Genomic DNA, 57,671 nt, shown 5'->3' with positions numbered 1-57,671 from the left:
TGTCTGCTGTTTGTTGGCTTGAAGGTTCTTTTTCTGATTATCTAGGTGAAGCACTAGTAAATTTCAGCCGATGCACGTTAATATATTACCCATTAATAAGTAGATATAAGGTCTAACAATGAAAGCAAGTGTAAAATGGATGGGTGAAGAATTATTTATGGGTACTTCGCAAAGTGGTCATACGATTGTTTTGGACGCTAACGCCGGTGCATCTGCCCCTAGCCCGCTAGAGAATGTATTGATTTCATTGGGGGCTTGTTCCTCAGTAGATGTTGTCAGTATTCTTGATAAATCTAGGCAAAACGTCAGTGGTTGTAAAGTGGATATTGAAGCTAAGCGTGTAGACTCAGTGCCGAAACTGTTTTCTGATATTCATCTGCACTTTGTGATAACAGGTCAGGAAGTTTCAGCAAAACACGTCGAGCGCGCCGTTAAGCTTTCTGCTGACAAATACTGCTCAGTGGCATTAATGTTAAATAAAACTGTAAAAATCACCCATGACTTTGAAATAGTCGAAGAGTAAATGCACGATGTGCTGTAATTTACGTTACAGCACAATTTACTACAAATCAGTCATCCAATCTAATTGCTTATTGGCGCGGTGCTTTTTCTCCATTAAATCTCTGATCAATGGTGTTAACAGTAATTCCATGGCAAGCCCCATTTTCCCACCCGGCACAACTAAGGTATTGATACGTGACATAAAGGCACCGTCAATCATCGATAAATAGTAAGGAAAGTCAACCCCGGTAGCTTCGCGAAAGCGTATTACCACAAAACTCTCATCAAGGCTTGGTATCGCTTTAGCACTAAAAGGGTTCGAGGTATCTACTGTCGGAACGCGCTGGAAGTTGATATGTGTCTTTGAAAACTGTGGTGTTATGTAAGAGATATAGTCTTCCATACTACGCACTATACTTGCTGTTACCGCTTCTCGGCTATGTCCACGTTGATTAGTATCGCGTATTATTTTCTGTATCCACTCTAAGTTAACTATCGGTACCATACCAATTAACAAGTCGACATGTTTTGCTACGTCATTTTTTTCAGTGACCACGCCGCCATGTAACCCTTCATAGAAGAGTAAGTCAGTGCCATCACCGAGTTTTTCCCAGGGTGTAAACGTACCCGGCATTTGGTTGTAGGGAACGGCTTCATCAAAAGTGTGAAGGTATCGACGCATCTGGCCTTTACCCGTTTCAGAATAAGTGCTGAAAAGTTTTTCTAAGGCGTCGAAATCGTTAGCTTCATCACCAAAATAACTAATGTTTCTTCTGTCTTCTCTCGCCTTACGCTTTTCGAGGTCCATTTCTTGTCGAGAGTACCGATGAAAACTATCTCCTTCAACCGTAGCTGGAGTGATACCCAATGAACGAAATATATGTGCAAACGACTCTATCGTTGTCGATGTACCTGCTCCTGATGATCCGGTTACAGCAATGATAGGATTACGTGATGACATAATTGATTCTCTTAAGAGTGGGGGTAAATGTTATACGGAGAATTTGAAGGTTGGTCAAGTTTACACTAGGGTTGATTATCATTATTTTTAAAAACAAAAACGGAGCCGAAGCTCCGTTTTTAATTTTAAAGCAAATTTAGCTAGGCTAAATTAAGCTTCTGCTGACTCTTCAACTTCTTCTGCAACAACATCTGATGCAGGACGGTCTACTAATTCAACATAAGCCATGGGCGCTTTATCACCAGTACGGAAACCACATTTTAAAATGCGAGTATATCCACCTGGACGTTCTTGGTAACGTGCACCAAGTTCGTTAAATAAAATACCTACTACTTCTTTATCTTGTGTACGAGCAAACGCTAAACGGCGATTTGCAACACTGTCGGTCTTGGCCAATGTAATCAGTGGCTCTACAACGCGACGTAGTTCTTTAGCTTTAGCTACAGTCGTTTTAATAACGCCGTGCTTAACTAGTGAACTTGCCATATTACGGAACATCGCTTGACGATGACTGCTATTACGGTTTAACTGGCGACCGCTTTGACGATGGCGCATAAGTTAATCCTTCTCTCAAACTATTAAAAAACGATAAACGAATTAGTCGTTATCAGCGATGCTTTCAGGCGGCCAATTTTCAAGGCGCATACCTAAAGATAAACCACGAGACGCCAAAACGTCTTTGATTTCTGTTAAAGACTTCTTACCTAAATTAGGTGTTTTAAGAAGCTCAACTTCTGCACGCTGTACTAAATCGCCAATGTATTGAATTGCTTCTGCTTTTAAGCAGTTTGCTGAACGAACTGTTAATTCAAGATCATCAACTGGACGAAGCAAAATAGGGTCAAATAAAGGTTTCTCTTCTTTTGGCTCTACTTCTTTAATATCACGCAATTCTACAAACGCATCTAGCTGTTCAGCTAAAATTGTTGAAGCACGACGAATAGCTTCTTCTGGATCCAATGTACCATTGGTTTCCATATCAAGTACAAGTTTGTCTAAATCAGTACGTTGTTCTACTCGGGCAGAGTCAACATCGTAGGCAATTCTTACAACTGGACTGAACGAAGCATCAACTAACAAACGTCCGATTGCACGATCTTCATCCTCGGCATCGCGTCTAACTGAAGCAGGAACATAACCACGTCCCATTTCAATTTTGATGCGCATGCTGATAGAACCTTCACCTGTTAAATTACAGATTACATGATTAGGATTTGCGATTGTTACATCTCCGTCATGTTGGATATCAGCTGCCGTTACAGGGCCTTCACCGGATTTAGTTAAAGTAATAACAGCTTCGTTTTTACCTTCTAAACTTATAGCTAATCCCTTAAGGTTCAACAATATTTCGATGATGTCTTCTTGCACACCCTCTTTACTACTGTATTCGTGTAGAACGCCGTCAATCTCAACTTCAGTTACAGCACAACCTGGCATTGAAGATAGAAGAATGCGACGTAAAGCATTACCTAAAGTATGACCAAAACCACGCTCTAATGGCTCTAAAGTTACCTTAGCACGAGTCGCGCTAATGGTTTCAATACCAACCAATCGCGGTCTAAGGAATTCGGTTACAGAACCCTGCATATATTTCCTCTCTTAAGTGCTACTTTACTTAGAGTAAAGTTCAACAATTAACTGTTCATTAATTTCGGCAGACAAGTCAGAACGATCAGGAACACGTTTGAAAACGCCTTCAAGTTTCTTGTTATCTACTTCAACCCAGACTGGCTTCTCACGTTGCTCAGCTAATTCTAAAGCAGCGATGATACGCGCTTGAGTTTTAGATTTCTCACGAATAGAAACTGCATCTTCAGCTTTAACATTGAAAGATGGAATATTAACAACTACGCCGTTTACTACGATAGCTTTATGGCTAACTAGTTGACGAGCTTCAGCACGAGTGCTTGCATAGCCCATACGGTATACTACGTTATCAAGACGAATCTCTAAAAGTTGTAACAAGTTTTCACCTGTATTACCTTTCAAACGAGCCGCTTCTTTGTAGTAATTACGGAATTGCTTTTCTAGTACGCCATAAATACGACGAACTTTTTGTTTTTCACGAAGTTGAATACCGTAATCAGACAAACGACCGCGACGTGCGCCGTGCTGACCTGGTATTGTTTCGATTTTACATTTAGTGTCAATTGCTCTAACACCGCTTTTAAGGAACAAATCTGTTCCTTCGCGACGACTAAGCTTTAACTTAGGACCTAAATATCTAGCCATTTTCTTTCTCCAACTATCCTAAAAAAAGTACGATTAAACGCGACGTTTCTTAGGAGGACGACAACCATTATGAGGAATAGGCGTAACGTCAGTAATGTTGGTGATTTTAAAACCAGCAGCATTTAGGGCACGGATTGCAGACTCACGTCCTGGTCCAGGGCCTTTAACGAAAACTTCAATATTCTTCAAACCAAACTCTTTTGCAGCGGCGCCAGCGCGGTCTGCAGCTACCTGAGCAGCAAATGGGGTAGATTTACGTGAACCACGGAAACCTGAACCACCTGCAGTTGCCCAAGATAAAGCATTACCTTGACGATCTGTAAGAGTTACGATTGTGTTGTTGAAAGAGGCGTGGATATGAGCCATGCCATCAGCAACTTGTTTTTTAACGCGTTTACGCGTACGTACAGGTGTTTTAGCCATTGTCTAGTTCCTCTTACTTCTTAATTGGCTTACGAGGACCTTTACGGGTGCGCGCATTAGTTTTAGTGCGTTGACCACGTAATGGAAGACTGCGACGATGGCGTATGCCACGGTAACAACCTAAATCCATAAGACGTTTAATATTCATTGAAACTTCACGGCGTAAATCACCTTCTACGGTGTATTTATCCACTTCAGCACGTAGCAAATCTATTTTTGCTTCGTCTAATTCACTGATCTTCGTTGATTCTGCGATACCTGCTGCTGCACAAATTGCTTTTGCGCGAGTCGCTCCGATACCGAAAATCGCAGTAATGGCGATTACTGCATGCTTACGATCAGGGATGTTAATGCCAGCGATACGGGCCACTAACACATCTCCTATTTAAGGTTAAAATTATCAGGTTGGAAAGCCCGTTAGGATACCCAACCCGTCTTCTTTTCTGCAAATCGAAGCGGCATTATACAGAAATCTCTGCACAATGCTACTTCTAAAAGATATTGCTGTCAGCTTAGATGAATCTAAGCTTAACCTTGTCTTTGTTTGTGCTTTGGTTCTACACAAAGAATGCGTACTACGCCTTTGCGTTTAACCACTTTACAATTACGACAAATCTTTTTTACGGATGCACGTACTTTCATTTTATACTCCGTTTACCTATTGAGTTAAGTCTAACGACCTAACCTTTTAAGTTAGCTTTCTTAAGCACATTGTCATATTGATGAGACATCATATGCGTTTGTACTTGTGCCATAAAGTCCATAATGACCACTACTATAATAAGTAATGATGTACCACCGAAGTAGAACTGAACGTCCCATGCGATGATCATGAACTGAGGTACCAAACAGATAAAGGTAATATACAACGCACCCGCTAAGGTTAAGCGTGTCATCACTTTATCTATATATTTAGACGTTTGCTCACCAGGACGAATCCCAGGAATAAACGCACCTGATTTTTTTAGGTTATCTGCTGTTTCACGCGGATTGAAAACAAGAGCCGTGTAGAAGAAACAGAAAAATATTATCGCTGCGGCAAGTAACATAACGTACAACGGCTGACCTGGAGAAATAGCAATAGATACTTCTTGTAGAAAGTCAGCAACTGCACCTTCACCTTGTCCAAACCAACTCGCTAGAGTGCCGGGGAACAAGATAATACTTGATGCAAAGATAGGTGGTATAACACCAGCCATATTAACTTTAAGCGGTAAATGCGTGCTTTGCGCGGCGAAAACCTTACGGCCTTGCTGACGCTTAGCGTAGTTAACAACAATACGTCGTTGACCACGTTCTACAAATACTACAAAAAAGGTTACAGCGAATACTATGACACACATCAGCAATAATACTAATAAGTGCAATTCACCTTGACGCGCCATCTCTGCTGTTTGTGCAACAGCTGAAGGCATGCCAGCAACAATACCTGCAAATATTAAGATAGATATACCGTTACCAATACCACGTTCAGTAATTTGTTCACCTAACCACATTAAAAACATGGTACCGGTTACTAAACTTACTACAGCGGCAAAGTAGAAACCAAAACCTGCGTCCATTACTAGACCCGGCATCATTCCTGGTAAACTTCTTGCAATTGCAATTGATTGTACTGTCGCTAGAACTAACGTGCCGTAGCGGGTGTATTGACTGATCTTACGACGTCCAGCTTCACCTTCTTTTTTCAGCTCTGCCATTGCGGGATGAACCACAGTAAGCAATTGCATGATAATTGAAGCTGAGATGTACGGCATAATACCAAGTGCCAATACAGAGGCTCGCTCAAGTGCACCACCAGAGAACATGTTAAACATTTCTACGATGGTGCCCTTTTGTTGTTCAAACAACTGAGCTAATACAGCGGCGTCAATACCAGGGATTGGCACAAATGATCCTAAACGGAACACAATTAGTGCGCCGAGAACAAACCATAATCTTTGCTTGAGCTCAGACATTCCGCCTGCGCCTTTACTACCTTTTGAAGGAGCCATTCCTGGTGTAGCCATGCTGTACTATTCCTCGATTTTTCCGCCAGCAGCTTCAATAGCTGCACGTGCGCCTTTAGTAACACCTAAACCACGAACCGTTATTGGACGGTTAATATCACCAGACAACATGATTTTTGCTGTTTTGATGTTACGTGTAATTAGGTTTGCATCTTTAAGAGCAAAGATATCGACAACATCACCTGTGATGTTGTTTAGTTCATGTAAACGTACTTCAGCGCGAACTAAAGATTTACGTGACGTGAAACCAAACTTAGGTAAACGTTGTTTCAATGGCATTTGACCACCTTCGAAACCTGGACGTACACTACCGCCAGAACGAGACTTCTGACCTTTGTGGCCACGTCCGCCTGTTTTACCAATGCCAGAACCAATACCACGCCCACAGCGCTTCTTAGCTTTCTTTGCACCTGGTGCAGGAGATAAAGTATTTAAATGCATAATTAATCCTCCACCTTAACCATATAAGATACTGTGTTAATCATACCGCGTACAGATGGAGTGTCTTCTAACTCTACTGTATGACGGATACGACGTAATCCAAGACCTCTTAATGTAGCTCTATGCTTCGGTAAACGACCGATAGAACTTTTCATTTGAGTTACTTTTACTGTTTTAGCCATGCTCAATTACCCCAGTATGTCTGCAACGGTTTTGCCACGCTTAGCTGCAACACCTGCCGGCGATTTCATATTCGCAAGAGCTGAAACAGTAGCACGAACTACGTTGATCGGGTTAGTAGAACCGTATGCTTTTGACAATACGTTCTGAACACCTGCAACTTCTAGTACTGCACGCATCGCGCCACCGGCGATGATACCTGTACCTTCAGAAGCTGGTTGCATGTAAACTTTAGAACCAGAATGCTTGCCAATAATGACATGCTGAAGAGTAGTACCCTTCAAATCTACGGTTACTATGTTACGGCGTGCTTTTTCCATTGCTTTCTGGATTGCAGCAGGCACTTCACGTGCTTTACCGTATCCAAAACCAACGCGTCCAGCACCATCACCAACTACTGTAAGTGCAGTGAAACTGAATATGCGACCACCTTTAACCACTTTTGAAACGCGGTTAACGGCAATTAGCTTTTCAGCCATATCACTTTGTTGTGAGTTTTCTTGATTATGATTAGCCATTATCAACTCCTAGAACTGCAGACCAGCTTCACGAGCTGCTTCTGCTAACGCTTTTACGCGACCATGATAACGGAAACCAGAGCGATCAAAAGCAATGCTAGTGATCCCTTTAGCTACTGCACGTTCAGCAATTGCTGTACCGACTGCAGTTGCTGCGGCAACGTTACCTGTTTTATCTAACTGAGCACTGATTTCTTTGTCTAAAGTAGACGCAGATGCGATAACTTCAGAACCCGTTGGAGCGATCAATTGCGCGTAAATATGGCGAGGAGTACGAAATACAACTAAACGATTCGCACCCAACTCGCTAATTTTTGCACGAGCGCGTTTAGCGCGGCGCAAACGAGATGTTTTCTTATCCATAGTATTATCCTACTTCTTCTTAGCTTCTTTACGGCGAACATGCTCGTCACTATAACGTATACCTTTACCTTTATAAGGCTCTGGCTTACGGTAAGAACGAATGTCTGCAGCAACTTGACCAACCAACTGTTTATCAGCACCTTTCAGTATGACTTCAGTTTGACTAGGAGTTTCAACAGTAATCCCATCAGGGATTGCGTGGTTAACTGGGTGTGATAAACCTAAAGATAAGTTTAAAGACTTACCATCAGCTTTTGCACGATAACCAACACCGTTTAATAACAATGTTTTTACATAACCTGTACTTACACCTTCAACCATATTCTGGATTAAAGCACGTGTAGTACCGGCTTGAGCCCAAGCGCCTTTAACATCGGCAACGATATTAGTAATGATGCTATTTTCTTCTTGAGAAATAACAACGTCACTATGGATCGTGCGAGATAATTCGCCCATTGGACCTTTAACTATAATGTCTTGACCTGATAACGTAACAGTAACGCCAGCAGGAACAACGACAGGTGCTTTTGCAACACGAGACATATATTTCTCCTTACGCTACGAAACCGATGATTTCACCGCCGATACCCGCAGAGCGAGCAGCGCGATCAGTCATCAGACCTTTAGAAGTAGATACGATCGCAATACCCATACCTGCAAGAACTTTAGGAAGTTCATCACAGCTTTTGTATATACGAAGACCAGGACGTGAAACACGCTTGATCGTTTCAATTACTTCTTTACCTTCAAAATATTTCAAAGTTACAGATAACTCAGGCTTAACTTCGCCTGATACTGAAAACTCTGATACATAACCTTCTTCTTTAAGCAAGTTTGCGATAGCAACTTTAACTTTAGAAGATGGCATTGTAACTGCAACTTTTGCTGCAGATTGACCGTTGCGAATGCGTGTAAACATATCCGCGATAGGATCAGTCATCATAACAATTTACTCCCGTGAATTACCAACTAGCTTTCTTAAGACCTGGAACTTCACCACGCATCATTGCTTCACGCAATTTGATTCGGCTTAAACCGAATTTACGTAAGAAACCATGAGGACGACCAGTAATGTTACAACGGTTACGTTGACGACTACTTGATGAATCACGAGGTAAACTTTGAAGTTTCAATACAGCATCCCAACGATCTTCTTCAGAAGAATTATCGTTAGAGATGATTGCTTTTAATGCACTACGCTTTTCAGCGTACTGTGCTACTAATTTGGTTCTTTTAGCTTCACGAGCTTTCATTGACGTTTTAGCCATAACTCTACACCTTGTTCTTAAACGGGAAGCTAAAGGCAGACAACAATGCGTGTCCTTCTTCATTATTCTTCGCGCTAGTAGTGATAGTAATATCCATCCCACGAATTTTATCGATTTTATCGTAATCGATTTCAGGGAAGATTATTTGCTCACGTACGCCCATGCTGTAGTTACCACGGCCATCGAATGACTTAGGGTTTAAGCCACGGAAATCGCGGATACGAGGAATAGAGATCGAAATTAAACGCTCTAAAAATTCCCACATACGTTCGCCACGTAGAGTTACTTTTGTACCAATAGGATAACCTTCACGAATCTTAAAGCCCGCAACAGATTTGCGTGCTACAGTCGTAACTGGTTTTTGACCTGAGATTGCAGTAAGATCATTTGTGGCATGGTCTAATACTTTTTTATCAGCAATAGCTTCACCAACACCCATGTTAAGGGTGATCTTTTCAATCCGAGGGACTTGCATGACACTTTTGTATTCGAACTTCTTCTGAAGGTCGTTTACAACAGTATCTTTGTAAAAATCATGCAGTTTCGCCATCGTTTACTCCAATAATTAAACTAGTTCGTTGTTAGATTTGAAGAAACGAACTTTTTTGCCGTCTTCAATTCTAAAGCCTACACGATCTGCTTTACCCGTTTTAGGGTTAACAATCGCTACGTTTGAAACTTGTAAAGAAGCTTCTTTTTCAATAATTCCACCAGGCTGCTGTAACTGAGGTACAGGCTTAGTGTGTTTCTTGATCAAGTTTATGCCTTCTACAAATACTTTGCCGTCATCAACAAGAACTTTAGTGACTTTACCAGTCTTACCCTTGTCTTTGCCAGCTAGTACAATAACTTCATCATCACGACGAATCTTAGATGCCATTATCGTGACTCCTTATAGTACTTCAGGTGCAAGTGAAACGATTTTCATGAACTTTTCATTACGAAGTTCACGCGTCACTGGACCGAAAATACGAGTACCAATTGGTTGTAAGTTAGCATTTAACATTACAGCCGCGTTTTCATCAAAACGGATGGTTGAACCATCTGAACGACGAACACCTTTCTTAGTGCGCACAACTACCGCAGTCAGAACATCACCTTTTTTAACTTTGCCGCGAGGATTTGATTCCTTCACTGCAATTTTAATGATATCACCGATACGCGCGTAGCGACGGTGCGAACCACCAAGAACCTTTATACACTGTACACGTCGAGCGCCGCTGTTATCAGCTACGTTCAGTTGTGATTGCATTTGGATCATTGAGTTTTACTCCGCTATTTATCTAAACAAACTTAGATATAATTTAAGGCCAGAAATTTGACCCGTCACTGCCTTCTACTGCCCCCATAAAAACGTCAGACGAATTCGGAGGGCGCGAGATTATAACACCACCAAAATGAAAGTGATACCTTATTTAGTTAAAAAATAAACAATTGCTAGGCATTCACCCTAGTAAAATATCCTTTAACACCATTGGCATCTCATCATCAAGCCATTAGTTGTCGGCAATATTTTAAGCAAAAAAAAACCCTATCACACTGTGATAGGGTTTTTATTTAACACGTTCGTTAAAACAAATTTACAAAAAGTAAATTATGCTTTAGTAATTACAGCAACTAAAGTCCAGTTTTTAGACTTTGAAATTGGTGCAACTTCACGAATTGTTACTAAATCACCAGCATTACATTGGTTAGTCTCATCATGCACTTTCAACTTAGTTGAACGTGTAAGGTACTTACCGTAAATAGGGTGCTTAACACGACGTTCAATTAATACAGTGATAGACTTATCCATTTTATCACTGACAACACGACCTTGTAGTGTGCGGATTTTAGCTTCGCTCATTACTTACCTGCCTTTTCAGTTATGATAGTCTTTACACGTGCAATATTGCGACGTACCGTTCTTAGCAAATGAGTTTGTGCTAATTGTCCTGTGCTTGCTTGCATGCGATAGTTAAACTGTTCGCGTAATAATGCAAGCATTTCAGTATTTAGCTCTTCAATGCTTTTATCTTTTAATTCACTAGCTTTCATTACATCACCGTTCTAGTTACGAAAGATGTTTTGAACGGAAGTTTAGCCGCTGCTAAAGCAAATGCTTCGCGTGCGATTTCTTCCGATACACCTTCCATTTCATAAAGAACACGGCCAGGTAGAATTTGGCATACCCAATATTCCACTGAACCTTTACCTTTACCCATACGAACCTCAAGAGGCTTTTTAGTAATTGGCTTATCAGGGAATACACGTATCCAGATTTTACCTTGACGCTTTACGTGACGAGTCATTGCTCGACGTGCCGCTTCAATCTGACGCGCAGTCATACGACCACGTTCCATTGATTTTAAACCGAAAGTACCGAAGCTAACTGAGCTACCGACGTGTGCAAGACCACGGTTGCGCATTTTAAATTGCTTACGGAATTTAGTACGTTTTGGTTGTAACATTACTTAGCTCCTACTTAGGCTTGCGGTTGTTTTTTCTTTTAGGTTTAGCCGCTGGTACTTCTGCCTGTAGAGGCATGTTACCAATGATTTCACCTTTAAAGATCCACACTTTGATACCAATAACACCATAAGTTGTGTTACCGCGTGCAATAGCGTAATCGATGTCAGCACGTAAAGTGTGTAGTGGTACACGACCTTCACGATACCATTCAGCACGTGCAATATCTGCACCGCCTAAACGACCACTTACTTGTACTTTAATACCCTTTGCGCCTAGACGCATAGCATTTTGTACAGCACGTTTCATAGCGCGACGAAACATCACACGACGTTCTAATTGACTAGCAATACTGTCAGCAACAAGCTGCGCATCCATTTCTGGCTTACGTACTTCAGCAATGTTGATTTGAGCAGGAACACCAGCAATTTTAGAAACTGCTAAGCGTAGTTTCTCAACATCTTCGCCTTTCTTACCGATAACAACACCCGGACGAGCCGTATGAATTGTTACGCGGATAGATTTAGCTGGACGCTCAATAACTACTTTTGATAATGATGCACGAACAAGCTTCTCTTTCAAATATTCGCGAACCAAATGGTCACCGCGTAAATTTTCAGCGAAGTCTTTGTTACTTGCAAACCACGTAGACGCGAAAGGTTTCGTGATACCTAAGCGAATACCGTTAGGATGAACTTTTTGACCCATACTAATATACTCCTAAGAATCAGACACGATCACAGTAATGTGACTTGTGCGCTTAATTATACGATCCGCGCGGCCTTTTGCACGAGGACGAATACGTTTCATTGTAGGACCATCGTCAACTGTAATAGTTTTTACGATAAGTTCATCAATGTCTGCACCTTCGTTATGTTCAGCGTTAGCAATTGCAGAGTTAAGTACTTTTTTAACTAATTCAGCAGCTGATTTGTTGCTAAAAGTTAAAATTTCAAGTGCTTTCTCTACATGTAAGCCGCGGATTTGATCCACAACTAAACGTGCTTTCTGAGCAGAACCGCGGGCAAATTTATGTATAGCGATAGCTTCCATTCAATTTCCCCTATTTCTTCGCTTTCTTATCAGCGATATGACCGCGATAAGTACGAGTTGGTGCAAATTCTCCTAATTTGTGACCGATCATTTCATCAGTTACAAATACAGGTACGTGTTGACGGCCATTATGGACAGCTATGGTCAATCCGATCATCGTTGGGATGATCATTGAACGACGGGACCAAGTCTTAATTGGCTTTTTATTCCCGCTTTCCAGAGCTTTCTCTACCTTCGTCAGCAAGTGTAGGTCTATAAATGGACCTTTCTTGAGAGAACGTGGCATGGTGAATCCTCTTTATTTACCCTTCATGTTGAACTTAACTTTACCGAAGTAAACTAAGCTCAAACAATCAGAGTATTAATTAAATGTACTATTTAGTACGACGACGCACGATAAATTTATCAGTACGTTTGTTTGAACGAGTCTTGTAACCCTTAGTTGGTACGCCCCAAGGGGATACCGGGTGACGACCGCCAGACGTTTTACCTTCACCACCACCGTGTGGGTGATCAACTGGGTTCATGGCAACACCACGAACAGTTGGGCGAACACCGCGCCATCTTGAAGCACCAGCTTTACCCAAAGAGCGAAGCATGTGTTCAGAATTGCCGATTTCACCTAAAGTAGCACGACAGTCAGACTCAATTTTACGCATTTCGCCAGAGCGAAGACGTAAAGTGACATATGCACCGTCTTTAGCAACTAGTTGAGCGTAAGTACCAGCAGCACGTGCTATTTGAGCACCTTTACCTGGTTTAAGTTCGATTGCATGCACAACACTACCTAATGGTGTGTTGCGTAAAGCCATAGTATTACCAGCTTTGATTGGAGCGTCAACACCTGACTGGACTGTATCTCCAGCGCTTAAGCCTTTAGGGGCTAGGATGTAACGACGTTCACCATCAGCATATAATACTAGTGCAATATTAGCAGAACGGTTTGGATCATATTCCAAACGTTCAACTTTTGCAGGGATACCATCTTTATTACGTTTAAAATCGATCATGCGGTAATGTTGTTTGTGACCACCACCAATATGACGAACCGTAATACGACCGTTATTATTACGACCACCAGACTTAGACTTAGTGTCTAGTAATGGTGCGTAAGGCTTACCTTTATGCAACTCCGTGTTTACCACTTTAACTACGTGGCGACGACCCGGAGAAGTAGGTTTACATTTAACTATAGCCATTTTCGTAAACTCCTATGATTCCGCGCCGACGAAGTCGATGTCGCTGCCTTCAGCAAGAGTAACGTATGCTTTTTTCCAGTCGCTTCTGCGACCAAAACGAGCACCAGTACGTTTCACTTTACCTTTAACATTTAATGTGCGAACACCGTCTACTGAAACTTCAAAAAGTTTCTCAACAGCAGCTTTGATTTCAGCTTTAGTAGCAGTAGTAACAACTTTGAAAACAACAGTGTTGTTTGCTTCAGATGCCATAGTGCTTTTCTCAGAAATGTTCGGTGCTAAAAGCACTTTTAACAAACGTTCTTCGCTTATCATCCTAACATCTCCTCAAGTTGTTTAACTGCAGTAGCAGTCATCAAAACTTTTTCGAAACCAACCAAGCTAACTGGGTCAATACCGTCTACGTCACGAACGTCAACTTTGTACAAGTTGCGTGCTGATAAGAACAAGTTCTCATCAACTTCTGGAGTGATGATTAATACATCTTTTAACTCCAAGCCGTTTAGTTTAGCTACTAATTCTTTAGTTTTTGGTGTTTCAACAGTAAAGTTTTCTACCACTACTAAGCGATCTTGACGAACAAGCTCAGATAGGATGCTTTTAATCGCACCACGGTACATTTTACGGTTTACTTTCTGGCTGTGGTCTTGAGGTTTAGCAGCGAATGTTACACCACCAGAACGCCAAATTGGACCACGGCTAGTACCAGCACGAGCACGGCCAGTACCTTTTTGACGCCAAGGTTTTGCACCACCGCCACTTACTTCTGAACGAGTCTTTTGAGCACGAGTACCTTGACGAGCGCCAGCTGCATATGCAACTACTACCTGATGTACTAATGCTTCGTTAAACTCAAGTCCAAAAGTTGCTTCAGAAACTTCAAGAGCACCTGCAGCGTCTTTTAATGATAATTCCATCACGAATCTCCTGGACTAAGCTTTAACAGCTGGTTTGATGATTACGTTACCGTTGATAGCACCCGGAACCGCACCTTTAATAAGGAGCAAGTTACGTTCTGCGTCAACGCGAACCAATTCAAGGTTTTGTGTAGTACAGCGCACAGAACCCATGTGACCAGACATTTTTTTGCCTTTGAAAACGCGACCTGGTGTTTGACACTGACCTAACGAACCGTTTGAACGGTGAGAGACAGAGTTACCATGAGTAGCATCTTGCATAGTAAAGTTCCAGCGTTTAATACCGCCTTGGAAGCCTTTACCTTTAGATGTACCGGTTACGTCTACTAATTTAGTGTCATTAAAAATTGAAACAGTGATTTCACCGCCCAATTCTAAACCTTCGCCTTCATTTTCGTTTAAGCGGAATTCCCACAGGCCACGGCCTGCTTGAACGCCAGCTTTAGCGAAATGCCCAGCTGCTGGTTTTGTAACACGGCTAGCCTTACGGCTACCTGTTGTAACTTGAAGCGCCGAGTAACCGTCAGTTTCTAAAGTTTTCACTTGAGAAATACGGTTGGCTTCAACTTCTAGAACGGTTACAGGTGTTGATACGCCATCTTCAGTGAAGATACGAGTCATGCCTACTTTACGTCCAACTAGACCAATAGTCATTGTTAAAACCCCTTAACCCAAGCTGATTTGAACGTCAACGCCAGCTGCTAGATCTAAACGCATTAATGCGTCTACAGTCTTTTCAGTTGGCTCTACGATATCAATCATGCGTTTGTGAGTACGAATTTCATACTGATCACGCGCATCTTTGTTAACGTGTGGAGAAGTCAAGATAGTAAAACGCTCTTTACGTGTAGGAAGTGGAATTGGACCACGAACCTGAGCACCAGTGCGCTTTGCAGTATCTACGATTTCAGCTGTTGATTGATCAATCAAACGATGATCGAACGCTTTCAAACGAATGCGAATTCTTTGATTTGACATTAATCAAATCCCCATTTTTAAAGAACAACAAAATACATCCCATCACCTTTTATATGTAAAAGGGGGGTGTATCGCTAATAACATTCAACTCCCTATCGGAGCTGCTGTAAACCTTAACCGTAAAGGCTAAGGTGAAAATCCGCACAAAGCGTGAGCGATGTGCGGATGCGTATTATACATAACTGATAATATTTATCAAGCCTAAATATTTTTTATCACTAAAGCTCAGATGCGGTGGCGATCAGACTAAATTGATCCCGACTCACATTGCTCAGTTCTCAATGATTTTTCAATAAGCAAGGGTCTAAGGAGTTCAGTGGTAATAATTTCTGAAACAATATTTTTAGACTGTTCTTCTTCGATCCAAATGGAAATATTATCATCATCATCAAAAGAGCGGTTCAATTTATAACTCAGGCCTGCTTTTAACGTTACGTCAAATTTAACGAAGGCATTCTTTTCACGAATGCTCATGCCATTTTGGTAAATTTGCGCTTTTACCCATAATTGGTGATTACCTGCTTGATATTGCTTAGGTAGATTCCATTGAATTGGCCTTTTATACAGACACATAAGATGGATATACTCAAATTGCTTACCCCGTTCTTTTTCAAAGTTAACAAAGCGAAATTTACCTTCATCAACATCGGCTTTGATTTGATAAGCGCTACATCCAGCCAGTATTAATGATAACGCGGTTATAATTGTAAATTTATTCATCAGTTGTCTCCGTTATTGATTGTTAATATAGGTTATCTGCTTTTTAGTACAAATGGCTATCCCTATTATCAGCTTAGTTTGAACTGTTTATCCGATCCAAAGCCTGTTGGGCTTGTGCTACAGAGCTCATATCTACTGACAAGAAGAAAGCAGGAAGATCTTTTTCTTGGTAAACCGCAACGAACTCACGTTGTTCATTTTCTCTTAAAATAAGTAATGTATAGACTTCATCCGCTTTTAACTTTGCTATACCGGCTAAAAATTCACTTGGCTTGTTATCAATAAAAATGGTGTTGTTCAAAGCCAATATTTTATCTCCCGCCAACAAACCTGCCCGACTTGCCATGCTATTACTACTGACTTGTTTAACTAACAAGGCATAACCTGCTTGATAATCAGTCATCTTACCAATAAGGCCATACTTATTATCGAGCTTTTTCTCACGGTAAATATCAACAATACCGGTGTTAATACCACTGACCTGATAATAAGAGGCTACTTCTAACAACAATTGATCTAACTCGTACTGAAGTGAAGGTGTTAACGACTGACTATTTATTAAGGACTGCGTAGTCAATGGCGGCGATAAAATTGCCGATAAGACAGTTTCAGCACAATCTATTTCACTTAACGTAGCTGTTGACGTAATTTCATAAATCGACGGTTTAGACTCAGTAGATTCCTGTGCTAGCGTTAATTTATATTGCTTGGCCTGTTCAACATTTAGGGTAACATTTAGTAATGGCCGCCCCACCATTGGCTCAATGATATAATCGTCGACTATCGAACCATTGGTTCTGGCTGAATTACGATCAGTAGGATTACCGAACCAACCATTAATCGAACCTGCTCTTGTACGGATTAAGGTTTTAATGCCCGCTTCACCCGCTCGGCTACCGCCCGACATTCTTGGGGCAATATCAAGGGTACTCGCCATTTGAGTATTAATGGCACGAGTAGGTCGAGGAGAAAATACCGCTTGAAATCGATGAACGCCTGGCGACAGGCTTAACCTTGTTGGTGCTGAATTTCCATAAAGCTCACTCAGTGACTGACCATTGTGGCTAATTATCTTATAGCCTTTTATCCCCGTAAAGTATCGACTTAACGATGCACATTGCTTATCGTCGAATGAATCTAAAATGGCAGTACCATTTATTTTATAGTGGCTTTCAGGCAATATTTTTGGCTGGTAATTACCTTTTAATAGCCGTTCTTTATTATCTCGTCGAACGGTAATCTCTATATCCTCGCCAATAGCTAAACGGTTAACATAGTGTTGAAACTTCTGATTGGGTGAAGCTTTTACCGTTAAGTCACTTTTATTGTTTAGATTTACAATCACATCACCACTGGCTAATTTTAAGGTATGGGCGACGGAGAAAGGATGAACGGTTAATACCTTCAACGTGTCATTGTTGGTATCATTACCTTGGTCAAACGTCAGACCAAAACTCCCCATTAATCTAAGCGGCACTATATTACTTGTTGCTACTGAACCCTTAATACTTGATGAGTTCTCAAGCGCTAACTTTCCCATTAAATTATATAAGCGTATCTCAAGATCTCCAGGTAAGGAGACCGAGTTTATCATCTGGGATGTTAATGGCTGATGCTTAGCGACTAACACGCTGCGAGTGTCTGGATGACAATTTTGCAGATTTTTTTCTAAGACGAGTACAGTTCCATCCTCTTTGTTTATCGGTAACAGTTGATAGTTAGCGTCGGCAACCACGGTTATTAATAGCTGGTGGTCAACAGTTTTTTTAATCAAAGCCTGCTGTTTATTTACGTCAATACCATTGTGGTAACTGAGATAATCGGCTGTCCGCCAAGCCCTTACCTTTAAGCTATGTTGTCCTGGAGCGATAAACACGGCTTGGTAGCTATTATCTAAATAGGCGTTGTTATCAATCGAACTATTGTTATGTGACAACAACTGGTAGGTTATCGCCTGGTTTTGTTGATTATTAGCGGTCAGCGCTAGCGTTGCACATTCATGAGTTTGTGGCGTTGCGGCGAATAAGGGCTTTGATAAAAGCAGCATTAATAACACACCGCTATACTTATTAGTGAATAAGGCCTTAAATACTAAACTCATCGTTACCTCCTTGTTGATACTCGAGCACTTGTTGCATTAATGCGCTCCTGTATTTTAATATCGCTACCTTAACTTTCAAAGATGGTTCGTTAAGCAGCTTGGCTTCCACTGCAGAGATTTCTTGCAATAGATAGTATTGATTTACTTGTAGCTGGCTATATTCAGCGAGTTGTAATTCCATGCTTTGGTTTGTTTTTAATGCCATAACTAACTGTTGTTGTAATTGATAGTTATACCAACTCAAGCCACCTATAAATATAAATGACAGCGACGCAGCCATAGCGAGTAACGGTTTTTTCTCTGTAAATATATTTGTAGATTTACCCTGCCCCCTTGTACGATGAGTTGAAGCGGCTAAACGATGATTAATTTTCTGCCAATTGAGTTCATCGGGTGTTTCTAGCGCTATTTCATCTGCCGACTGTTGCAATGCAGTTATTTCTTTACGCACCGAATCAAGGGTTAAATATGAATCAAGCTGACGCGTTTGCTCAGTTAAGTCATCACCATTTATTTTGCTAATTAGCATACTTTTTTACCTCTGCATTCGCCCTTAACTTTTGTAAACATCGACAGACAACTGATTTTGAATAACTTGGCGTTTTTCCAATAACTTCCGCTATTTCGCTATGCTTATATTGCTCTGCTATATATAGCCACATAATCAAACACTCCATTTCGGACAAACGCTCGAACAAGTAAAGTAATAAATTGCGGTTCTCATAGTCGCTTTCCATACTATTTTCTAAAGACACCGCTTCGGATAAATGCTCAATGCCAATCGTTAAGCGTTTAATTTTTTTTAAAAAATTAAAGGTATTATTAAAGGCTATTCTTTTTAGCCAAGCAATAAAAGGCACCTGTTGATGAAAAGAAGCTAAATTGTCAAAAGCATCTACAAAGGTATCTTGTAATAGGTCATTAGCATCATGGCGGTTTTTACAAATCTTAAGAATTGCAGTAAAGATAATAGGAGAGAGTAACCGGTAACATTGTTCTAATGCCACCTCATCACCCTGCTTCATACTTTCCAGTAGCTTGTCATTCCATTTCGTCAAAACTGATCCCTTTTTAGCTGTCTTAATAAGTATAACAATTGGGTCGTGTAAAAGGTCGCAATTATGTTAGTTAAGGTATCATTAAAAACAGCTATCGCACCTTATCAAACAAGCTATTAAAGTCTTGGCCGTCGACAACTCGCTATAATTCGATAATTAATGCCATAAACTCACGATAAAACACCGTCAGATTAGCCCAACTTTTTATCACTGTTATTAATTAATTTTCATTTTTTATTTTTGTTTGAACTTACTAATGGTATACTCGCGCGCAAATTTTCAACAATTCCGCTTTTTTAGTAGCGACTTAAATAGAGTAAAGTAATGGCAGATTTATCTAAATATAGAAATATTGGTATCTTCGCTCACGTTGATGCTGGTAAAACCACAACAACTGAACGTATCCTTAAATTAACCGGTCAGATCCATAAAACTGGTGAAGTACATGATGGTGAATCTACCACTGACTTCATGGAACAAGAAGCTGAGCGCGGTATTACCATACAGTCTGCTGCGGTAAGCTGTTTTTGGAACGATCACCGTTTCAATGTCATCGATACTCCTGGTCACGTTGACTTCACTGTTGAAGTTTACCGTTCACTTAAAGTACTTGATGGTGGTATCGGCGTATTCTGTGGTTCTGGTGGTGTTGAACCACAATCAGAAACTAACTGGCGTTACGCGAACGACTCAAAAGTTGCTCGTATTATCATGATCAACAAACTTGACCGTTTAGGCGCTGATTTCTACCGTGTTTGTAAGCAAGTTAAAAACGTTTTAGGTGCTACGCCACTTATTATGACTTTGCCAATTGGCGAAGAAGATGACTTTGTTGGTGTTGTTGACCTTCTTAGCGAAAAAGCTTACATCTGGGATGACACAGGTCTTCCAGAAAACTATGAAATTACTGATATTCCAGCGGATATGGTAGAAAAAGCTGCTGAGTACCGTATACAGTTAATCGAAACAGCTTTAGAAGTTGATGAAGATATGTTGATGGAGTTCTTAGAAGGGGAAATGGTTCCTACTACAGAACAAATCAAAGCGTGTATCCGTACTGGTACTCGTGATATGACTTTCTTCCCAACTTACGGTGCTTCTGCATTTAAAAACAAAGGTATTCAATTAATTCTTGATGCTGTTGTTGATTACTTGCCTTCACCTACAGATGTTAATCCTCAACCACTTACTGATGAAGAAGGCACGCCTAATGGCGAATTCGCAATTGTTTCTGCAGAAGAAACATTCAAAGCGTTAGCATTCAAAATCACTGATGACCGTTTTGGTACATTAACTTTCGTACGTATCTATTCAGGTACATTGAAGAAAGGCGATACCATTCTTAACGCTGCTACAGGTAAAACTGAGCGTGTTGGACGTATGTGTGAAATGCAAGCTGATGACCGTAACGAACTTACTTCAGCACAAGCTGGTGATATCATCGCGATTGTTGGTATGAAGAGTAATGTTCAGACAGGTCACACATTATGTGATCCTAAGCACCCTATCGTTCTAGAAGCTATGGTATTTCCTAAGCCAGTAATTTCAATCTCTGTAACACCTAAAGATAAAGGTTCAACTGAGAAGATGGGTCTTGCTATCGGTAAAATGGTTGCAGAAGATCCTACTTTTAAAGTTGAAACTGATATCGATTCAGGTGAAACGATTTTATCTGGTATGGGTGAGCTTCACTTAGATATCAAAGTAGATATTCTAAAACGTACTTACGGTGTTGAATTAGAAGTTGGTAAGCCACAAGTTGCGTACCGTGAAACAATCACTACGGCAATTGAAGATTCTTACACACATAAGAAACAATCTGGTGGTTCTGGTCAGTTCGGTAAAATTGATTACCGTATTAAGCCCGGCGAACCTGGTACTGGTTTCGTATTCAGCTCTGTTGTTGTTGGTGGTAATGTTCCTAAGGAATTCTTCCCAGCAATCGAGAAAGGCTTCAAAGGCATGATGGATACTGGTGTTCTTGCTGGCTTCCCTGTACTTGACGTTGAAATTGAATTATACGATGGTGGTTTCCACGCGGTCGATTCATCTGCTGTTGCCTTTGAACTTGCTGCTCGTGGTGCTTTCCGTCAGTCAATTCCAAAAGCTGGTGCACAGTTAATCGAACCTATCATGAAAGTTGATGTGTTTACGCCTGATGATCACGTTGGTGATGTTATTGGTGATTTAAACCGTCGTCGTGGCATGATCGCAGGTCAAGACGCAGGTGTTTCTGGTGTTCGTATTAAAGCTGACGTACCTCTTTCAGAAATGTTTGGTTACATCGGAACATTACGTACAATGACATCAGGTCGTGGTCAATTCTCAATGGAATTCTCTCACTACATGCCTTGTCCTAATAACGTAGCAGAAGTTGTTATCGCTGAAGTTAAAGCAGCTAAAGAAGCAAAAGATGCTGCTAGAAAATAGTAAGCATTAAGTAAGAAAACAAAAAAAGGACGCTTAGGCGTCCTTTTTTATTGTCTTAAAAACCAAACGTAATTAACGTTTAGTATAACTAAGCTTTATTTTTTAACATCATTTTCTATGTCTGTTACTGCAATAACGGTTGCCCATGGATCACCCGATTCATCGATTTCTTTTGGTAAAGCTGTTTTCGTCGACGTGGCTACCGCTGCATTAATTTCAACCATTTCCGCTGTGGTTAAATCTCGCCATTGTCCTGGTCGTAAATCACCCAGCTCGACACTCATAATACGCGAACGTTTTAGCTGTAAAACCTCGTAATCTAAATATTCACACATCCGACGAATTTGACGATTTAAGCCTTGCGTTAAGATAATACGAAAAACAAATTTACTTTCTACTTTAACAAGACAGGGTTTAGTGATGGTTCCCAGTATAGGTACACCTTTTGACATCCGTTGGATAAAACGCTCACTGATGGGTTTATCAACCGTGACAATATACTCTTTGTCATGGGCATTTTCAGCGCGCAAAATTTTATTAACGATATCACCATCACTGGTCAAGAAAATTAATCCTTCTGAAGGCTTATCTAAGCGCCCTATCGGAAAGATCCTTTCCTTGTGACCAATAGCGTCAATAATATTACCTCTAACATGTAACTCGGTCGTACAGGTAATACCCACTGGCTTGTTATAAGCAATGTAAACCCGGTCAGATTTATTAGCCGGCATAGCACCAATTTGCTTACCATCAACAAAAACCACATCACCCGCTTGTACCTTAGTACCTAACTCAGGGGTTTTACCATTGATCGTAACTCGACTTTCTTCAATCAACTTATCAGCAGCTCGGCGCGAGCAGTAACCTGATTCACTGATAAATTTATTCAGTCTTTTTTCTTGATCGCTCACGAGATATTCCAAAGTTATGCAAAGTAATAAACGCCATTTTACCTGAACTTTAACAGACAGTGAAAAAGCATTATGGTTATTTAGCCTTATTTGACAGTTTTTGATTAATATTTACTGTAAATATCCCTCTTTGGTAACAACAACAGGGTAAGTCTACTTACTTAACTTGCTAAGTGTTTTCACTATGGCGTTATAAAAGCAAAGACTTTAACGTTATTTAGCTTTGTTCCACAGCTTTTGATTAATATTTACTGTAAATATCCCTCTTTGATAACAACAACAGGGTAAGTCTAATTACTTAACTTGCTAAGTGTTTTCACTATGGCGTTATAAAAGCAAAGACTTTAACGTTATTTAGCTTTGTTCCACAGCTTTTGATTAATATTGACTGAAAAGAATTCTCCTGGCTGCCAACAGCGAGGAAGTAGATCTAGTTGTTTACGCTCATGGGAGTTTGACACTAACAACTCTAAGATTTCATGGAGGCGCTCTTTACTGATAGTAGAGAAACTTTTAGCTGTTTCAGTAAAATATAAATTAGCAGATTTTTTAATGACTATCTCTTGTCCATGACTTATGAAGGCTAAGTTGCGTGTTGCCGTTCGGCAAATAGGATAATCAGCATTTGCAGGATAAAGCTGGCTAACGATGGCATATTCATAGCGGTCGTTAATATCTTGCTCATACGGGACATAGGTAACACCATAACCTTGTGGAAAATGGCCAGTAATTTTTGTCAGTGCATTAACCACTGCTTGACAACAAGCTCCCCGCTCCGCGTTTTGATTAAGAACATAATAAACTTTCGGTAATAATTTGTAGTTATAGCTATCTTTTGTCGACAAGATAATAGAACTGTATATTTGTGGTACTTTAAGAAGGTTGCCAATACCCTTCTTTGGGTTGACGGCACTTTTGAGTAAATGCTTAATGAACAATAATTTTTTATGCTCAACGACATTGTGCTCGTCGCGATCTTTTTTTGAATTACCAATATATATACCTGCGCCAATACCATCAATAAGATACTTAACCGTTTCCCGATAATTTATTTGTAAGAGTGCTTTTCGCTCTTCAATAGGTAAGGTTCGATGGGGATCTTTTTGATAATCTGCACCACGCAAAATGGCTAGCGACTCGGGGTGGTTATTACCGATATCTTGTAATAGCGCCGCCATGACCAGTGGAATTTTTACTTTCTCTACAAAGGCTTGATAGGCCTCGGGATTATCTTGAGCCAACGTTTGATATTGCTCTGCGTTGATATCCCCCAAAGCACTCTTGATATAGGGCTCAACAATATGTTGATCCATGCATAGTCGGTCAAGTAAACGCAAACATAACACGCTTTTATAAAGCGGTTTATGTTGCTCGTTGGTTAAAGCAATTTTTCGCCCCTGGGTGGGGCTCACTAATTGTATGGTACCTAAAAGCTGGCTAGATTTACGATTACTGTCTTCAAAGCAATCACCCTCAGACAACTTGATGATCTCTTTACAGAGTTTATAGAGGTGTTGATGACGCTCATTGCGTTCAAAACGTAATTCCTCGTAATAGTTGCGTTGTTCACGTTCGAGTCTTACCCGTAAAGTTTTAGCTTTATCCGTGGCTGTTTGCCGACTAACTTTTTCAATATTTTTCTTGAGCTCATCTAACTTATGCTCAATAAAAGATTGTTTTTCATAGTACTCAATCGCACGCTCAAGAACGGAATCATTTAATTGGCTGTGGCCATAAATTCTGCTTAAAAGACTTTTTACTTGGCTGGTAAAATAGCTGTCGCTATAGGTTTTATTTTCCATGTAAATACAACTTGGTGCCTGTGCTAAGTAGCTACTTTTTTTAATTATCTAAATGCTAGTTAATAATGCGATAACAGACAAGTGTTTATTAGTATCGATTGAGAAAAAGCACAACCTACAAGTTGTGCTTTTTCTCATTTAGCGTATTAATGCCTAGTGTAGTAATAATGATGATAGCTAGATTATGCTAATTTAACTTAGACCTTTGATTTTAACTTGGTGTTTTTTACCGGCCAGTTGCTGGCAAATACTCACTAAGTCTGAATGCAGGCCACCCGCGGTAACATCACGACCCGCGCCTGGTCCACGAATAATAAGCGGGTTATCTTGATACCATTGGCTCTTAATTAAAAATATATTATCACCCGGAGTTAACGAGGCAAAGGGATCATTCTTAGCAAGCGTCGCAAGATAAACCTTAGCGCTCAATTGGCCTTGTTCGTTGACACAGAATTTTGCAATATAACGAATACAGGCTTGCTGTTTAGATGCGCTAGTGAGTTGTTCAGCAAAGTAACTGTCCAAGTCTGCTGACTTTGCTAAAAATTCAGTCGTTGATAACCCTTGTAAGGATTCTGGCACTAAATTTTCGCATTCAATATCATCAAGTGATAATTCAAAACCTGCCATACGCGCTAAGATCAGTAATTTTCGTTGCACGTCTCGCCCAGACAGATCTTCTCGTGGATCGGGTTCAGTGATCCCTTGTGATAAGGCATCCATTAATAAGGTTGAAAACGGTACACTGGCATCATAGGTTTCAAATAGCCAAGAAAGCGTGCCTGAAAAAATTCCTGATATTTCCGTTATCTTATCGCCACTTTTCAATAAATCGTTAATGGCAAAGTTAACCGGTAAACCGGCGCCAACAGTAGTACTTCCTAACCATAAGCTTTTATTTTCAGCCGCGGTTAATACTAAGTCATTATAGCGAGCGGTACTGGCAGAAGCCGCCCATTTATTGGCACCAATAACATGAATACCTTCTTTAAAGAACTCACTGTATAAATCACTAAAATGTTCGCTAGGGGTGATATCGACAACAATTAATTCGTCGTAAGGATGGTTCGTTAACCACGACATCAATAAGGCATTATCACAAGGCGTAGCATCTCTTTCATAAAGCGACATTGCTTGATTAACATCGATACCATCGGTATTAAGCAATGCTTTTTTAGAAGTGACTAAACCGACTAAATGAACGTTCTCTAACACAGAGACTCGATTGAGTTGCGCGGGTAACAAGTCTAAGAATCGTTGACCTATATTACCAAGCCCTGAAACAACAACACCTATGTGTCGAGCGTCTTTAGTCATATCATAATGAACATTATTAAGTAACTCACCGGTACAACTCTGCTGAAGAATGGCGATAATACTATGCTCACTTAACGAGTTCACCACCTGCAGTACATGAGTATGTTTGAGGGCACGTTTAAAACGCGCTTGGATATTACCTTGATTTACCACACTATGACCAACAATCGCTATAATCGACACCGGTGTGAATGATACTTCGGTATCATGACTCGCCAGCCACTGACTCACTAATTTTTGTTGTGTTTGGTGGATAACCATAAAGCCTTGCTGAACATCACTACATATCGCAGAAAACTCATTACTGGCTTGTTCACCAAACGAACCGGCTAAACTGGTCGATTTTACCAGTAACAGATCGTTAAGCGAGGTGACCGACAATTCCTGTTTAGCAATTTGACCAAATTTTCCTATCTCTGTACCAGAAATTTCAGGATCAAAGCTACTTGCTACATGAAGGTGTGTGCTGTGGTTAGTGAGCGGCTGTAAGGTTTTTGCATGCAGAACCGGGTTACCTAAGCGGCCTAATTCTTTCGCGACACCATTAGGTAAGCGATGTAATTTACGGGCAAGTGGTACAATACGAGGATCGGCACTATAAATGCCATCAACGTCAGTCCATAGGGTAACATTCAGCGCGCCCGACAGTGATGCAATAATTGTTGCTGAATAGTCACTACCATTACGACCTAAAGTACAGGTTTCACCTTGAGAATTTTTAGTGATATAGCCAGTAATAACCGCCAACTTTCCTTTTTGTAAGTTCTGCTGAAAATTTTGACTACTTTGCTGATTGTCGACTGCACAGTCTTTATCATTATTGATAACCAGAAAGTCACGCGCATCAATAGCATAACTTGGACAAACTTTTTCACTTAACACCGCCGATAATAAACGCGCCGACCACAGCTCACCAAATGCCAACATATCTGCATGGTGTTGGCTTGGCTGATCAGACAACCAAGCCGTTAATTGTGTTATATCATCAGACAAAACCTTGATAAGGTCTGCTGCACTGCTAGGGTTCAATAACTCACCAATTAATGTGCTTTGTGATTTCTCTAGTGTTTCAATAGCCAAAAACAGCTCGTCACTTTTTTCAAGTGCGAGTTTATAAATATTGAATAAGTCATCCGTAGTGTTTCCATTTGCCGAAACAACAACTAAATCATTTAATTGACAGTTTTGACGAATAATATCAACCACACGTTCAATACATTGAGTAGTTGCTAAGCTACTGCCACCAAATTTATGTACATGAATAGCATGCTTCGCCAGTTGATTATTCCCTGATGATAATTGTTCTACTGTATTTGACTGTGTCATTTTCACTCATTAATTCTTCTACTAAAAATAGTCTACAACTTTAAATTTGGCTTGCCGATAAAGCTTGTTCTAAGTCATTAATAATATCACTAACATCTTCAATACCGACAGAAATTCGGATTAAAGATTGAGTAATACCCGCTGCAATTTGTGCTTCAATTTCCATACCTGCATGGGTCATCGTTGATGGATGACTGATTAAACTTTCAACGCCACCTAATGACTGTGCCAAGGTAAAGAGTGATAAGTTGTCAAAGAGTACTTTAACCGCTTCAACACCACCTTTTATTTCGAAACTCATCATAGCGCCAAAATCTTTTTGCTGACGCTTAGCAATTTCGTGTCCCGGGTGATTTTTTAAACCAGGAAAGTATACCGCGTTAATTGCTCGATGATTTTCTAAGTATTTTGCAACAGCATTAGCATTTTCTTGATGCTGTTTCATGCGCAGTGGTAAGGTTTTTAAGCCACGTAATGCCAGATAACTGTCGAAAGGTGAACCCGTAATACCAATACAATTTGCCCACCACGCTAGCTCTTCACCCAGTTCTTTTTCTTTTGTTACTAACACCCCACCCACAACATCACTATGACCATTAATATATTTAGTTGTCGAGTGAAAAACAATATCAGCACCTAATAATAGCGGTTGCTGTAACAAGGGAGAAAGAAACGTATTATCTACTGCCACTAAAGCACCAACAGCATGACTGGCTTGAGTAACCTTTTTTATATCAACCAGCCGTAATAATGGGTTACTAGGTGACTCAATCAAAACTAATCTTGGCTTTTGTTCAAGCGCTTGCGCTAACGCTTGATCATCGTTTTGATCAACAACAAGCACATTAAATAAGCCACGTTTTGCTAGGTGGGTAAACAAGCGATAACTTCCACCATAGCAATCATGTGGAATAACAACCGTATCTTTTGTTGTCAGTAACTGACAAATTAAGTGCACCGCTGACATTCCTGTGCTGGTAACAATGCCTACAGCACCCTGCTCTAAATCAGCGATAGCTTGTGCAAACGTGCTTCGAGTGGGGTTGCCTGTTCTGGAATAATCAAATTGGCGCTTATTGTTGAAGCCTTTTAAAGCATAAGTACTCGATAAATGAATGGCAGGAACAACCGCACCGTGATGTTCATCACTATTAATGCCGGCTCTAACAGCTAATGTTGCTGGTTTTTTGCTTGTCATTTTTTGCTCCAATCGGGCAGTAAAATCAAATAGATGTTTGGACGTCTATAACTCTAAACGCTTTACTTTTGTCGGTCAAGAACTTTAGACTTCTAAACTTCTACACATTCGTTATTGACTCAACGCCAACAACCAGTAAAATCTAACTTATAAAAAGTAATTTAGCTAAACAAAGGTAATTAAATGGCAAAGTGGAATGGCGATTATATAAAACCATACGCCGAACATGGTAAAAAAAGTGAGCAAGTTAAAAAAATCACGGTCTCAATCCCGTTGCGGGTACTGAAAGTGTTAACGGATGAACGTACTCGTCGGCAAGTTAACAACTTACGCCATGCAACTAACAGCGAATTGTTATGTGAAGCTTTTCTGCATGCTTTTACCGGACAGCCTCTTCCTGATGATGGCGATTTAACAAAAGACAATACAGAGATGCTACCTAAAAGTGTGCGCGAAGCCTTAATAGCAAAAGGTATTACCGACTTCAGTCAATTTGAAATTGAAGACGAGTAGCTAAGGGTCTTAATACACTTCCTCAAAAAGACGCTCTGGCGTCTTTTTTTATGCCCATACGGTAAGCATCTACAATAGCCAATAACCAACAAGTTAGTAGTGTATAGGTTAATATACTCATTAAGATAGGGTCAACAATAATGGGATTTTTTGACATCTCTGCGATCAGTGCTTGGCTATTGAGCGCAACGTCACCTGATTTAACTTTATTAATAAGTGGCTGATATTGCCTCATCACTTCTTCAATATACAAATATACTGTCACAGAAAAACTTAAAATAAATAACGTAGCCCGTCGATAAGCGTGACACATTAGTTGGCCAATACCCGGGTAAACAAGTGCTGAGAGTAAAACGGCTTTCGTTGAAGTTTTCATTGTTATTCGTCCTACTCAATATTGTTATGCTTTGCCATCGGTGACATTATCTACAGAGGTGCAAGTATTAATGATTTGTCAGGAATATAGATGACGTACAAGAGGTAACTGCTCCTGCGTTACCCTATTTCTTAATTCCTACTTTCTGCGTCCATGTAGTAACTGCACCATGACCTACTATTTGTCATAAATAAAAAAAGGAGAGTCGAGCTCTCCTTTTACAGCGTTATTAATAAATACTACTGATTATGCCATATAGTTTTCAGGTAATTCTAGGGCTGCCACTCCAGACTCAACCGCCGCTTTAGCAACGGCAAGCGCTACTCGACCACACAAACGTGGATCCATCGGCTTAGGGATAATATACTCCTTACCAAAGGTCAAACTTTTCTCACCACTAGCATCTAACACTTCTTGCGAAACAGGTTCCTTTGCTAATTCACGAATTGCATGAACAGCGGCAATTTTCATCTCATCGTTAATCGTTCTAGCGCGAACATCTAAAGCGCCACGAAAAATAAAAGGAAAACATAACACATTATTGACCTGGTTAGGGTAATCAGAGCGACCCGTAGCAATAATAAGATCATCACGAACAGCAAGCGCTAATGAGGGTTTTATTTCAGGATCTGGGTTTGAACAAGCAAAGATAATTGGATTGGGTGCCATTAATTTTACATGCTCAGCAGAAAGTAGATTGGGTCCAGAAACACCAACAAATACATCTGCGCCATCGATAACATCTTCAAGGGTACGTTTATCAGTATTATTAGCAAACATACGCTTATATTCGTTAAGATCATCACGTCGGGTATGAATGACACCTTTAGTATCAAGCATGTAGATTTTTTCGCGCTGAGCGCCACATTTGATTAATAGTTCCATACAAGCAATCGCTGCTGCGCCTGCGCCAAGACAAATAATGTTGGCATCTTTAATACTTTTACCTTGGATTTCCAAGGCATTGATCATTCCAGCAGCGGTAACAATAGCTGTACCATGTTGGTCATCGTGAAATACCGGTATTTTACAACGTTCAATAAGTGCTTTTTCAATAGCAAAACACTCTGGTGCTTTAATATCTTCTAAATTAATACCACCAAAACTGTCAGCGATGTTGGCGACCGTATTTATAAATTCTTCAACTGTCTTATGTTTAACTTCGATATCGAATGAATTAATACCTGCAAATCGCTTAAATAATAATGCTTTGCCTTCCATTACCGGCTTAGCCGCCATACCACCTAGATTACCTAACCCTAAAATAGCGGTACCATTGGTAATAACAGCGACGGTATTGCCTTTGCCCGTATATTTGTAAACATCATCGGGATTTGCCGCAATTGCGCGAACCGGTTCAGCAACACCTGGGCTATAGGCGAGTGCTAAATCACGGCTAGTTTCAGCGGCCGTGGTTAATTCAACACTTATTTTTCCAGGTGTTGGGAATTGATGGTAATCAAGTGCTTGTTGGCGAAAGTCAGTCATGATTGATCCTATGCGTTAGGTGAATTTATTGTCTTATATATGCCATTTTTCACGTTTTATTTTGTTTATATACAGCATAGTTTTATAGACTCGTTATCAATCAAGATACACCTTTGTCTGTGATCTTTAAAAAGTAACGGGTATATACTATTGTAATCTTACATTTTGTTCCAACGTTATTCTTATATAAAAAAGTGCTAGAAGCTATAACAAACATACCCTTAGCCCTTTTGTATTGCACATCATAAAACTAAATATTCGCTATACAGCTTAATCTATTCACCGTATTTTATGACCACTTTTATAAACTTCTTTGACTTAAAAAATTTAGCCATCGATTTTTCTTTTTTTCAATACACAACAACGAATTTATCGGTGAAGTTATCCAATTAATAATTAATCTTCATCAACGTTGTCACTATCGCTTATAACCTTGATTAATTGCTTTTGAATTTATATTCAATAATGGCCATTGAAATAATTTATTTTAGGTAAAAAAAACCACCTCAGGGGTGGTTTTATTCGTCTTATTTTAGAAAAAAATTATTCGCTCTAATTACTCAGCAAACGGGTTTACTAAAATAATGGTTTCATTACGATCTGGGCCTGTTGAAATAATATCAACCGGTACACCTGTTAATTCTTCAATACGCTTAATGTAAGCGATCGCATTAGCAGGTAAAGCGTCACGAGAAGTTGCGCCAACAGTAACTTCAGACCAACCTGGCATTTCTTCATAAACAGGTGTAATTCTGTCATAACCTTCAGCAGCTGTAGGCGGTACAGTAATAATGTCGCCAGCTTCAGTGCGGTAACCTGTACATATTTTAAGGGTTTTCAAACCGTCTAAAACATCAAGTTTAGTTAAACAAAATCCTGTTACGCTGTTAACTTGAATGGCACGGTGCATAGCAACCGCGTCAAACCAACCACATCGACGTTCACGTCCAGTAGTCGCGCCAAATTCATGGCCTACAGTACCTAAATGTTCACCAATTTCGTCATCTAATTCTGTAGGGAAAGGACCAGAGCCAACACGTGTCGTGTATGCTTTAGTAATACCTAGAATATAATCTAAATGACGAGGTCCAAAACCACAACCGGTAGCAACGCCACCTGCAGTAGTGTTTGAAGAAGTTACATAAGGATAAGTACCGTGATCAATATCAAGTAAAGTACCTTGAGCACCTTCAAACATAATTGATTCGCCGTTTTTACGGGCTTGATCAAGAATTTCAGCGACATCGGCAACCATTTTAAGGATAACGTCACGAACTGATAAAGCATCAGCAAGCACAGTGTCATAACAAACGGGTGCAACTTTGTAGTAATGCTCTAAAGAGAAATTATGGTAATCAACAATTTCTTTTAATTTAATCGCAAATGAATCAGCACAAACTAAATCGCCAACACGTAAACCACGGCGAGCAACTTTGTCTTCATAAGCTGGACCAATACCACGCCCTGTCGTACCAATAGGCTTATTACCGCGAGCGATTTCTCGCGCAGCATCTAGAGCATTATGATAAGGAAGAATTAACGGACAAGCGTCACTAATAAGTAAACGTTCACGTACAGGAACGCCTTTGGCTTCTAACATTGCGATTTCTGTCATCAAGGCTTTCGGGCATAAAACTACGCCGTTGCCGATTAAACATTTCACATTGTCACGTAATACGCCCGATGGAATTAAATGAAGTACGGTTTTTTCACCGTCTATTACCAAAGTATGACCTGCATTATGGCCTCCTTGATAACGTACGACGTACTTAGCTTTATCTGTGAGTAAATCAACAATCTTACCCTTACCTTCGTCACCCCATTGGGTGCCTAGAACTACGACGTTTTTGCCCATGTTTTCAATTTCGATAAAAAATTAGGCGGGGATTTTATCAAAAATCAAATAGTAGTCCAAGTAATAAATGATGATTTTTAATGCAATTTAAAAATATTCAATTAACTAAAGGGGTTATGAAAAACTTTTATGTCATTCTTTAGTCTAATAACTCAGTAACCATAAAATAAATGTGCCTACGACGAGTAAGCTAATGCCAATATTACGAATAGATAAGCTTGATTGTTGCGCTAACTTTTCCATAGTGTCGCGCCACTTATTTGGAAAAAGTGCAGGAATAAGCCCCTCAATAATCAGTACCAAAGCAAATGCCGTTAATAGTGTCTCTACCATGTTATTACTCCTCAATTACTTCTATAGGTAACTAGCCGATACGAAAAGTACAGGAATGAGTCCATCAGAAATCAGTACCAAAGCAAATGCCGTTAATAGTGTCTCTACCATGTTATTACTCCTCAATTGCTTCTATAGGTAACTAGTCGATACGAAAAGTACAGGAATGAGTCCATCAGAAATCAGTACCAAAGCAAATGCCGTTAATAGTGTCTCTACCATGTTATTACTCCTCAATTACTTCTATAGGTAACTAGTCGATACGAAAAGTACAGGAATGAGTCCATCAGTAATCAGTACCAAAGCAAATGCCGTTAATAGTTTCTCTACCATGTTATTACTCCTCAATTACTTCTATAGGTAACTAGTCGATACGAAAAGTACAGGAATGAGTCCATTAGTAATCAGTACCAAAATAATCAGTACCAAAGCAAATGCCGTTAATAGTGTCTCTACCATGTTATTACTCCTCAATAACTTCTATAGGTAACTAGCAGATACGAAAAAGCCATGACAAGTCATGGCTTTTTTATCAAAAAAGTAGCTTACTTTTTAATTGTAGCGCCTTCTTTTAAGTAGTTAAAGAAATCACTATCGGGTTTAACCACCAAGATATCACTTTTACTACTAAAACTTTTTTCATATGCTTCAAGGCTACGGTAAAAACTGAAAAACTCAGGATCTTGTCCATATGAATCAGCATAAACTTTAGCCGCTAACGCATCGCCTTCACCACGCATTTCTTGTGCTTCTTTTTGTGCTGTCGCTAACATAACTGTTACTTTAGAATCTATCGTAGCACGGATGATTTCCGCTTGCTCTTGACCTTTAGAACGATGCTCTTTTGCTACAGCTGTTCGCTCTGCTCGCATACGGTCATAGATAGAAGCACTGACTTCAGCGGGTAAGTTAATCGCTTTAATACGTACATCAATAACCTCAATACCTAAGTCTTCACGACTACTTGAGGCACTTGCTAACGCTTTAGCCATAATGCCGTCACGGTCACCTGAAACAATTTCTTTAATGGTGCGCGTACCAAACTCAGTACGTAAACCATTATTTACTTTTTGTTTCAATAACGCACGAGCATTTTCTACTGAGCCAGAAGTACGTAAGTAGAACGTTGAAAAGTCAACAATACGCCACTTAACAAATGAGTCGACCATTAAATCTTTTTTCTCAGATGTTACAAAGCGATCAGGCGCTTCATCAAGTGTTTGAATACGAGCATCAAGTCTGCGAACGTTGTTAATAAAGGGTATTTTAAAGTGTAAACCCGGTTCATAAACAATCATTTCACCTGAATCAGCATCACGTTTAATTTTTGTAAACTGAAAAACGATACCACGTTGTCCTTCAAAAACAATGAAAACAGAAGAGACGGTTAATACTGAGAATAATACAATTAGGGCAATAATAAAGTTTTTCATTGCTTAATTTCTCCCTTCGTTAAATCTGTCTGCACGACCTGATAAATCAGGCGCAGTACTTTGGGTATTAATCGATTGCGTCGCTCGCGTTTGACTCTCAGGTAAAGTACGTTGACCAGAAGACTGATTTTGCATCATTTTATCTAATGGTAAATACATCATGTTATTGCCACCTTCAACATCAACCATAACCTTACTGGTATTGGCATAAACATTTTCCATTGTTGATAAATACATACGCTGGCGAGTAACTTCTGGAGCAGCAAGGTATTCTGGAAGTAATTTATTGAATTTAGCAACTTCACCTTCGGCATCTAATACCGTTTGTTGTTTATAAGCGATGGCCTCTTGTTCCATACGTTTCACTCGGCCACGTGCTCTTGGTTCAATACCACGGGCATAGGCTTCGGCTTCACGTAAAAAACGAACTTCATCTTCTTGTGCTGAAATAGCATCGTCAAAAGCATCTTTGACTTCTTCAGGAGGACGAGCATCTTTAAAGTTAACATCGACAACAATTAGACCAAGATTATACGGGGCAATAATGTCATCTAATTCTTTCCAGACATCTTGACGCACTTTCTCACGGCCACTTGTTAAAATATCATCCATTTTAGAGTCACCAATAACGAAGCGTAAAGCACTGTCTAGTGACTGGCTTAAACTGTCGTCAGCATCAGTAACACTGAAAATATAATCACGGGCATCAACAACACGATACTGTATTTGCATTTCAACACGTACCACGTTCTCATCTTTGGTTAGCATAAAACCAGATGCAGGTAAGTCGCGTGTTGTTTGCATATCAACAGGAATAATACGTTCGGCGAATGTCCATTTCCAGCGTAAACCTGGTTCAACTGTGCCATCGTATTGCCCGAAACGTAATACGATACCTTTTTCAGCTTCTTTAATGGTGTAGAAACCACTAAAAGCATAAACAAGAATACCCACGATTAGCGCAATAGCGATACCAACATTTGATGCGCCTTTCTTGCTGCCATCTTTTGATGATTTTCCGCCAAAAATACCGCCAAACTTATTACCAATATCTTTTAGTAAATCGTCTAAATCTGGTGGGCCTTGATTCTTATCATCTTTCTTTTTCCAGGGGTCTTTATCATTATTCCCCGGTTCATTCCACGCCATGGTCTTCTCCACTAACTATAAATTTAAATAAGTGCTAAAACTACTATTTACCCATTACGGTAATATATCAGTCTGTTTACGTTCAATAAAGCCTTCTATATCAGCTTCACTCTGTTTAATTAATCTATCCCACTCTCTTGCAGGTAATTTAATTTTCAATAAACAATTTCCATCTTCGTCATACCGTTCATCAACAATAGAATTTAATTGATAAAACACACCACGTAGTTTACCTTCGCTAGGAGGTAAGCATAAGTTATGCTTGACTATTTTCTTGCCGAGTCGTTCAGCTAGCGCTTGAAAAAGTAATTCAATCCCTATGCCTTTTTGTGCAGATAACCATACTCGTATAGGTAGACCTGTATCGTCTCTGTCAATGCGTGGTTCAATATCTTCCAAAGCATCTATTTTGTTACAAATTAATAATTGCGGAACATCGCCCGCTTCGATCTCTTTTAAAACCGTTTCAACTTGTTCAATATTTTCAGTTCGCCTATCATCTGAAATATCAATGACATGCAATAATAGTTCAGCTTCACGGGTTTCAGTCAATGTTGCTTTAAAAGCGGCGACTAAATCATGAGGTAAATGACGAATAAAGCCAACGGTGTCAGCTAAAATTGCTCGGCCAACATCCTCAATTTCAATTTTTCGTAATGTGGGATCTAAGGTTGCAAATAATTGATCTGCTGCGTAAACGTCTGCCTGAGTAATAATATTAAACAGCGTCGATTTACCTGCGTTGGTATAACCCACTAAAGAAATTGTCGGTATTTCAGCGCGTGTTCTTGCTCTTCTACCTTGCTGGCGTTGCTTTTCCACACGTTCTAAGCGTTTACGAATATTTACCATACGGTCGCGAAGTAAACGACGATCAGTTTCTAACTGAGTTTCACCAGGCCCGCGGAGGCCAATACCACCTTTTTGCCTTTCAAGGTGTGTCCAGCCACGGATCAAACGCGTACTCATATGACGTAATTGCGCAAGTTCTACTTGCATCTTACCTTCATGTGTTCGAGCGCGCTGGGCAAAAATATCTAGGATGAGGGTTGTTCGGTCAACAACGCGGCACTCACACAATGCTTCAATATTTTTTTCTTGTGAAGGAGAAAGTGCGTGATTAAAAAGTACCACATTGGCTTGATGTAACTTTACCGCCTCGGCAACTTCTTCAGCTTTACCACTACCAACAAAGAATTTAGTATGAGGTGTAGTACGTTTACCTGTAACAATTGCAAGCGCGTTGACGCCCGCAGAGCTAACAAGCATTTCAAATTCTTGTAAGTCTTCGCGCGCATTTTCATCAGGGAAATCGAGGTGAACAAGAATAGCTTGTTCACCTGCTTGATAACGATCAAACAATTGAGTATTACCTATAAACTAAATAGTTAAACCAAAAGAAACTTTTGGACACGTAATATTTGGTGTACAACCAAACTCAACGAAATCATTAATCTTGCTGTTCCTGACTATAATCACCAGTTTGTGGTGCTGGCATCGTAGAAACTGCCCGTGAAGGAACAACAGTAGAAATGGCGTGTTTATAGACCATTTGACTCACTGTATTTTTAAGTAAAATAACAAATTGATCAAAGGACTCTACTTGTCCTTGTAGTTTAATGCCATTAACTAAATATATTGCTACCGGAATGCGATCACGTCGTAAAGCATTCAAAAATGGGTCTTGTAAAGATTGCCCCTTTGCCATTGTTTGGCCCCTTTTTTGTTATTTTTAATAAATGTATGTAAGAGTTTTTTCTCTAGAAAACTAGTTACTTACTATGCAACTGTTTTTATTATACATCAAGGTTTAAAGTTTGCTTACAGAAGACATAATTAGTTTCAAATTATTTTCGTCTTCCATATGCAACCATTGTAAATTTGGCCAATTTCTCAACCAAGTTAACTGTCGTTTAGCCAGTTGTCGCGTCGCACAAATGCCTTTGAAAACCATTTCATCATGGTCGACTTCACCATCTAAATATTCCCACATCTGTCGATAACCAACACAACGAATAGCGGGTAAATTTTCATGCAAATCGTCACGCTGTTTTAACTTAACAACTTCTGATTCAAAATCTTGTTCAATCATCTGTTCAAACCTAAGCGCAATACGAGCATGTAAATCTTTACGCTCTTTCGGTGAGATAGCAAATTGTAAAACATCACCACTGAGTCGTTCACCCTTAACTTTCGTTAAGTCGGTCATACTTTTGCCCGTTAGGCGGTAAACTTCTAATGCCCGCATTAATCGTTGCGGATCATTTTTGTGAATACGTTCGGCAGAAACCGGGTCTACGCTAGCAAGTTGTTGATGAATGTTCTCCCAGCCAAATTGTTCAGCTTCGTCAGCTATGCCTTGGCGAATTTTTACATCGGCCGCCGGCAGAGGCGAAATACCATCAATCAGGCTTTTAAAATACATCATAGTACCGCCAACCAATAAAGGTATACGGTTATTTTCCCTGATTTTCTCAATTTCTAGTAAAGCGTCACGGCAAAAATCAGCGGCAGAGTAACTCTCACTGGCATCAATTAAATTAATTAATCGATGCGGATACTTTGCTAATTCTTCTGCTGTTGGTTTTGCAGTACCAATGTCCATATCACGATAAACAAGCGCAGAATCAACACTGATAATATCGCATGGCAAGGCATCATGTAATGCCATTGCTAACGCTGTTTTACCTGATGCAGTAGGCCCCATCAAACAAATGACTGGCGGTAATTTACGGTTTTTACTGTCAATATTGTTTCTTGATAAAGCGTCAGACATCAATTTAAGTAGCATTCGTTAACATTCTTATTGATGATGTGAGGTCTATCAATACCGAATTCAAGCGTAGCTGCTGCTCAAAGGTAGGATTTAATTGTTGCTGACTCAAACGGAGTAGGCTTTTAGCTTGTTGGTTATCGTAAGAATCAGCGGATAATAAACTTGCAAAGGCTTGTTGCCAATCACTATTTGTTAATTCTTGTCCATCTTCTAAACACAAATGTGTTAAGAGCTTATTAACACTTAAATTTACATCTTTATTTCTTAACAAGGCCGGAAACTCTCGTACTTGTATGCTGTTCTTGGATAAAACACTCGCGACAATACCTATTTTTTTCAGTGCATCAGTCTGCGCTTCAACAAAAGTGACTTGTGCTTGCGTTAACGATATCTTAATCGGCAATAGTAACGGCTGACTAACAAAATTATGCTGCCATCTGTTTTTTACTTCGAAGAATTTAACCGCTTGCTCTATTTTGTTTAATGCCAATAAACGTAGTTCATTGTCTAACGTTATCACCGCATATTTTTCATCAATAATCTTGGTTAACACTAAGTGCTCATTTTCATTCACCTCGTGTATTGGCAGAGCGGCACTGTCTTCATCTGACTTTCCACCAGACAAAGGCGTCATCAATGTTTGATAAGCTTGCGCAGCATTTCTGCTCACTTGGTTATTACTGTGCGTATAAGATGAATAATTTTTTTGACTACCTGGCTTGCTACCTTGATAGGGTTCGCTTTGAACATCGGTAACTTTCGTCAATGGCTTAATATAATCACGCGTTAATTGCTGCCCGGTTTCATGTGACTCAAGCTGATTGTCTTGTCTATAATTTACCGTACGGCTTTCAGGCTGAAGTGGTAAAGTAGCCGAGGGTTGATCTTCTGATTCAGGCAATAAGCCAATATTAGCATTTTCGCTTAACGCGTTATGACAAACCGAATAAATAAAATCATGAATATAACGCCCTTGATGAAACCGTACTTCATGTTTTGCTGGGTGAACATTTACATCAACCTCTCGGACATCAAGCACCAGAAACAGCACAAAAGCCGGGTAAGTATCCGCAGGTAACAGATGACTATAAGCTTGACGAATGGCGTGATTAATTAACTTGTCTCGCATCATACGGCCATTCACGTAACTAAAGCATAAATCATTTTGGTTACGGGCAAAGCTTGGTAGCCCTACCCAACCTGATAATTGTAAATCGCCATGCTGGCAGTCAATTTCCAGTGAATGCTCAATAAACTTTTGACCACAAATTTGTGCTACCCGTTTTGCGTATAAGCTTTTATTATTGACTGATTTAAAATGCTTAATCACTTTCTGATTATGTGACAAAATAAAACTAACATCAAAGCGCGCCAAAGCGATACGCTTAATGACCTCTTCAATATGAGTGAACTCTGTTTTTTCAGTACGAAGGAATTTTCGTCTCGCGGGGGTATTAAAAAACAAGTCGACAACATCAATGGTCGTGCCATTAGGATGTGCAGCGGGTTGTAAGGCTACCGCCATATCTCGCCCTTCGGCAATGGCTTGCCAAGCTGATTCTTGCTCAGCAGGTTTTGACGTCAACGTTAAACGTGAGACTGAGCTAATACTTGCCAGTGCTTCGCCACGAAACCCTAAACTACAAATACCTTCTAAATCATTTAAATCTTTAATTTTACTGGTCGCATGACGACTTAGCGCTAACGTTAGTTCATCTTTAACAATACCCGAGCCATTATCACTAATACGAATACGTTTAGCGCCACCTTTTTCAATGTCTATTTTAATGGTCGTTGCGCCAGCATCTAAGCTGTTTTCAACTAACTCTTTCACCACTGATGAAGGACGTTCTACGACTTCACCGGCAGCAATTTGGTTAGCTAGGCGTGCTGGAAGGATTTCTATGGTCATAAATTTTGATCTGTTAACTATTTATAATAAATTAATCGGCGCGAGGTATGGTTAAGGTTTGACCTATGCGAACGGTATTTGAGGTTAAACTATTTGCCATTTTTAATTCTCGTACTGAAACACTATAGCGTTGTGCAACCACAGATAAAGATTCACCGCGAGTAATTTTATGTTGTCGTGTTTCAATAGAGGCATAATAACTGCCCATCGGCGGTTGAATCATAAAATGGTCTTTAATACCTTTAAAAATACCTTTAGCGAGCTTGCGCTGATGAGCACTAGAGTTTAAATTTTGCTCTTCTCTATGGTTAGAAATAAAACCTGTTTCAACTAAAATAGAAGGGATATCTGAAGATTTTAACACACCAAAATTACCATGTTGGGGAATTTTCTTGTGCATTTTAGTAATTTTTTTCAGTTGTTTTAGTACGCTATTCGCCATGCTAATACTGACACCCTGCGAATGCTCTTTATTCATATCTGCTAAGGTTTTTGCCAAGTTATCATCGCGGGTATTTTTAATAACACCACCGCCACCACCTAAAAGCTCGGAGTTGTTCGAGCGGTTACGCAGCCATTTGGCCATTTCTGACTCAACCCGTTTGTGCGATACAATCCAGACTGAGGCTCCGTTAGGTTGAGGTGTTCTAAAGGCATCGGCATGGATTGAGACTAAAAAATCCACTTGGTTTTTTCTGGCTATTTCACTACGTCGACCGACCGAAACATAATAGTCTCCATCGCGCACCATTACCGCTTTCATGCCTTTTTCATTATTAATATAGGTAGCAAGTTTTTTAGCAATCGCTAACGTAACACGTTTTTCATAGCTGCCTTTACCGCCTATAGAACCAGGATCCTCACCACCGTGGCCAGCATCAATGGCAATAAGAATATCTCGATGATCATTTTTGGGGGTATGGTCGCCTTGGCTAATTTTCTCTTCATCGAATAAATCAATAACTAAACGGTTACCGTATTGTCCAGCTGGTGCAAGCGGAAAAACAGCCAAAGAGTAATTATCCGCTAATTCTAATACTAAACGTGTTGTGCCTTTAATACGCGATTTACTGGTGCGGATCAGTTTTATGCGTTTATCCTTTTTAAGGATATTCTTAAACGAAACATGATTCTTACTGTTGTTAAAATCTATGACTAAACGCTGAGGATTCTGTAAACTGAAATACTTATAATCAGGCTGTTCACTGAGATCAAAAACAATACGGGTATTTTCCGGGGCTGGCCAGACACGAACGCCATCGATGCTATTACCCTGCGCTTCAAAGAAAACACTAACGGTTAATAACATAGCTAATAATAACGATCGAATATTCATTTACTGCTGCCCTTTCCTTTTGCGTCTATTAGCGCACATTAACTAAGCGCATTTACTACGAGCTCACCCAAAGGGGTCTTTGCTTGTATGTTGATGGTTCTTTGCTCTTCACTATACGCTAAGTCGATACGCAAATCAGGTGCCTTGATCATACCTAGCCCCTTTTCTGGCCACTCAATAAAGCAACAGCAGTTATCTGCAAAATAATCTCGAATGCCCATATATTCTAGTTCTTCAGGATCTGACAAGCGATATAAATCAAAATGATAAACTAACCAGTCATGTAATTCATAAGGTTCAACGAGAGTATAGGTTGGGCTTTTTACGTGGCCAATATGCCCCATACCTTGCACAAAACCTCGAGTTAAGGTGGTTTTTCCCGCACCTAAATCACCGTAAAGATATACAACAATACCTTGTTTTAGTTCTTTTTTTACAATATCAGCTAATTTATTACCCATAGCTATAGTTGCTGATTCATCAGCTAAAAAGTAGTTTTTGTTTGTAAGCATTTCTTTCATCAATTATTTTCTAAAATTTATTATTTATAAGCTGCCGTATAACTGGCAATAGGTCACTTGCTAGCATACCAATTTTTCCATGCTTTTGCGCAATAATGTCAGCAGCCTTACCATGAATATAAACGGCCAAGGCTGTAAGCTTTGCAAAATCAGTTCGCTCTTGCAGTTCCTCCCCTTTTTCTACCGAACTTTTTTGCATTAGCAATGCCGCAATAATACCTGATAACACATCGCCCATGCCTCCGCTTGCCATGCCTGAATTACCCGTTGTGTTCACCCAAACCTGTTGACCATCACTTATCAAACTCCCTGCACCTTTCAATACGCTCACGCATTGAAATTGTTGGGCTATTTTTTTTATGGCGCTAAAACGATCTCGCTCTATTTCTGTCACAGTGCAATTTAACAGCGTTGCAGCTTCACCGGGATGTGGCGTTAAAACCCAAGGGTTACTTTTAATTTTATCTGTTAATAAGTTTTGTTGGTAAGCTTGCGCCAACAAACTCAAACCATCGGCGTCAATCACACATAATTTTTTTTGAGCCAGTACTAAATCAAATAATGCCTGACTCCACTCATTTTGACCCAAACCAGGGCCAAGCACATAAGCGTTAGCTTTACTTAATGTCATTGATCCCACAAGTTGTTCTGCGCAACTAGGCGCTAACATTAATTCTGGGCGGCCATTAAAGACTAATGCTCGATTATTTTTATGACAACAAATACTCACTAATGCAGCACCACTGCGCAATGACGCCTCTGCCGACAAACGTATCGCACCAGCAAAACCTTCTCCGCCCCCAACAGCCAGTAATAATCCAATATTTCCTTTATGACTGCTTGCTTTGCGTTTAGGTAAAACAGCAAAAACTTCGTTGCCAAAAACCGTGATATTGGTCTTCACTTGCTCTGTAAATGCTTGACCTAATGCTAAATCAGCAAAATAGATTTCCCCAACATGGTTAATGGCTTGTCCCGTCACTAAACCGCACTTTAGAGCAATAAAAGTTACAGTACTGTTAGCAATGATTGCAGTATTTTCAACAACACCTGTAGTTGCACATAAACCTGAAGGCACATCAACACTGATCACTTTTGCCAAATGCTGATTAATAGTAGCAACTAGTGTCACCAGAGTTTCTGGTAGACGTCCTTTAAAACCAATACCAAATAGTGCATCAATAATTAACTGACCTTGAAAATTCGCTACTATCTCAACATTAGCCGTTTTTTGATCAAATATAATCAAGCCATTTTTAACTTGATTAACATTGATGTAAGCTTGGTAAGCGCGTAAGGCATCGCCGGATAATTCTTCTGGTTTTGCCGTTAGTAGTACCGAAACCTGAAAACCAGCTTGCACAGCTAAACGCGCAATCACAAATCCATCACCACCGTTATTACCTTTTCCACAAATAACTAACAGCTTTTGGCTAGTTATTTTTTGACCTATATCATTTTCATTTTGAAGATATTTTTGCTTGATATGCTGAAAAACAGCCTGACCTGCATTTTTCATCAATGAATACATTTCAATATTTTCTATAGCAGCAACTTTTGCTTCATTAGCTAACACTTGCTTCGCGGAAAAAGCAGCTTGTGGTAAGCTTGCACTCAACAGTTTTATTTCCATTTCTATCTTCCTTTACCAAATTGTACTGCGATGACATGTTAACTATGACAACACCTAATATTAACTATCAAGAATTAGCTGAAAAAATCAAGCTTTGGGGTCAAGAATTAGGCTTTTCGCAAATAGGTTTCAGTGATATTGACTTATCAAGTCATGAACAAGCCTTAACAACGTGGCTAGAAAATAATTATCACGGTGAAATGGATTACATGCAAAAGCATGGTTTAATGCGAGCACGCGCCCAAGAGCTTGTTGAAGGAACAACGCGGGTGATCAGTGCACGCATGGATTATTTACCCCCCGAAGCAAAATTTGCCCGTACGCTCAAAAAGAAAGACCATGCTTATATCAGCCGCTATGCCTTGGGGCGTGACTATCATAAATTAATGCGCAAACGCCTCAAACAACTCGGTGATAAAATTAGTGAGTACTGTGAAACCTTCAACTTTCGCCCATTTGTTGACTCAGCACCGATATTAGAGCGACCTTTAGCAGAAAAAGCGGGGTTAGGCTGGGTCGGTAAACATTCGTTATTAATTAACAAAAGTGCCGGCTCATGGTTTTTCTTGGGTGAACTCTTGGTTGATATTCCGTTACCGACTAATGAAAAAGCAGCCAATGAATGCGGTAGTTGTGTTTCTTGTATTAAAATTTGCCCAACCCAAGCGATAGTGGCTCCTTATGTCGTAGACGCTCGCCGTTGTATATCCTATTTAACCATCGAATTACGTGACGCAATTCCAGAAGAGTTTAGGCCGTTAATTGGCAATAGAATTTATGGCTGTGATGATTGCCAACTCATTTGCCCATGGAATAAATTTGCTAACATCAGTCACGAAGGCGACTTTTCCCCTCGCCAAAACCTTGATAATGTTGAATTATTAACCGTATTTAGCTGGGATGAAGCGACCTTTCTCAATAAAACAGAGGGGTCTCCTATTCGCCGTATTGGTTTTAATAGCTGGCAACGAAATATTTCCGTTGCAATCGGTAATGCGCCATATAGTGCAGAAAATGTTAAGGCGTTAAATAATAAGTTAGCAACCGCAGAGCCTATGGTTGCTGAACATATTAATTGGGCATTGCATCAACAAGACAATAAGCGAATCGCTGCAGAACAGCAAAGTGACTTTCCAATAAAAAATCAACGATTAACCGAGCGCTTGATCCGCAGTGTTGAAAAAGGTTTACCTAGAGATGCTTAGCAGGCTCAGTTGATTCAGCTTGCTGCCACTTTATTTTTAACTGCTCTATAGACTCAACACCGCTGCTTTTAATGTTCGCAGACAAAAGTAGAGCAAGCGCTTCATCGCCCAGTTTTTGGTGACTTTCATCAAATTCATTACTTTGTTTAATCACCACCAATATTTTTAACATACGCATCGTTAATTTAATATTATGAGGTGTTAATCTTAGAGCTTGCTGAATAGCTTTAAGCGCGGGCTGTAAACGATTTTTTTCGAAATGTTCAATCGCCATATCGTTCAGTTGTTTGGGTGAAAAATTAATTTCAGCACGCTCAAGACTTTCTTGCTCAATATATTTATTGATCACTTGGCTCGTTAATGAATCACCTGAGACTTGTTTACCGATAATCTCTAACATTTTCAGCGCTTCTTCGCGCATACCCAATTCGTGAAAGACTTTCACTTTATCTAGGTTGTCTTCAATTTGCGGTGACGCAATAAAATTAACATGGTTTTCAACAAGTTTAGTGGCCTTCTCTTTTTGTTCACGAACAATATATAACCGTGCTTGGATCACTAATAACTGCTGTTTAAACTCATTTGCGTCGCTATAATCATTTTGAAGTTGCTTAATATGCTTGTCTGTTTGCTGCAAAACTTTAAAAGATCGTTCGTCAGTAATAGCCGCCGCTAAATCAATGCCTGAACGAATAACATTTAAGAGCAATTCGGGTGAATCATGAATAGAGTTTTTCGCTTGCTGGGCGATATTTCGTGTCGCTATATATTGTCCTTCATGGTCATGATTGAGTCGTGCTAAATCCCATGATTTTTTATTACGTTCAATATTTCGTGGCGACAACGCAGTTGCTTTTTTTATCTCATCGTAGGCTCTTTCATATTGCTCATGCTCAATATAATATTGCGCCAGCATATCATGAGCCCCAAATCGAGTAGCGGGCTTATTAATTAACTTCTCAATCAGTTCATTAATTTCGTTTATACGCCCTTGCTTTAACAAAGACTTTACATAGCCTAAATAAACCCAAGCGTAGGTATAGGTTTTCAATAGGCTTTTAAAAAAAGATTCTGCCGTTTCAAATTCTAAAAGACTTAAGTAAGCCTCACCTTTCATCCGCAATATATTGGGGTGATATTGGTGTAAACTTTGATTAACAAGATGACGGTCAGCAAAATATATAACTTTCGAAAAACTCTTAGTATCAGTCGCTCGATACATATTGAATAATTGCTTTTTAGTTTGCAAGGTATGGATTAAGCGTTGTTGCACTGTTTTAGGGGCGAGTGGTTTTACCCAAAAGTCATCGGGCTGTAATTCGACAATTGAATTAACAAGAGACTCATTCGTTTCAGTACTGAGAAAAATAAGAACTGTGGTTTTGTTAACATGACCTCTGAATTTTAATTCTTCGAGTAAATGAAAACCGTCTTTATCACTATTTACATTAAATGAGCAAATAACAATATGAAAACGTGTTGTTTCACATAACCTAATACCGTAATAAGCACTTTCTGCACATTTTACGTGATTAATGCCGATATCATACAATCCTCTTTTTAAGGTGTCATGAACTAACCGGTTATCGTCTATTATCAGCACGGTAAGTTGTGAAAAATCGTCTAATTCACTTTGTTCAGTAATTTCCATTTAACTTTTACCTTAATCGTGCTTCTCTTGAATCACTATTCGTCTTTGTTGACAGTTGTTAATTACCGTTATTTTTTCTTTACTTTTATAGCTTGTCCACGCCAAAATCTCATCAATATGGCGGAAACAACCAAGGCAGATATCATCGGCATTTAAACAGCAATTTCTAACACAAGGGCTAGCAACGTCTATTTCTTTTTCAGCTTTAAAACTCATTTAACTAGTATCCCTGTAAACACATTAACCAAGCATTTAAAAAAATTCCAACACAAGGGCTAGCAACATCCATTTCTTTTTCAGCGTTAAAACTCATTTAACTAGCATCCCAGTATTCATATCATATTGCCTCAGCAAACTCATTTAACAGGCGTTGCTGTTCGCTTAATTGACTAAATAACGACATAACTTGTTGATGTTCTATGACCGTATTTGACGTAAGACTAAATAATAACTGTTGGCTAATATCAATAAAGTCGTTAGCGGTTAATATTTTACTGGTTGTAAACATGCTACTCGTTAGACTCATCGCTAATGGGTAATTATGTACCGCTAGTGCCGTTGATAATTTTTTCATCGCGTCATCAATATCAGCAAGGTAGTCATCTAGCATCAACATTGCCAATTCTGCAGAGCCCTGATTTTTTGCATAGTGTTCAAGGTTAAAAGGTTCAGGTTGATTTGTTTTCGCAGCGGGTGTTAAATCTAAGTTCGATAATACGCTATCAAGCTTTTCAGTTGTTTTTAACAGTTCAGCGTCAATATTATTATGCTCTTTAGTCTTATTACTTTGTGCTTTTACTGTATTAATAGCAACCACTTTAGTTGGCTTTGCTTTCAACCAAGGCTGTAAAAGTAGCACCAAAGCATCGACATCATGCAAAGCAGGTAAAATAGAAACAGCCCACTTATCTGCCAATTTTGGTGAGTCTTCAACGGAGAAATTACTTTGATTAAAAGTAAAAATGTCACGGCGTACACTTTTTCCAGCAGACATTTTAATAAAAGGTGATTGTTCAAATTCGGTAAATAACAATAAGTATCTTCCAGAGCTCCACAATTGAGTCATCGTTTTAGGCTGACAGACAATTTTTACCTGTAGTCCTAACCATTGTAAAATACGCAGCAAAGTTAACTGTTTACTTGGATTTTCCACCGCAAAAAGCACTTCAACTTGGGTCGATAAATACTGATGTTTATTAAACACACTGGCAGAAAGTTGATGGTTAGTCGTTTGTTCTGTCGTTAAAAAATCAGCTAAGCTTTGCTGAAGTGTGAGTATTTGCAATGGCGTTTCTGTCTGTTCAAACAAGCCATATCGCTCTAAAGGCGCATTAAGATAGGGTTGCATAACAAAAAGCTTTGGCCGAATATCTATCGATAAACTTGATATCTGTTGCTGTATTTTTTCAACTGATTTTACATAAAGGTCACTGGCCAACATAACGACATCAATGCTTTTATCAATTAACTGCGCGGTACTCAGTTGTTCAATAACTTGTTCGGGATCGGCTAAGGTAGTTATTATGCCATTAGCTGAAGTGATCGCTTTTTCTGTAATACTGCAAATGTCGGCATCACTTGATAACAACAAAATATTGGCTTGCTTTAAATTAATACGCTCTACCGATATCTCTTGTGCTACATCAGCAAAACCTATCGGCAGAGTAAAGCAGAACTGGTAACCATTTTCTTGTAACTGCACATTTTTATCTGTGACGTTAAGTGAATCAAACAGTAAGCATAAGTAATCAAGGGTATCGTTTGTATTGGTTTTTGCTGACTCAAGGCGCTCGTCTAATAATAAGCACTCGAGGGCCTCGGGTAGCTTTGCGATTGTTTTTTTGCTGGTCACAGAAAAATCAAAACGAACAATTTGCTGGCCTTCATTTTTATCGATAACAAGGGTACTAATATGTAAATTAGCTTTAAATAAATCAGCAAGCAGTAATCGGCATAGGCCACTTAACAGCCGGTGAAATAAGCGTACGTCAACTTTCGCAGCAGTTAACAATTGTGGATCTTGTTGGTAATAAATTTTATTACGCTGTAAATGGGCATCGGCAATAATATTAAGTAATGCCGCGTCAATTTCGTTGTGCAAAGCAACATCGCTTAGCGTCATAGGTTTGACCGCAGATAAAAATTCACTGCGAATTTTATGTTGTTGACAGCAATCAAAAATACGCGCGAGTTGTCGATAAACTTGTACCGAAGTTACACCAGCACCAATAGAAACACTTTGGCTTTGCAACATACTGCGCACCACCATATTGGTTAACTTTGTGGTGTTTTCATTGTCTTGTGATTGCCGCTCTAAAATTTGCGTATTATGGGTTAATGCGAGTTGCTGTAGGGACGCTTTTAATTTTTTAATCTCTTCATTTTGTTGATTTATATTGTCATTAGCGGCTTGCTGCTCACTAAGCTGTTGCTGATACTCTTGCTCACTGTGCTCAGGGTTAATCATTGTTTCGAGCGCGGTTTCAAGCTGTTCGGCAATTTCTTTATTTTCCATTGAATTAAAACCGTCTGGGGTCAGTTTTGCATCACTATCCTTTGTTCTTTTTTCAATGAACTGCCTAAATAATTGCACACTCTCTTGGCCATATTTTTTTATTTTGCTTTTACTTTTAAATAACATCGACAATAACAGCACAAATAGTAGTGCGATCAAACTAAGCACAGTTACTTGTAGATCTTGATTGTTAACATTGAGGTTTTGCTTTTCTAAAAAATCATTTATCTCAGTAGGCAGCCAATCGATTAATCGTAAATTTTTATCTGCAGATAAAGGCCCTGGTGGTATAGATTCAAGCACTAACAGCTGTAATTTTTGTTGTTGTTGCTCAATAAATTCGACATATAAACGAGATAACCGTAAATGACTGCGCCACTTGGCTACCGAATTCTGTTGTGAAAATAATAATTGCTCTAAAGTATTAAGTTGTAGCGTTAATAACTCACCCTGTTGGCTAACCGTGCTTTCTTCTGGGAGAAAGCACGTTAATACTTGCTTTAGCTCGGTACTAACATCATCAAAATCTAAAATAGAAGACTGTAAATTCAATTGTTGAAAGGCTAATAGTGCACGGATAATGGTTTGTTGTAATCGTTGTAAGTCACTCAATTCTGCAATTTGCTTTACATAGGCCTTAGCGCGGGTTGCGGTGACTTTATCAGTGTATTTATCTGAATTGAGTTGCTGTAACAGCAGACTTTTTTGTCGCTGTTTTTCCTTAATCTCAACCGATAATTGATCATTAATTAACTGCAGTTGAATAATGGTATTTTGCTTAAGTTGAGTGTTTCTCTGATGATTTTCACTAAGTTTATCAATAACACCTGAAAATTCTTTATGGCCAACATACATCAAATCAAGCTGAGCTTTATTATTTTTTACCAGTAAAGATATTTTATTAATTTGCTGTTGGGCGACCTCATAGTCAGCAGATAAATTTTTGGCATCAATACGTTTAGTTAAATTTTCTAAGGCTAGATAAGTGATTAAAATTTGTTGTTGTTGTTTATGCTTATTCGCTAACGATGGCAGTTCGTTCTCTACTAACGAGGTCACTTGATTATCACGAAGAACTAACAGAGCAGTTAAGGCGCTAAAGAGAATAAATGAAAGTAAAGCAATCCGAAAAAATCGTCCTGATAATTGCTGAAAAAAGTAACGAGTAGCGTCCATATTGATCAATACCTTCAACGGTAAATTTAGTTAAAAATACAGTGTAAGGAATTGTCACTAAGAATCAACGGTTTTTAATAACGATATGAGTAAGCTGTTTTAAAAATAACGCGCCTCATAGCCGACTAAGGTCAAATCAATCAGCGCGTTTACAGGTTCTTTTTATCTTCTCAAACTTAACGTCTTTTGGTTACCCAAGCCCACTCCATTTCACAAACAATAGGCTGTTGATCAGATTCATCAGTAATCTCGACACTGACCATCAAACTGCCTTTATCCGCATTTTCTATTTGTTCTATGTCAGCGAGACTTAATACAGCTACCGCAGACAAATTTCCCTGCATTCGTCTTTGAAAATGAAATGTCATACTTTTCAATAGCGGTACACAAGTGTCGGGAACATTCATCCCAAAAACGATACCCGTCGCCGACTCTGCCAATAATGCCGCAGCAATGGCATGAACACCACCAATATGGTTTTGTACTTTCTTTTTGTTTTCTAACGATAATACCGCTTTGGTATGAGAAACAGAAATCAACTTTATTGATGAAGTACCAGCATACTTTACTGTCGAACAGAAAATTTTAGTCAGTAAAAAAGAGCGCATAAAGCGCGGCATTCTATTAACTTTACTGATTATTTTTCCAAATTTGTTCGCCATAATTTATTTGCCTGCTGTTAATTTTAATTAAGTGTCGCGCAAACTGGTCTGACCTTCAAGTTTTTTTACCCTGTGGCAAACTTATAGTGAGTGTCCAGATAAAAGCGCGTGACAAACTTATAGTGAGTGTCCAGTTAAAAACGATAGTGAGTGTCCAGATAAAGGCGCGTGACAAACTTATAGTGAGTGTCCAGTTAAAAACGTGCATAAAAAAAGCGCCCTAAGCGCTTTGATTTATACATTATTACTGAGCGTTATAGTTTAAAGAAGTGTTCTTGATAAACTTTCATTTCAGCAATTGACTCTAAAATATCATCAAGCGCTAAATGAGCGCCCGTTTTTACCACTTTATCTAACACTTCAGGTTTCCAGCGACGCGCTAATTCTTTAACGGTGCTAACGTCTATATTCCGGTAATGAAAGTAATCTTCAAAATCAGGCATATATTTATTAATAAAGCGTCTGTCCTGTCCAATGCTATTACCACACATCGGTGACTTACCTTTTGGCACATATTGTTCAACAAACTTAATCGTCGCCTCGGTAGCATCGGCTAGCGTACTAACACTTTCACGACAACGTGTAGTTAAGCCTGATTGACCATGGTGTTCGATACACCACTGACTCATATTGTCTAACACCTCATCACTTTGGTGAATAGCAAAAACAGGTCCTTGAGCTAAAATATTTAACTGACTGTCAGTCACTATGCTGGCAATCTCTAAAATCACATCTGTATTGGGTTCTAGGCCTGTCATTTCTAAATCTAACCAAATTAAATTTGTCTCGTTACCTGTCATGCCGCTTCCTTAAAAATGCCAACTGTTTTACTGATACCAATATCATTAAATTATCACCCATTTGTGCCCCCTAAAGTACGCCAAGGCTAAGTTGCTCTTAATCGCAATAGCTCACGATTATTCAATCAAGCGCCTTATCTTCATTTGTTTTCTTCGCTACAGCAAGGTAACAAACTCAGTGAGACTGATATTACTATTACAAGTATATTAGATGAATGGTGATTTAGTCAGTATAATACGTGACAATGAACTGTGATTAAAACTTTTTGTCGCATTACCCTTTTAAAAGACGAGTGAAACTCCATAATTATCATGATAAAACTCCATGTCTAAGCTAAAAAAACTGACTAAAGGTCAGACAAGGCGCATTAAAGATAATCAAGCTAAAAAACTGCGTAATAAACCAGAGCAAGTGCAATGGCAAGATACTGAGTTGGGAGAGCCTGAAAACGGCACTATTCTCAGTCGCTTTGGCCAGCATGCCGATGTAGAAGCAGAAAATGGTGATTGCATACGTTGTAATATACGCCGCGGCGTTAAATCTTTGGTCTGTGGTGATAAAGTTTTATGGCGCAGAGGTAAAGAAACACAACACAGTATTTCAGGAGTCATTGAAGCGGTTCATGAGCGAACGTCAGTATTAAGTCGTCCAGATGTTTATGACGGTGTAAAACCCATAGCGGCAAATATCACCCAAATATTAATTGTCTCTTCGGTGTTACCTGCCTTTAACCCTGATATTATCGATCGGTATTTAGTGGCGGCAGAGCAAACAGGTATCACCCCCGTTATCTTACTCAATAAAACTGATTTACTTGATAAAGCCAGTAAAGCTGAAATTGAGCAACATCTCGATATTTATCGTGAGATTGGTTATCAGGTAATTTATGTCAGTAATGAATCTCAACACGGTATAGAAGAGCTTAAGAAACAACTTAGCGAACATACCAGTATCTTTGTAGGTCAATCTGGCGTGGGTAAGTCAACACTTACTAACACCTTGATGCCTGAACTGGGTTTAATGACAAAAATAGTTTCTGAGAACTCTGGTCTAGGTCAACACACAACAACAGTTGCTCGCTTATACCATTTTGAACAAGGTGGTGATTTAATTGATTCACCCGGTATTCGAGAGTTTGGCTTATGGCATTTAACGCCAGCAGAAGTTTATGGTGGCTTTATTGAATTTGAAGATTACTTGGGTGGTTGCCGATTTAGAGATTGTAAACACCAAAATGATCCTGGTTGTGCATTAATAGCCGCCGGTGAAGAAATGAAAATACATCCAAAACGTTTAGCGAGCTTTCAACGAATTTTAGCCAGTTTAGGCGATAATAAATTAACCTCTCGTTTTAACGACTAAATTAATATTAATAATATAAAGGAAATTCAGTGCTTTTAAATAAATTAAAAATCACCCTTCAATACATTATGCCTAAACATTTGATTTCGCGTTTAGCTGGAAAATTTGCCGCTGCAGAATGTGGCCGAGTAACCACGAAAGCCATTGAAGCATTTATCAAGCATTACGGCATTAATATGTCAGAAGCAAAGCTTAAGAATGCCGAAGACTTTACCACCTTCAACGATTTTTTTACCCGCGAACTTGAAGATGGTGCGCGCCCTATTGATAACAATGAAACAACCCTCTGCTATCCCGTTGACGGTGCTATTAGTCAGCAAGGCGATATTGAAGACGGACGTTTAATACAAGCAAAAGGTTTTGATTATTCATTGGAAACCTTGCTGGGTGGTTCATATAACACCGCAAAGCCTTTTCAAGGCGGAAAGTTTTCTTGTATTTATTTAGCACCAAAAGATTATCATCGTATTCATATGCCGATGGCAGCAACATTACGCGAAATGATCTTTGTACCCGGTGATTTATTTTCTGTTAACCCATTAACCGCTAATAACGTGCCTAACTTATTTTCTCGTAACGAACGTGTTGTCGCTATCTTTGATACAAAATCAGGACCTTTAGCTATGGTCCTTGTTGGCGCAACCATAGTTGCCAGTATAGAAACAACTTGGGCAGGTACGATTACTTCACCTAGAGCCAAAGGAATTTTCAGAGAAAGTTACCCGGCTGACGGCGCTGATGCGATCACTTTTGAAAAAGGTGATGAAATGGGACGTTTTAAACTTGGCTCTACGGTAGTGTCAACGTTTGGTCCTGGCATGATCGAGTTTGATGTTGATGCTCATCCAGGTACAGTGACCCGTTTAGGTGAACTCTACGCCAATATTGTTAACGCTGATTAACCATAAAGTCCTTGTTCATTAAAGAGTCAGTAGTGAATTTCCTGAAATACGCTATTGGCTTTTTGCTAGATTTTGGTAAATGTTATGGAGCTTGACGTTCAGTACGACCAGCAATCAGGGCAATAAGTCTTTCTCGATTATCGATAAGTTCACTGCCCCCTGTAATCACGGCGCTCAGCCAAACACCATCGAAAATCACCGGTCAACATTTAATTAATATCACACGAAAAATCGCTACCATTTTTACTAACTACCTCGCTCGTACTACATTAAACCTTGAGCAAATCAAAAATAAATTCAATTTAAAAACCTTTGTTATCATAGTGATATTTCAAAACAAAGCCACTAACAACAAAAGGTGTTGCTCATTTTATCAACACAAGATACGATTGCATTCGTATATCACTTATAATTATTCATAGCATTAAGGATTTTAGATGGCTCGAGATAATACAAATATCAAGCCTACAGAAGCAGAGTTAACTTTGCTTAATGTTCTCTGGAAAGTCGGTCCAGCAACAGTTCGTCAGGTACATGATGTTGTCAGTAAAACGCAAAAGACAGGTTACACCACTGTTTTGAAGATTTTACAAATTATGCATGAAAAAACCTTGGTCATTCGAGACGAAAGTAATCGTGCCCATGTCTATGCACCATCAAATAGTGAAACCTTTACACAATCTTCATTATTAAAAGACCTAGCTTCAAAGGCTTTTGGTGGCTCAACGTCAAAATTAGTGATGCGAGCTTTAGATGAATCAACCAGTAAAGAAGAAATTGCCGACATTCGTCAATTACTTAATGAGCTAGAAAAGTAAAAACTGCTACACTTGTTATAGTACAATTTAAAAAGTGCTATAACATGGAAGGATAATGTCAGATTAATTTAATGAGTAGTCCATTTTTATACAATTTATCGTTAACCCTTATCCATTTTCTTTGGCAAGGGATTTTCGTTGCGCTTGCGCTAAAGTTGGCATTAACGTTTACTTCTTATAAAAAACCACAATGGCGTTATGCGATGGCGTCATTGGCTATGGTAGCTAATTTATTACTGCCTTTTTTCACTTTCTATATTATCTCTCAAGCTGACTTTCCACAATTTGGTCCTTTATTAAATAACAGCATCTTGCTGGGCGATATCATAAATAATGACGCCCAAAACACTGCTGTTTGGTACTCCAATGCGGTTGAATTCTTACCCTATTTATCATTAACATGGGTAACAATAAGCTTTGCCTTAGCGCTAAAGCTGTTCATCGAATTATATAATGTTAACCAACTACCCAAAATAGGCACCTCGCCGGCAAATGCTGAACTTGAAGCCAGATTTCAGCACTTAGTTGAACAAGTAAAATTAACCTGTTCACCTCGACTATTAATCTCACTTAAAAATGATGTGCCTATGGCAATAGGTTGGTTAAAGCCGATAGTACTTGTTCCCGTTACTATGTTGACAGGTTTAACACCCGCACAACTTGATATGTTGATATTGCACGAACTGGCACATATTCGTCGACATGACTATCTAGTTAACTTCATTCAGACCTTGGTAGAAATCTTTTTATTCTTCCACCCCGCTGTGCGCTGGGTGTCAAAGCAAATGCGAAATGAACGTGAATATTGTAGTGATGATATTGCTGTGCAGCATTGTGGTAACCCCGTTGCTTATGCGCACACTCTGGCAGATACCGCTTCAATATGTGACAGTCACCGTCATCATTCTATTCCCGCTATGGCAATGGCGGCATCGGGTGGTGATTTAAAGCAACGCGTTCTGCGTTTAGTTGACCACGACCAACACTGCTCAACAACGACTCACTCAGGAAAATGGTTAGCGTCTATCGTCATTATTTTCTCAATTATTGCTGTGGGCAGTAAAAAATACATCCAAATTCCTAGCTTAGATATAGGCACTGATACCATTCCTTTATACCGCAGCGCCGATGATGACTTCAAAACATACACAGATAGTGGCGATGAAATAGCGTTACCTTCTTTGGCGCAGCAATTATTACACCGAGGCAATGAAAGTAATGCCTTAGAAAACAAACTACCCGCAAAGATGATAGCGCCATTTTTTCCTAAAAAGACCAATAAAAATCCAGTAAATGCTGAGCTCGTAGTCGCACAAGCTTACTTTGAGAACAACGACAGTACTAAAAACACGGGTAATGCCAACAGTCCCCAAGAAAAGAATACTGTCGATACCTTAGCGACAGTCGTAAACAATAAATTAGTCGGGCTTAAAAAGGCTAAATCTGAACCTTTAAGTAATTTTACTGAATCTTTGGCTGTTCAAAAAAATCAAGCTGAACTGCCTAGTACTCAAGTAAAGGTAAACAAATCTTTAGCTCAATTGGCATTAAGTCAAACGGTTACTATGGGTAAATCGCCAGCAGAATTAGCCTTTGAGCGCACTGACTCAACCAAAAAAGCTTCATTATTAAAAAACCCATACGCTGCACAAATAGCTGATTTGACTAAGCAGCCATTAGCCATAAATTCGCACTTAGCGCTACCAACAACTCGTCGTTCACAGATGATAGAGCAAGTACTTTCCTCGACAAGTGAATCGACAACTAACTACATGCCAGAACACGCACCCGCGCAATTACTGACATCAACATACCCAAAATACCCTGCCAATGCTAAGCGAAAAGGTATTGAAACAGATGTAGAAGTTACATTTACCATAGATAAAAATGGCTATGTACGTGATATTCAATACGATGGTGAAGGCAGAGTCAGTTATTTTCGTAATACTATTCGTTCGTCATTAGAAAAATGGCGTTTCACCCCGGCAAGTTATAATGACCAACCGGTAGAAAGCACCATGTCTAAAATATTTTCTTTCAGTATTGCTAGATAATAAGATTACTCAGCAAGATGCTTTCTTCTCCCATCATGCTTTTGATGTGACTGCATTTTTTCTTTTTGTGCCTCCGTTAATATCATCATAAAACTGTGTTCTTTCTTTGCTTTAATTAAGGCTTTTTGTGCAATAATATCTTGGTATTGACTTTGTAAATCAATAAAAGCTTGTTCATTAAAGTGCTCTTCCATCAGTAACGCTTTACGTTGTTGATGAAAACCTTGCATGCTCTCTTTCAATACTAAACCACTTGTTTTTGCCGTTTTATTTATCACCTTTGCCTGCTCACGTTGTTCATCAGTAAGCGCTAAATACTTCGCCATTCTTTTAAAGTCACCTTTCATGCCACGCTTTGATTTGTGCTGATGGTTACCGGTATGCTTGGCATCATGACGGTCATTGTTAACGCCATCGCCGTTATTAATGGCCAACGCTGCGGTACTTGCTAAGGATAAGGTTAATACTGCACTGGCTAATAAAACTGATAGTTTACTTTTCATAAGATTTACCTCTGGGTTAAATTGATAATAATATCGATTAAGTTAATCAATCGATTACTGAGCGAGCCCGGTGAATCGATTCATTCTTCTAAGTGAGGTAACTATAAACCTTGCAACGCAAAGAAACGCAAGGCAGTGTAAAGTTTTTGTAAAGGCAACAACAAAGTCAGTTTTCTAATAACAGTTAAGTTAATATTAAGATACGCCAAATACCAACACTAACAAAAGATAACAAAACCTCATGAGCAAACAGAAAATATTAATCATCGATGACGACAAAGAACTCACTGAGTTATTAACTGAGTATCTATCGTATGAAGGATTTGAATTAGAAGCTTGCCAT

65 protein-coding genes (1 of these 65 only partly in view) are annotated in these 57,671 nt (G+C 39.4%); 9 read left to right on the top strand and 56 right to left on the bottom strand.

From position 1 onward, the window contains the following. Positions 1-118: 118 nt before the first annotated feature. Entirely contained in the window at positions 119-523 is a 405-nt protein-coding gene (locus H4J56_RS12435; protein ID WP_182221535.1) for an OsmC family protein, read from the top strand. 39 nt (positions 524-562) lie between these two features. Here H4J56_RS12435 and H4J56_RS12430 read toward each other — a convergent pair whose 3' ends face one another. From H4J56_RS12430 to H4J56_RS12270, 33 genes are all read right to left on the bottom strand, one after another. Next, the gene (locus H4J56_RS12430) at positions 563-1,462 is read right to left on the bottom strand and encodes a phosphoribulokinase (RefSeq protein WP_070375054.1); all 900 of its coding nucleotides are present in this window, start codon (positions 1,460-1,462) and stop codon (positions 563-565) included. Positions 1,463-1,612: 150 nt separating this feature from the next. Beyond that, a complete protein-coding gene (gene rplQ, locus H4J56_RS12425) occupies positions 1,613-2,017 on the bottom strand; it encodes a 50S ribosomal protein L17 (RefSeq protein WP_070375055.1) in 405 nt (134 codons plus the stop codon). Positions 2,018-2,059: 42 nt separating this feature from the next. Beyond that, positions 2,060-3,049 carry a DNA-directed RNA polymerase subunit alpha gene (locus H4J56_RS12420; protein ID WP_070375056.1) on the bottom strand — a complete coding sequence of 330 codons (990 nt, stop codon included), beginning with the start codon at positions 3,047-3,049 and terminating at the stop codon, positions 2,060-2,062. 24 nt (positions 3,050-3,073) lie between these two features. After that, on the bottom strand, positions 3,074-3,694 hold the full coding sequence (gene rpsD, locus H4J56_RS12415) for a 30S ribosomal protein S4 (protein ID WP_070375057.1): 621 nt from the start codon (positions 3,692-3,694) through the stop codon (positions 3,074-3,076). A gap of 33 nt (positions 3,695-3,727) precedes the next feature. Beyond that, positions 3,728-4,117 carry a 30S ribosomal protein S11 gene (rpsK, locus tag H4J56_RS12410; protein ID WP_070375058.1) on the bottom strand — a complete coding sequence of 130 codons (390 nt, stop codon included), beginning with the start codon at positions 4,115-4,117 and terminating at the stop codon, positions 3,728-3,730. Positions 4,118-4,130: 13 nt separating this feature from the next. After that, complete coding sequence (rpsM, locus tag H4J56_RS12405; RefSeq protein WP_070375059.1) at positions 4,131-4,487, bottom strand: 30S ribosomal protein S13; 357 nt, start codon at positions 4,485-4,487, stop codon at positions 4,131-4,133. Between the two features lie 158 nt (positions 4,488-4,645). Beyond that, complete coding sequence (rpmJ, locus tag H4J56_RS12400) at positions 4,646-4,759, bottom strand: 50S ribosomal protein L36 (protein WP_083277954.1); 114 nt, start codon at positions 4,757-4,759, stop codon at positions 4,646-4,648. A 38-nt stretch (positions 4,760-4,797) separates the two neighbouring features. Next, the gene (gene secY / locus H4J56_RS12395) at positions 4,798-6,126 is read right to left on the bottom strand and encodes a preprotein translocase subunit SecY (RefSeq protein ID WP_070375060.1); all 1,329 of its coding nucleotides are present in this window, start codon (positions 6,124-6,126) and stop codon (positions 4,798-4,800) included. A gap of 6 nt (positions 6,127-6,132) precedes the next feature. Beyond that, entirely contained in the window at positions 6,133-6,567 is a 435-nt protein-coding gene (gene rplO / locus H4J56_RS12390) for a 50S ribosomal protein L15 (RefSeq protein WP_070375061.1), read from the bottom strand. 2 nt (positions 6,568-6,569) lie between these two features. Next, the gene (gene rpmD, locus H4J56_RS12385; protein WP_070375062.1) at positions 6,570-6,749 is read right to left on the bottom strand and encodes a 50S ribosomal protein L30; all 180 of its coding nucleotides are present in this window, start codon (positions 6,747-6,749) and stop codon (positions 6,570-6,572) included. A 6-nt stretch (positions 6,750-6,755) separates the two neighbouring features. Continuing rightward, positions 6,756-7,265 (bottom strand): 30S ribosomal protein S5, encoded by a 510-nt coding sequence (rpsE, locus tag H4J56_RS12380; RefSeq protein ID WP_070375063.1) that lies wholly within the window; start codon positions 7,263-7,265, stop codon positions 6,756-6,758. Positions 7,266-7,274: 9 nt separating this feature from the next. Beyond that, complete coding sequence (rplR, locus tag H4J56_RS12375; protein ID WP_070375064.1) at positions 7,275-7,628, bottom strand: 50S ribosomal protein L18; 354 nt, start codon at positions 7,626-7,628, stop codon at positions 7,275-7,277. 9 nt (positions 7,629-7,637) lie between these two features. Beyond that, the gene (gene rplF / locus H4J56_RS12370) at positions 7,638-8,171 is read right to left on the bottom strand and encodes a 50S ribosomal protein L6 (RefSeq protein WP_070375065.1); all 534 of its coding nucleotides are present in this window, start codon (positions 8,169-8,171) and stop codon (positions 7,638-7,640) included. Between the two features lie 10 nt (positions 8,172-8,181). After that, positions 8,182-8,571 (bottom strand): 30S ribosomal protein S8, encoded by a 390-nt coding sequence (gene rpsH / locus H4J56_RS12365; protein ID WP_146799770.1) that lies wholly within the window; start codon positions 8,569-8,571, stop codon positions 8,182-8,184. 19 nt (positions 8,572-8,590) lie between these two features. Continuing rightward, a complete protein-coding gene (gene rpsN / locus H4J56_RS12360) occupies positions 8,591-8,896 on the bottom strand; it encodes a 30S ribosomal protein S14 (protein ID WP_070375066.1) in 306 nt (101 codons plus the stop codon). 4 nt (positions 8,897-8,900) lie between these two features. Continuing rightward, positions 8,901-9,446: a 50S ribosomal protein L5 gene (gene rplE, locus H4J56_RS12355; RefSeq protein ID WP_070375067.1), complete on the bottom strand. Its 546-nt coding sequence runs from the start codon at positions 9,444-9,446 to the stop codon at positions 8,901-8,903. 15 nt (positions 9,447-9,461) lie between these two features. After that, the gene (rplX, locus tag H4J56_RS12350) at positions 9,462-9,776 is read right to left on the bottom strand and encodes a 50S ribosomal protein L24 (protein WP_070375068.1); all 315 of its coding nucleotides are present in this window, start codon (positions 9,774-9,776) and stop codon (positions 9,462-9,464) included. Between the two features lie 12 nt (positions 9,777-9,788). Further along, positions 9,789-10,157, bottom strand: coding sequence for a 50S ribosomal protein L14 (gene rplN, locus H4J56_RS12345; RefSeq protein ID WP_070375069.1), 369 nt, complete (start codon positions 10,155-10,157; stop codon positions 9,789-9,791). 333 nt (positions 10,158-10,490) lie between these two features. Further along, positions 10,491-10,742, bottom strand: coding sequence for a 30S ribosomal protein S17 (gene rpsQ / locus H4J56_RS12340; protein ID WP_070375070.1), 252 nt, complete (start codon positions 10,740-10,742; stop codon positions 10,491-10,493). Further along, positions 10,742-10,933, bottom strand: coding sequence for a 50S ribosomal protein L29 (gene rpmC, locus H4J56_RS12335; RefSeq protein WP_070375071.1), 192 nt, complete (start codon positions 10,931-10,933; stop codon positions 10,742-10,744). The genes rpsQ and rpmC overlap by 1 nt, the downstream gene beginning before the upstream one ends. Continuing rightward, positions 10,933-11,346, bottom strand: a complete 414-nt coding sequence (rplP, locus tag H4J56_RS12330; protein WP_070375072.1) for a 50S ribosomal protein L16 — start codon at positions 11,344-11,346, stop codon at positions 10,933-10,935. The genes rpmC and rplP overlap by 1 nt, the downstream gene beginning before the upstream one ends. A gap of 10 nt (positions 11,347-11,356) precedes the next feature. Then, a complete protein-coding gene (gene rpsC / locus H4J56_RS12325) occupies positions 11,357-12,052 on the bottom strand; it encodes a 30S ribosomal protein S3 (protein WP_070375073.1) in 696 nt (231 codons plus the stop codon). 12 nt (positions 12,053-12,064) lie between these two features. Then, positions 12,065-12,397, bottom strand: a complete 333-nt coding sequence (rplV, locus tag H4J56_RS12320) for a 50S ribosomal protein L22 (RefSeq protein WP_070375074.1) — start codon at positions 12,395-12,397, stop codon at positions 12,065-12,067. A gap of 10 nt (positions 12,398-12,407) precedes the next feature. Next, positions 12,408-12,683 carry a 30S ribosomal protein S19 gene (rpsS, locus tag H4J56_RS12315; RefSeq protein ID WP_070375075.1) on the bottom strand — a complete coding sequence of 92 codons (276 nt, stop codon included), beginning with the start codon at positions 12,681-12,683 and terminating at the stop codon, positions 12,408-12,410. Between the two features lie 88 nt (positions 12,684-12,771). After that, positions 12,772-13,596 carry a 50S ribosomal protein L2 gene (rplB, locus tag H4J56_RS12310; RefSeq protein ID WP_070375076.1) on the bottom strand — a complete coding sequence of 275 codons (825 nt, stop codon included), beginning with the start codon at positions 13,594-13,596 and terminating at the stop codon, positions 12,772-12,774. 12 nt (positions 13,597-13,608) lie between these two features. Beyond that, positions 13,609-13,911 carry a 50S ribosomal protein L23 gene (rplW, locus tag H4J56_RS12305; RefSeq protein WP_070375077.1) on the bottom strand — a complete coding sequence of 101 codons (303 nt, stop codon included), beginning with the start codon at positions 13,909-13,911 and terminating at the stop codon, positions 13,609-13,611. After that, positions 13,908-14,513 carry a 50S ribosomal protein L4 gene (rplD, locus tag H4J56_RS12300; protein ID WP_070375078.1) on the bottom strand — a complete coding sequence of 202 codons (606 nt, stop codon included), beginning with the start codon at positions 14,511-14,513 and terminating at the stop codon, positions 13,908-13,910. The genes rplW and rplD overlap by 4 nt, the downstream gene beginning before the upstream one ends. Positions 14,514-14,528: 15 nt before the next feature. Next, on the bottom strand, positions 14,529-15,167 hold the full coding sequence (rplC, locus tag H4J56_RS12295) for a 50S ribosomal protein L3 (RefSeq protein WP_070375079.1): 639 nt from the start codon (positions 15,165-15,167) through the stop codon (positions 14,529-14,531). 12 nt (positions 15,168-15,179) lie between these two features. Next, positions 15,180-15,491: a 30S ribosomal protein S10 gene (gene rpsJ, locus H4J56_RS12290; RefSeq protein ID WP_070375080.1), complete on the bottom strand. Its 312-nt coding sequence runs from the start codon at positions 15,489-15,491 to the stop codon at positions 15,180-15,182. Between the two features lie 246 nt (positions 15,492-15,737). Next, the gene (locus tag H4J56_RS12285; RefSeq protein ID WP_182259409.1) at positions 15,738-16,211 is read right to left on the bottom strand and encodes a hypothetical protein; all 474 of its coding nucleotides are present in this window, start codon (positions 16,209-16,211) and stop codon (positions 15,738-15,740) included. Positions 16,212-16,284: 73 nt separating this feature from the next. Beyond that, positions 16,285-18,312, bottom strand: coding sequence for a hypothetical protein (locus H4J56_RS12280; RefSeq protein ID WP_182259408.1), 2,028 nt, complete (start codon positions 18,310-18,312; stop codon positions 16,285-16,287). Continuing rightward, complete coding sequence (locus H4J56_RS12275) at positions 18,296-18,841, bottom strand: hypothetical protein (protein WP_182244294.1); 546 nt, start codon at positions 18,839-18,841, stop codon at positions 18,296-18,298. Before H4J56_RS12275 ends, H4J56_RS12280 begins: the two co-directional genes overlap by 17 nt. Beyond that, positions 18,831-19,370: an RNA polymerase sigma factor gene (locus H4J56_RS12270; protein ID WP_182244295.1), complete on the bottom strand. Its 540-nt coding sequence runs from the start codon at positions 19,368-19,370 to the stop codon at positions 18,831-18,833. The genes H4J56_RS12275 and H4J56_RS12270 overlap by 11 nt, the downstream gene beginning before the upstream one ends. Before the next feature lie 324 nt (positions 19,371-19,694). On the opposite strand from H4J56_RS12270, the gene fusA reads away from it, so the two are divergent. Beyond that, positions 19,695-21,800 (top strand): elongation factor G, encoded by a 2,106-nt coding sequence (gene fusA / locus H4J56_RS12265; protein ID WP_070375085.1) that lies wholly within the window; start codon positions 19,695-19,697, stop codon positions 21,798-21,800. Positions 21,801-21,895: 95 nt separating this feature from the next. Here fusA and rluF read toward each other — a convergent pair whose 3' ends face one another. The 4 genes from rluF to metB all read right to left on the bottom strand — a co-directional run bounded on the left by rluF (position 21,896) and on the right by metB (position 28,354). After that, complete coding sequence (gene rluF, locus H4J56_RS12260; protein WP_083277955.1) at positions 21,896-22,711, bottom strand: 23S rRNA pseudouridine(2604) synthase RluF; 816 nt, start codon at positions 22,709-22,711, stop codon at positions 21,896-21,898. A 350-nt stretch (positions 22,712-23,061) separates the two neighbouring features. Further along, the gene (locus H4J56_RS12255; RefSeq protein ID WP_182259407.1) at positions 23,062-24,513 is read right to left on the bottom strand and encodes a hypothetical protein; all 1,452 of its coding nucleotides are present in this window, start codon (positions 24,511-24,513) and stop codon (positions 23,062-23,064) included. Between the two features lie 192 nt (positions 24,514-24,705). Further along, positions 24,706-27,156 (bottom strand): bifunctional aspartate kinase/homoserine dehydrogenase II, encoded by a 2,451-nt coding sequence (gene metL, locus H4J56_RS12250; RefSeq protein ID WP_182217243.1) that lies wholly within the window; start codon positions 27,154-27,156, stop codon positions 24,706-24,708. A gap of 40 nt (positions 27,157-27,196) precedes the next feature. After that, positions 27,197-28,354, bottom strand: a complete 1,158-nt coding sequence (gene metB / locus H4J56_RS12245) for a cystathionine gamma-synthase (RefSeq protein ID WP_182221530.1) — start codon at positions 28,352-28,354, stop codon at positions 27,197-27,199. A 183-nt stretch (positions 28,355-28,537) separates the two neighbouring features. Between metB and metJ the strand changes: the two genes are divergently transcribed. Beyond that, positions 28,538-28,867, top strand: coding sequence for a met regulon transcriptional regulator MetJ (gene metJ / locus H4J56_RS12240; RefSeq protein WP_070375088.1), 330 nt, complete (start codon positions 28,538-28,540; stop codon positions 28,865-28,867). Between the two features lie 22 nt (positions 28,868-28,889). On the opposite strand, the gene H4J56_RS12235 is transcribed toward metJ, so the two are convergent. From H4J56_RS12235 to H4J56_RS12175, 13 genes are all read right to left on the bottom strand, one after another. Further along, on the bottom strand, positions 28,890-29,243 hold the full coding sequence (locus tag H4J56_RS12235; protein WP_182244298.1) for a hypothetical protein: 354 nt from the start codon (positions 29,241-29,243) through the stop codon (positions 28,890-28,892). Positions 29,244-29,489: 246 nt separating this feature from the next. Next, entirely contained in the window at positions 29,490-30,731 is a 1,242-nt protein-coding gene (locus H4J56_RS12230; protein ID WP_182251116.1) for a malic enzyme-like NAD(P)-binding protein, read from the bottom strand. Between the two features lie 556 nt (positions 30,732-31,287). After that, positions 31,288-32,586, bottom strand: a complete 1,299-nt coding sequence (locus tag H4J56_RS12225; RefSeq protein WP_182259406.1) for an adenylosuccinate synthase — start codon at positions 32,584-32,586, stop codon at positions 31,288-31,290. Between the two features lie 144 nt (positions 32,587-32,730). Next, positions 32,731-32,919 (bottom strand): DUF2065 domain-containing protein, encoded by a 189-nt coding sequence (locus tag H4J56_RS12220; RefSeq protein ID WP_182203168.1) that lies wholly within the window; start codon positions 32,917-32,919, stop codon positions 32,731-32,733. Positions 32,920-33,464: 545 nt separating this feature from the next. Continuing rightward, positions 33,465-34,352, bottom strand: coding sequence for a protease modulator HflC (hflC, locus tag H4J56_RS12215; RefSeq protein ID WP_182221528.1), 888 nt, complete (start codon positions 34,350-34,352; stop codon positions 33,465-33,467). Positions 34,353-34,355: 3 nt separating this feature from the next. Further along, complete coding sequence (hflK, locus tag H4J56_RS12210; protein WP_182221527.1) at positions 34,356-35,501, bottom strand: FtsH protease activity modulator HflK; 1,146 nt, start codon at positions 35,499-35,501, stop codon at positions 34,356-34,358. 54 nt (positions 35,502-35,555) lie between these two features. Further along, positions 35,556-36,863 (bottom strand): ribosome rescue GTPase HflX, encoded by a 1,308-nt coding sequence (hflX, locus tag H4J56_RS12205; RefSeq protein WP_182216096.1) that lies wholly within the window; start codon positions 36,861-36,863, stop codon positions 35,556-35,558. A gap of 88 nt (positions 36,864-36,951) precedes the next feature. After that, entirely contained in the window at positions 36,952-37,209 is a 258-nt protein-coding gene (gene hfq, locus H4J56_RS12200; RefSeq protein ID WP_070375096.1) for an RNA chaperone Hfq, read from the bottom strand. Positions 37,210-37,311: 102 nt separating this feature from the next. Then, positions 37,312-38,277 carry a tRNA (adenosine(37)-N6)-dimethylallyltransferase MiaA gene (miaA, locus tag H4J56_RS12195; RefSeq protein ID WP_182259412.1) on the bottom strand — a complete coding sequence of 322 codons (966 nt, stop codon included), beginning with the start codon at positions 38,275-38,277 and terminating at the stop codon, positions 37,312-37,314. A 4-nt stretch (positions 38,278-38,281) separates the two neighbouring features. Beyond that, complete coding sequence (gene mutL / locus H4J56_RS12190) at positions 38,282-40,189, bottom strand: DNA mismatch repair endonuclease MutL (protein ID WP_182259405.1); 1,908 nt, start codon at positions 40,187-40,189, stop codon at positions 38,282-38,284. A 31-nt stretch (positions 40,190-40,220) separates the two neighbouring features. Further along, a complete protein-coding gene (locus H4J56_RS12185; protein ID WP_182242103.1) occupies positions 40,221-41,525 on the bottom strand; it encodes an N-acetylmuramoyl-L-alanine amidase in 1,305 nt (434 codons plus the stop codon). A gap of 38 nt (positions 41,526-41,563) precedes the next feature. Then, positions 41,564-42,037 (bottom strand): tRNA (adenosine(37)-N6)-threonylcarbamoyltransferase complex ATPase subunit type 1 TsaE, encoded by a 474-nt coding sequence (gene tsaE, locus H4J56_RS12180; RefSeq protein ID WP_404842494.1) that lies wholly within the window; start codon positions 42,035-42,037, stop codon positions 41,564-41,566. A gap of 19 nt (positions 42,038-42,056) precedes the next feature. Then, positions 42,057-43,679 carry an NAD(P)H-hydrate dehydratase gene (locus tag H4J56_RS12175; protein WP_182259404.1) on the bottom strand — a complete coding sequence of 541 codons (1,623 nt, stop codon included), beginning with the start codon at positions 43,677-43,679 and terminating at the stop codon, positions 42,057-42,059. 44 nt (positions 43,680-43,723) lie between these two features. Between H4J56_RS12175 and queG the strand changes: the two genes are divergently transcribed. Beyond that, complete coding sequence (gene queG / locus H4J56_RS12170; protein WP_182259403.1) at positions 43,724-44,884, top strand: tRNA epoxyqueuosine(34) reductase QueG; 1,161 nt, start codon at positions 43,724-43,726, stop codon at positions 44,882-44,884. Here queG and H4J56_RS12165 read toward each other — a convergent pair. From H4J56_RS12165 to orn, 5 genes are all read right to left on the bottom strand, one after another. After that, entirely contained in the window at positions 44,871-46,535 is a 1,665-nt protein-coding gene (locus H4J56_RS12165) for a response regulator (protein ID WP_182230695.1), read from the bottom strand. The genes queG and H4J56_RS12165 overlap by 14 nt on opposite strands. 12 nt (positions 46,536-46,547) lie before the next feature. After that, entirely contained in the window at positions 46,548-46,751 is a 204-nt protein-coding gene (locus H4J56_RS12160; protein ID WP_182259402.1) for a DUF1289 domain-containing protein, read from the bottom strand. Between the two features lie 121 nt (positions 46,752-46,872). Further along, on the bottom strand, positions 46,873-50,226 hold the full coding sequence (locus tag H4J56_RS12155) for a hypothetical protein (protein WP_182259401.1): 3,354 nt from the start codon (positions 50,224-50,226) through the stop codon (positions 46,873-46,875). Between the two features lie 176 nt (positions 50,227-50,402). Further along, positions 50,403-50,888 (bottom strand): DUF4442 domain-containing protein, encoded by a 486-nt coding sequence (locus H4J56_RS12150; protein WP_070375103.1) that lies wholly within the window; start codon positions 50,886-50,888, stop codon positions 50,403-50,405. A 254-nt stretch (positions 50,889-51,142) separates the two neighbouring features. Further along, a complete protein-coding gene (gene orn, locus H4J56_RS12145; RefSeq protein WP_182221518.1) occupies positions 51,143-51,688 on the bottom strand; it encodes an oligoribonuclease in 546 nt (181 codons plus the stop codon). Between the two features lie 325 nt (positions 51,689-52,013). On the opposite strand from orn, the gene rsgA reads away from it, so the two are divergent. The 4 genes from rsgA to H4J56_RS12125 all read left to right on the top strand — a co-directional run bounded on the left by rsgA (position 52,014) and on the right by H4J56_RS12125 (position 56,825). Further along, a complete protein-coding gene (rsgA, locus tag H4J56_RS12140; RefSeq protein ID WP_182216054.1) occupies positions 52,014-53,051 on the top strand; it encodes a small ribosomal subunit biogenesis GTPase RsgA in 1,038 nt (345 codons plus the stop codon). Positions 53,052-53,119: 68 nt separating this feature from the next. Then, entirely contained in the window at positions 53,120-53,953 is an 834-nt protein-coding gene (gene asd, locus H4J56_RS12135) for an archaetidylserine decarboxylase (protein ID WP_182216110.1), read from the top strand. Between the two features lie 437 nt (positions 53,954-54,390). Continuing rightward, the gene (locus tag H4J56_RS12130; RefSeq protein ID WP_070375106.1) at positions 54,391-54,771 is read left to right on the top strand and encodes a BlaI/MecI/CopY family transcriptional regulator; all 381 of its coding nucleotides are present in this window, start codon (positions 54,391-54,393) and stop codon (positions 54,769-54,771) included. Positions 54,772-54,842: 71 nt separating this feature from the next. Beyond that, complete coding sequence (locus H4J56_RS12125; RefSeq protein WP_182259400.1) at positions 54,843-56,825, top strand: M56 family metallopeptidase; 1,983 nt, start codon at positions 54,843-54,845, stop codon at positions 56,823-56,825. 5 nt (positions 56,826-56,830) lie between these two features. Here the strand turns inward: H4J56_RS12125 and H4J56_RS12120 are convergent, their stop codons facing one another. Then, the gene (locus tag H4J56_RS12120) at positions 56,831-57,328 is read right to left on the bottom strand and encodes a Spy/CpxP family protein refolding chaperone (RefSeq protein WP_182259399.1); all 498 of its coding nucleotides are present in this window, start codon (positions 57,326-57,328) and stop codon (positions 56,831-56,833) included. Between the two features lie 241 nt (positions 57,329-57,569). On the opposite strand from H4J56_RS12120, the gene H4J56_RS12115 reads away from it, so the two are divergent. Then, positions 57,570-57,671: the 5' end (the start) of a response regulator transcription factor gene (locus H4J56_RS12115; RefSeq protein WP_182216048.1), read on the top strand. The gene runs 612 nt beyond the window's last position; 102 of the gene's 714 nt are visible here — the first part of the coding sequence; the start codon lies at positions 57,570-57,572; the stop codon falls past the right edge of the window.

Origin of the sequence: Colwellia sp. BRX8-4, from assembly GCF_014077345.1 — a bacterium.
Lineage (GTDB): Bacteria > Pseudomonadota > Gammaproteobacteria > Enterobacterales > Alteromonadaceae > Colwellia_A.
The sequence above is the reverse complement of the archived record's forward strand: the minus strand, read 5'-3'. Positions and strand labels throughout refer to the sequence as shown.

Coding starts and splice junctions, on each gene's coding strand:
- H4J56_RS12165 (WP_182230695.1), bottom strand. CDS start 46,535: ATGGAAATTACTGAACAAAGTGAATTAGACGATTTTTCACAACTTACC.
- rplQ (WP_070375055.1), bottom strand. CDS start 2,017: ATGCGCCATCGTCAAAGCGGTCGCCAGTTAAACCGTAATAGCAGTCAT.
- rpsS (WP_070375075.1), bottom strand. CDS start 12,683: ATGCCACGTTCTCTCAAGAAAGGTCCATTTATAGACCTACACTTGCTG.
- rpsE (WP_070375063.1), bottom strand. CDS start 7,265: ATGGCTAATCATAATCAAGAAAACTCACAACAAAGTGATATGGCTGAA.
- orn (WP_182221518.1), bottom strand. CDS start 51,688: ATGACAGGTAACGAGACAAATTTAATTTGGTTAGATTTAGAAATGACA.
- H4J56_RS12235 (WP_182244298.1), bottom strand. CDS start 29,243: ATGAAAACTTCAACGAAAGCCGTTTTACTCTCAGCACTTGTTTACCCG.
- rpsN (WP_070375066.1), bottom strand. CDS start 8,896: ATGGCTAAAACGTCAATGAAAGCTCGTGAAGCTAAAAGAACCAAATTA.
- H4J56_RS12150 (WP_070375103.1), bottom strand. CDS start 50,888: ATGGCGAACAAATTTGGAAAAATAATCAGTAAAGTTAATAGAATGCCG.
- H4J56_RS12155 (WP_182259401.1), bottom strand. CDS start 50,226: ATGGACGCTACTCGTTACTTTTTTCAGCAATTATCAGGACGATTTTTT.
- rpsH (WP_146799770.1), bottom strand. CDS start 8,571: ATGATGACTGATCCTATCGCGGATATGTTTACACGCATTCGCAACGGT.
- rplW (WP_070375077.1), bottom strand. CDS start 13,911: ATGATAAGCGAAGAACGTTTGTTAAAAGTGCTTTTAGCACCGAACATT.
- rplF (WP_070375065.1), bottom strand. CDS start 8,171: ATGTCTCGTGTTGCAAAAGCACCTGTCGTTGTTCCTGCTGGCGTTACT.
- rpsD (WP_070375057.1), bottom strand. CDS start 3,694: ATGGCTAGATATTTAGGTCCTAAGTTAAAGCTTAGTCGTCGCGAAGGA.
- H4J56_RS12275 (WP_182244294.1), bottom strand. CDS start 18,841: ATGCTAATTAGCAAAATAAATGGTGATGACTTAACTGAGCAAACGCGT.
- H4J56_RS12280 (WP_182259408.1), bottom strand. CDS start 18,312: ATGAGTTTAGTATTTAAGGCCTTATTCACTAATAAGTATAGCGGTGTG.
- fusA (WP_070375085.1), top strand. CDS start 19,695: ATGGCAGATTTATCTAAATATAGAAATATTGGTATCTTCGCTCACGTT.
- rplE (WP_070375067.1), bottom strand. CDS start 9,446: ATGGCGAAACTGCATGATTTTTACAAAGATACTGTTGTAAACGACCTT.
- rplR (WP_070375064.1), bottom strand. CDS start 7,628: ATGGATAAGAAAACATCTCGTTTGCGCCGCGCTAAACGCGCTCGTGCA.
- H4J56_RS12125 (WP_182259400.1), top strand. CDS start 54,843: ATGAGTAGTCCATTTTTATACAATTTATCGTTAACCCTTATCCATTTT.
- rpsC (WP_070375073.1), bottom strand. CDS start 12,052: ATGGGTCAAAAAGTTCATCCTAACGGTATTCGCTTAGGTATCACGAAA.
- hflC (WP_182221528.1), bottom strand. CDS start 34,352: ATGAAAAACTTTATTATTGCCCTAATTGTATTATTCTCAGTATTAACC.
- secY (WP_070375060.1), bottom strand. CDS start 6,126: ATGGCTACACCAGGAATGGCTCCTTCAAAAGGTAGTAAAGGCGCAGGC.
- H4J56_RS12130 (WP_070375106.1), top strand. CDS start 54,391: ATGGCTCGAGATAATACAAATATCAAGCCTACAGAAGCAGAGTTAACT.
- H4J56_RS12225 (WP_182259406.1), bottom strand. CDS start 32,586: ATGGGCAAAAACGTCGTAGTTCTAGGCACCCAATGGGGTGACGAAGGT.
- H4J56_RS12420 (WP_070375056.1), bottom strand. CDS start 3,049: ATGCAGGGTTCTGTAACCGAATTCCTTAGACCGCGATTGGTTGGTATT.
- rpsJ (WP_070375080.1), bottom strand. CDS start 15,491: ATGTCAAATCAAAGAATTCGCATTCGTTTGAAAGCGTTCGATCATCGT.
- H4J56_RS12230 (WP_182251116.1), bottom strand. CDS start 30,731: ATGACTGACTTTCGCCAACAAGCACTTGATTACCATCAATTCCCAACA.
- H4J56_RS12435 (WP_182221535.1), top strand. CDS start 119: ATGAAAGCAAGTGTAAAATGGATGGGTGAAGAATTATTTATGGGTACT.
- metB (WP_182221530.1), bottom strand. CDS start 28,354: ATGACAAGCAAAAAACCAGCAACATTAGCTGTTAGAGCCGGCATTAAT.
- rplD (WP_070375078.1), bottom strand. CDS start 14,513: ATGGAATTATCATTAAAAGACGCTGCAGGTGCTCTTGAAGTTTCTGAA.
- rplO (WP_070375061.1), bottom strand. CDS start 6,567: ATGCATTTAAATACTTTATCTCCTGCACCAGGTGCAAAGAAAGCTAAG.
- hflK (WP_182221527.1), bottom strand. CDS start 35,501: ATGGCGTGGAATGAACCGGGGAATAATGATAAAGACCCCTGGAAAAAG.
- rplC (WP_070375079.1), bottom strand. CDS start 15,167: ATGACTATTGGTCTAGTTGGACGTAAAGTAGGCATGACTCGTATCTTC.
- H4J56_RS12220 (WP_182203168.1), bottom strand. CDS start 32,919: ATGGTAGAGACACTATTAACGGCATTTGCTTTGGTACTGATTATTGAG.
- H4J56_RS12430 (WP_070375054.1), bottom strand. CDS start 1,462: ATGTCATCACGTAATCCTATCATTGCTGTAACCGGATCATCAGGAGCA.
- metJ (WP_070375088.1), top strand. CDS start 28,538: ATGGCAAAGTGGAATGGCGATTATATAAAACCATACGCCGAACATGGT.
- rsgA (WP_182216054.1), top strand. CDS start 52,014: ATGTCTAAGCTAAAAAAACTGACTAAAGGTCAGACAAGGCGCATTAAA.
- queG (WP_182259403.1), top strand. CDS start 43,724: ATGACAACACCTAATATTAACTATCAAGAATTAGCTGAAAAAATCAAG.
- tsaE (WP_404842494.1), bottom strand. CDS start 42,037: ATGCTTACAAACAAAAACTACTTTTTAGCTGATGAATCAGCAACTATA.
- asd (WP_182216110.1), top strand. CDS start 53,120: ATGCCTAAACATTTGATTTCGCGTTTAGCTGGAAAATTTGCCGCTGCA.
- rplB (WP_070375076.1), bottom strand. CDS start 13,596: ATGGCTATAGTTAAATGTAAACCTACTTCTCCGGGTCGTCGCCACGTA.
- rpmD (WP_070375062.1), bottom strand. CDS start 6,749: ATGGCTAAAACAGTAAAAGTAACTCAAATGAAAAGTTCTATCGGTCGT.
- rpmJ (WP_083277954.1), bottom strand. CDS start 4,759: ATGAAAGTACGTGCATCCGTAAAAAAGATTTGTCGTAATTGTAAAGTG.
- rplP (WP_070375072.1), bottom strand. CDS start 11,346: ATGTTACAACCAAAACGTACTAAATTCCGTAAGCAATTTAAAATGCGC.
- H4J56_RS12185 (WP_182242103.1), bottom strand. CDS start 41,525: ATGAATATTCGATCGTTATTATTAGCTATGTTATTAACCGTTAGTGTT.
- metL (WP_182217243.1), bottom strand. CDS start 27,156: ATGACACAGTCAAATACAGTAGAACAATTATCATCAGGGAATAATCAA.
- rpsK (WP_070375058.1), bottom strand. CDS start 4,117: ATGGCTAAAACACCTGTACGTACGCGTAAACGCGTTAAAAAACAAGTT.
- rpsQ (WP_070375070.1), bottom strand. CDS start 10,742: ATGAGCGAAGCTAAAATCCGCACACTACAAGGTCGTGTTGTCAGTGAT.
- H4J56_RS12160 (WP_182259402.1), bottom strand. CDS start 46,751: ATGAGTTTTAAAGCTGAAAAAGAAATAGACGTTGCTAGCCCTTGTGTT.
- H4J56_RS12175 (WP_182259404.1), bottom strand. CDS start 43,679: ATGGAAATAAAACTGTTGAGTGCAAGCTTACCACAAGCTGCTTTTTCC.
- H4J56_RS12285 (WP_182259409.1), bottom strand. CDS start 16,211: ATGAATAAATTTACAATTATAACCGCGTTATCATTAATACTGGCTGGA.
- hfq (WP_070375096.1), bottom strand. CDS start 37,209: ATGGCAAAGGGGCAATCTTTACAAGACCCATTTTTGAATGCTTTACGA.
- rplN (WP_070375069.1), bottom strand. CDS start 10,157: ATGATCCAAATGCAATCACAACTGAACGTAGCTGATAACAGCGGCGCT.
- rplV (WP_070375074.1), bottom strand. CDS start 12,397: ATGGAAGCTATCGCTATACATAAATTTGCCCGCGGTTCTGCTCAGAAA.
- rpmC (WP_070375071.1), bottom strand. CDS start 10,933: ATGAAAGCTAGTGAATTAAAAGATAAAAGCATTGAAGAGCTAAATACT.
- H4J56_RS12120 (WP_182259399.1), bottom strand. CDS start 57,328: ATGAAAAGTAAACTATCAGTTTTATTAGCCAGTGCAGTATTAACCTTA.
- mutL (WP_182259405.1), bottom strand. CDS start 40,189: ATGACCATAGAAATCCTTCCAGCACGCCTAGCTAACCAAATTGCTGCC.
- miaA (WP_182259412.1), bottom strand. CDS start 38,277: ATGTCTGACGCTTTATCAAGAAACAATATTGACAGTAAAAACCGTAAA.
- H4J56_RS12255 (WP_182259407.1), bottom strand. CDS start 24,513: ATGGAAAATAAAACCTATAGCGACAGCTATTTTACCAGCCAAGTAAAA.
- rplX (WP_070375068.1), bottom strand. CDS start 9,776: ATGGCATCTAAGATTCGTCGTGATGATGAAGTTATTGTACTAGCTGGC.